General features: G+C 70.1%; 50 protein-coding genes and 1 other RNA gene (1 of these 51 running past the window's edge). 31 read left to right on the forward strand and 20 right to left on the reverse strand.

Going from position 1 to position 57,671, the window contains the following annotated elements; genetic code table 11:
- The first annotated feature begins 234 nt into the window (after nt 1-234).
- Complete coding sequence (locus ABH927_RS27150) at nt 235-597, forward strand: hypothetical protein (protein WP_370026105.1); 363 nt, start codon at nt 235-237, stop codon at nt 595-597.
- Between the two features lie 727 nt (nt 598-1,324).
- A complete protein-coding gene (locus ABH927_RS27155) occupies nt 1,325-1,576 on the forward strand; it encodes a hypothetical protein (RefSeq protein WP_370026107.1) in 252 nt (83 codons plus the stop codon).
- Between the two features lie 426 nt (nt 1,577-2,002).
- Here the strand turns inward: ABH927_RS27155 and ABH927_RS27160 are convergent, their stop codons facing one another.
- Nucleotides 2,003-2,344 carry a hypothetical protein gene (locus ABH927_RS27160; RefSeq protein ID WP_370026109.1) on the reverse strand — a complete coding sequence of 114 codons (342 nt, stop codon included), beginning with the start codon at nt 2,342-2,344 and terminating at the stop codon, nt 2,003-2,005.
- A gap of 221 nt (nt 2,345-2,565) precedes the next feature.
- On the opposite strand from ABH927_RS27160, the gene ABH927_RS27165 reads away from it, so the two are divergent.
- The 5 genes from ABH927_RS27165 to ABH927_RS27185 all read left to right on the forward strand — a co-directional run bounded on the left by ABH927_RS27165 (nt 2,566) and on the right by ABH927_RS27185 (nt 5,144).
- On the forward strand, nt 2,566-2,817 hold the full coding sequence (locus ABH927_RS27165) for a transposase (RefSeq protein ID WP_370026283.1): 252 nt from the start codon (nt 2,566-2,568) through the stop codon (nt 2,815-2,817).
- On the forward strand, nt 2,814-3,062 hold the full coding sequence (locus ABH927_RS27170) for a hypothetical protein (RefSeq protein ID WP_370026111.1): 249 nt from the start codon (nt 2,814-2,816) through the stop codon (nt 3,060-3,062). The genes ABH927_RS27165 and ABH927_RS27170 overlap by 4 nt, the downstream gene beginning before the upstream one ends.
- 31 nt (nt 3,063-3,093) lie before the next feature.
- Nucleotides 3,094-3,672, forward strand: a complete 579-nt coding sequence (locus ABH927_RS27175; RefSeq protein WP_370026113.1) for a transposase — start codon at nt 3,094-3,096, stop codon at nt 3,670-3,672.
- Between the two features lie 197 nt (nt 3,673-3,869).
- Nucleotides 3,870-4,109, forward strand: coding sequence for a hypothetical protein (locus tag ABH927_RS27180; RefSeq protein WP_370026115.1), 240 nt, complete (start codon nt 3,870-3,872; stop codon nt 4,107-4,109).
- A gap of 540 nt (nt 4,110-4,649) precedes the next feature.
- Nucleotides 4,650-5,144: a tyrosine-type recombinase/integrase gene (locus ABH927_RS27185; protein WP_370026117.1), complete on the forward strand. Its 495-nt coding sequence runs from the start codon at nt 4,650-4,652 to the stop codon at nt 5,142-5,144.
- Nucleotides 5,145-5,178: 34 nt separating this feature from the next.
- Here ABH927_RS27185 and rnpB read toward each other — a convergent pair.
- From rnpB to ABH927_RS27210, 5 genes are all read right to left on the reverse strand, one after another.
- Nucleotides 5,179-5,570, reverse strand: an RNA gene (gene rnpB, locus ABH927_RS27190) — RNase P RNA component class A.
- Nucleotides 5,571-6,164: 594 nt separating this feature from the next.
- Nucleotides 6,165-7,526, reverse strand: coding sequence for a glycosyl hydrolase (locus ABH927_RS27195; RefSeq protein ID WP_370026119.1), 1,362 nt, complete (start codon nt 7,524-7,526; stop codon nt 6,165-6,167).
- Between the two features lie 291 nt (nt 7,527-7,817).
- Entirely contained in the window at nt 7,818-9,017 is a 1,200-nt protein-coding gene (locus ABH927_RS27200; protein WP_370026121.1) for a bifunctional RNase H/acid phosphatase, read from the reverse strand.
- Between the two features lie 115 nt (nt 9,018-9,132).
- Nucleotides 9,133-9,870: a zinc ribbon domain-containing protein gene (locus ABH927_RS27205; RefSeq protein WP_370026123.1), complete on the reverse strand. Its 738-nt coding sequence runs from the start codon at nt 9,868-9,870 to the stop codon at nt 9,133-9,135.
- A gap of 17 nt (nt 9,871-9,887) precedes the next feature.
- Nucleotides 9,888-10,733 carry a Nif3-like dinuclear metal center hexameric protein gene (locus ABH927_RS27210; protein ID WP_370026125.1) on the reverse strand — a complete coding sequence of 282 codons (846 nt, stop codon included), beginning with the start codon at nt 10,731-10,733 and terminating at the stop codon, nt 9,888-9,890.
- Nucleotides 10,734-10,924: 191 nt separating this feature from the next.
- Between ABH927_RS27210 and ABH927_RS27215 the strand changes: the two genes are divergently transcribed.
- The 7 genes from ABH927_RS27215 (at nt 10,925) to ABH927_RS27245 (ending at nt 17,814) form a co-directional block, all read left to right on the forward strand.
- The gene (locus ABH927_RS27215; protein WP_370026127.1) at nt 10,925-11,977 is read left to right on the forward strand and encodes a dipeptidase; all 1,053 of its coding nucleotides are present in this window, start codon (nt 10,925-10,927) and stop codon (nt 11,975-11,977) included.
- A gap of 35 nt (nt 11,978-12,012) precedes the next feature.
- Complete coding sequence (locus ABH927_RS27220; RefSeq protein ID WP_370026128.1) at nt 12,013-13,128, forward strand: M20/M25/M40 family metallo-hydrolase; 1,116 nt, start codon at nt 12,013-12,015, stop codon at nt 13,126-13,128.
- Nucleotides 13,125-13,934 (forward strand): GNAT family N-acetyltransferase, encoded by an 810-nt coding sequence (locus ABH927_RS27225; protein WP_370026130.1) that lies wholly within the window; start codon nt 13,125-13,127, stop codon nt 13,932-13,934. Before ABH927_RS27220 ends, ABH927_RS27225 begins: the two co-directional genes overlap by 4 nt.
- Nucleotides 13,931-15,034 (forward strand): o-succinylbenzoate synthase, encoded by a 1,104-nt coding sequence (menC, locus tag ABH927_RS27230; RefSeq protein WP_370026132.1) that lies wholly within the window; start codon nt 13,931-13,933, stop codon nt 15,032-15,034. Before ABH927_RS27225 ends, menC (ABH927_RS27230) begins: the two co-directional genes overlap by 4 nt.
- Before the next feature lie 226 nt (nt 15,035-15,260).
- A complete protein-coding gene (locus ABH927_RS27235) occupies nt 15,261-15,806 on the forward strand; it encodes a hypothetical protein (protein WP_370026134.1) in 546 nt (181 codons plus the stop codon).
- A complete protein-coding gene (locus tag ABH927_RS27240) occupies nt 15,803-16,258 on the forward strand; it encodes a hypothetical protein (protein WP_370026135.1) in 456 nt (151 codons plus the stop codon). Before ABH927_RS27235 ends, ABH927_RS27240 begins: the two co-directional genes overlap by 4 nt.
- A 266-nt stretch (nt 16,259-16,524) precedes the next feature.
- Nucleotides 16,525-17,814: a sensor histidine kinase gene (locus ABH927_RS27245; protein ID WP_370026137.1), complete on the forward strand. Its 1,290-nt coding sequence runs from the start codon at nt 16,525-16,527 to the stop codon at nt 17,812-17,814.
- A gap of 31 nt (nt 17,815-17,845) precedes the next feature.
- Here ABH927_RS27245 and ABH927_RS27250 read toward each other — a convergent pair whose 3' ends face one another.
- Both ABH927_RS27250 and ABH927_RS27255 read right to left on the reverse strand, forming a co-directional pair.
- On the reverse strand, nt 17,846-19,477 hold the full coding sequence (locus tag ABH927_RS27250) for a 5-guanidino-2-oxopentanoate decarboxylase (RefSeq protein ID WP_370026138.1): 1,632 nt from the start codon (nt 19,475-19,477) through the stop codon (nt 17,846-17,848).
- An 86-nt stretch (nt 19,478-19,563) separates the two neighbouring features.
- Complete coding sequence (locus tag ABH927_RS27255; protein WP_370026139.1) at nt 19,564-20,571, reverse strand: 2-hydroxyacid dehydrogenase; 1,008 nt, start codon at nt 20,569-20,571, stop codon at nt 19,564-19,566.
- 313 nt (nt 20,572-20,884) lie between these two features.
- Between ABH927_RS27255 and ABH927_RS27260 the strand changes: the two genes are divergently transcribed.
- Genes ABH927_RS27260 through ABH927_RS27280 form a run of 5 tightly spaced genes read left to right on the forward strand, consistent with a single transcriptional unit; the run spans nt 20,885 to nt 26,510 of the window.
- Nucleotides 20,885-22,720 (forward strand): SCO2524 family protein, encoded by a 1,836-nt coding sequence (locus ABH927_RS27260; RefSeq protein WP_370026141.1) that lies wholly within the window; start codon nt 20,885-20,887, stop codon nt 22,718-22,720.
- Nucleotides 22,721-23,635: an SCO2523 family variant P-loop protein gene (locus tag ABH927_RS27265; protein WP_370026143.1), complete on the forward strand. Its 915-nt coding sequence runs from the start codon at nt 22,721-22,723 to the stop codon at nt 23,633-23,635. It abuts the gene before it with no gap.
- Nucleotides 23,632-24,588: an SCO2522 family protein gene (locus ABH927_RS27270; protein ID WP_370026144.1), complete on the forward strand. Its 957-nt coding sequence runs from the start codon at nt 23,632-23,634 to the stop codon at nt 24,586-24,588. The genes ABH927_RS27265 and ABH927_RS27270 overlap by 4 nt, the downstream gene beginning before the upstream one ends.
- 12 nt (nt 24,589-24,600) lie before the next feature.
- A complete protein-coding gene (locus ABH927_RS27275) occupies nt 24,601-25,533 on the forward strand; it encodes an SCO2521 family protein (RefSeq protein ID WP_370026146.1) in 933 nt (310 codons plus the stop codon).
- Entirely contained in the window at nt 25,530-26,510 is a 981-nt protein-coding gene (locus ABH927_RS27280; RefSeq protein WP_370026148.1) for a hypothetical protein, read from the forward strand. The genes ABH927_RS27275 and ABH927_RS27280 overlap by 4 nt, the downstream gene beginning before the upstream one ends.
- Here ABH927_RS27280 and ABH927_RS27285 read toward each other — a convergent pair.
- The gene (locus ABH927_RS27285; protein ID WP_370026149.1) at nt 26,473-27,675 is read right to left on the reverse strand and encodes an NAD(P)/FAD-dependent oxidoreductase; all 1,203 of its coding nucleotides are present in this window, start codon (nt 27,673-27,675) and stop codon (nt 26,473-26,475) included. The two genes, ABH927_RS27280 and ABH927_RS27285, sit on opposite strands and share 38 nt — an antisense overlap.
- A gap of 450 nt (nt 27,676-28,125) precedes the next feature.
- On the opposite strand from ABH927_RS27285, the gene ABH927_RS27290 reads away from it, so the two are divergent.
- Together ABH927_RS27290 and ABH927_RS27295 are read left to right on the forward strand one after the other, a co-directional pair.
- Nucleotides 28,126-30,027, forward strand: coding sequence for an alpha/beta fold hydrolase (locus tag ABH927_RS27290; protein WP_370026151.1), 1,902 nt, complete (start codon nt 28,126-28,128; stop codon nt 30,025-30,027).
- Nucleotides 30,028-30,096: 69 nt separating this feature from the next.
- Nucleotides 30,097-30,933 carry a PmoA family protein gene (locus ABH927_RS27295; RefSeq protein WP_370026153.1) on the forward strand — a complete coding sequence of 279 codons (837 nt, stop codon included), beginning with the start codon at nt 30,097-30,099 and terminating at the stop codon, nt 30,931-30,933.
- Between the two features lie 3 nt (nt 30,934-30,936).
- On the opposite strand, the gene ABH927_RS27300 is transcribed toward ABH927_RS27295, so the two are convergent.
- The 3 genes from ABH927_RS27300 to ABH927_RS27310 form a co-directional block, all read right to left on the reverse strand.
- Complete coding sequence (locus ABH927_RS27300; RefSeq protein WP_370026155.1) at nt 30,937-31,380, reverse strand: type II toxin-antitoxin system VapC family toxin; 444 nt, start codon at nt 31,378-31,380, stop codon at nt 30,937-30,939.
- The gene (locus ABH927_RS27305; protein ID WP_370026157.1) at nt 31,377-31,619 is read right to left on the reverse strand and encodes a type II toxin-antitoxin system VapB family antitoxin; all 243 of its coding nucleotides are present in this window, start codon (nt 31,617-31,619) and stop codon (nt 31,377-31,379) included. The genes ABH927_RS27300 and ABH927_RS27305 overlap by 4 nt, the downstream gene beginning before the upstream one ends.
- An 82-nt stretch (nt 31,620-31,701) precedes the next feature.
- Nucleotides 31,702-32,955 (reverse strand): MFS transporter, encoded by a 1,254-nt coding sequence (locus tag ABH927_RS27310; protein WP_370026158.1) that lies wholly within the window; start codon nt 32,953-32,955, stop codon nt 31,702-31,704.
- A 243-nt stretch (nt 32,956-33,198) separates the two neighbouring features.
- Here ABH927_RS27310 and ABH927_RS27315 point away from each other — a divergent pair, with 243 nt between their 5' ends.
- The 3 genes from ABH927_RS27315 to ABH927_RS27325 all read left to right on the forward strand — a co-directional run bounded on the left by ABH927_RS27315 (nt 33,199) and on the right by ABH927_RS27325 (nt 38,248).
- Nucleotides 33,199-35,877 carry a chitinase C-terminal domain-containing protein gene (locus ABH927_RS27315; RefSeq protein WP_370026160.1) on the forward strand — a complete coding sequence of 893 codons (2,679 nt, stop codon included), beginning with the start codon at nt 33,199-33,201 and terminating at the stop codon, nt 35,875-35,877.
- Between the two features lie 278 nt (nt 35,878-36,155).
- On the forward strand, nt 36,156-37,214 hold the full coding sequence (locus tag ABH927_RS27320; RefSeq protein ID WP_370026161.1) for a copper resistance protein CopC: 1,059 nt from the start codon (nt 36,156-36,158) through the stop codon (nt 37,212-37,214).
- Entirely contained in the window at nt 37,211-38,248 is a 1,038-nt protein-coding gene (locus tag ABH927_RS27325) for a copper resistance D family protein (RefSeq protein ID WP_370026163.1), read from the forward strand. Before ABH927_RS27320 ends, ABH927_RS27325 begins: the two co-directional genes overlap by 4 nt.
- Before the next feature lie 250 nt (nt 38,249-38,498).
- On the opposite strand, the gene ABH927_RS27330 is transcribed toward ABH927_RS27325, so the two are convergent.
- Nucleotides 38,499-39,740, reverse strand: coding sequence for a hypothetical protein (locus ABH927_RS27330; protein WP_370026165.1), 1,242 nt, complete (start codon nt 39,738-39,740; stop codon nt 38,499-38,501).
- Nucleotides 39,741-39,958: 218 nt separating this feature from the next.
- Here ABH927_RS27330 and ABH927_RS27335 point away from each other — a divergent pair, with 218 nt between their 5' ends.
- Nucleotides 39,959-42,643, forward strand: coding sequence for an alpha/beta fold hydrolase (locus ABH927_RS27335; RefSeq protein ID WP_370026167.1), 2,685 nt, complete (start codon nt 39,959-39,961; stop codon nt 42,641-42,643).
- Nucleotides 42,640-43,506, forward strand: a complete 867-nt coding sequence (locus ABH927_RS27340) for an ABC transporter permease (RefSeq protein ID WP_370026169.1) — start codon at nt 42,640-42,642, stop codon at nt 43,504-43,506. The genes ABH927_RS27335 and ABH927_RS27340 overlap by 4 nt, the downstream gene beginning before the upstream one ends.
- Before the next feature lie 12 nt (nt 43,507-43,518).
- Here the strand turns inward: ABH927_RS27340 and menC (ABH927_RS27345) are convergent, their stop codons facing one another.
- Nucleotides 43,519-44,631 (reverse strand): o-succinylbenzoate synthase, encoded by a 1,113-nt coding sequence (menC, locus tag ABH927_RS27345; protein ID WP_370026171.1) that lies wholly within the window; start codon nt 44,629-44,631, stop codon nt 43,519-43,521.
- The gene (locus tag ABH927_RS27350) at nt 44,628-45,530 is read right to left on the reverse strand and encodes a hypothetical protein (RefSeq protein ID WP_370026172.1); all 903 of its coding nucleotides are present in this window, start codon (nt 45,528-45,530) and stop codon (nt 44,628-44,630) included. Before ABH927_RS27350 ends, menC (ABH927_RS27345) begins: the two co-directional genes overlap by 4 nt.
- A 104-nt stretch (nt 45,531-45,634) precedes the next feature.
- Here ABH927_RS27350 and ABH927_RS27355 point away from each other — a divergent pair, with 104 nt between their 5' ends.
- The gene (locus ABH927_RS27355) at nt 45,635-47,221 is read left to right on the forward strand and encodes a PucR family transcriptional regulator (RefSeq protein WP_370026173.1); all 1,587 of its coding nucleotides are present in this window, start codon (nt 45,635-45,637) and stop codon (nt 47,219-47,221) included.
- A 19-nt stretch (nt 47,222-47,240) separates the two neighbouring features.
- Here ABH927_RS27355 and ABH927_RS27360 read toward each other — a convergent pair whose 3' ends face one another.
- A complete protein-coding gene (locus ABH927_RS27360) occupies nt 47,241-47,408 on the reverse strand; it encodes a hypothetical protein (protein WP_370026175.1) in 168 nt (55 codons plus the stop codon).
- Nucleotides 47,409-47,573: 165 nt separating this feature from the next.
- On the opposite strand from ABH927_RS27360, the gene ABH927_RS27365 reads away from it, so the two are divergent.
- Nucleotides 47,574-49,688: an AAA family ATPase gene (locus ABH927_RS27365; RefSeq protein ID WP_370026177.1), complete on the forward strand. Its 2,115-nt coding sequence runs from the start codon at nt 47,574-47,576 to the stop codon at nt 49,686-49,688.
- 12 nt (nt 49,689-49,700) lie between these two features.
- Here ABH927_RS27365 and ABH927_RS27370 read toward each other — a convergent pair whose 3' ends face one another.
- Together ABH927_RS27370 and ABH927_RS27375 are read right to left on the reverse strand one after the other, a co-directional pair.
- Complete coding sequence (locus tag ABH927_RS27370; RefSeq protein ID WP_370026179.1) at nt 49,701-50,672, reverse strand: 4-epi-cubebol synthase; 972 nt, start codon at nt 50,670-50,672, stop codon at nt 49,701-49,703.
- A 71-nt stretch (nt 50,673-50,743) separates the two neighbouring features.
- Complete coding sequence (locus ABH927_RS27375) at nt 50,744-51,127, reverse strand: ankyrin repeat domain-containing protein (protein ID WP_370026181.1); 384 nt, start codon at nt 51,125-51,127, stop codon at nt 50,744-50,746.
- Between the two features lie 102 nt (nt 51,128-51,229).
- Between ABH927_RS27375 and ABH927_RS27380 the strand changes: the two genes are divergently transcribed.
- Nucleotides 51,230-52,135: a proteasome assembly chaperone family protein gene (locus ABH927_RS27380; RefSeq protein ID WP_370026183.1), complete on the forward strand. Its 906-nt coding sequence runs from the start codon at nt 51,230-51,232 to the stop codon at nt 52,133-52,135.
- Between the two features lie 23 nt (nt 52,136-52,158).
- On the forward strand, nt 52,159-53,208 hold the full coding sequence (locus ABH927_RS27385; protein WP_370026184.1) for a Gfo/Idh/MocA family oxidoreductase: 1,050 nt from the start codon (nt 52,159-52,161) through the stop codon (nt 53,206-53,208).
- Nucleotides 53,209-53,265: 57 nt separating this feature from the next.
- Here the strand turns inward: ABH927_RS27385 and ABH927_RS27390 are convergent, their stop codons facing one another.
- Complete coding sequence (locus ABH927_RS27390; protein ID WP_370026186.1) at nt 53,266-54,063, reverse strand: tyrosine-protein phosphatase; 798 nt, start codon at nt 54,061-54,063, stop codon at nt 53,266-53,268.
- 60 nt (nt 54,064-54,123) lie between these two features.
- A complete protein-coding gene (locus ABH927_RS27395) occupies nt 54,124-56,673 on the reverse strand; it encodes a tetratricopeptide repeat protein (protein ID WP_370026187.1) in 2,550 nt (849 codons plus the stop codon).
- Between the two features lie 269 nt (nt 56,674-56,942).
- Here ABH927_RS27395 and ABH927_RS27400 point away from each other — a divergent pair, with 269 nt between their 5' ends.
- On the forward strand, nt 56,943-57,671 hold the 5' portion of the coding sequence (locus tag ABH927_RS27400; protein ID WP_370026189.1) for an SGNH/GDSL hydrolase family protein. 486 nt of this gene lie beyond the right edge of the window; the window shows 729 of its 1,215 coding nt (coding positions 1-729); its start codon is at nt 56,943-56,945; the stop codon falls past the right edge of the window.

Genomic DNA, 57,671 nt, shown 5'->3' on the forward strand with positions numbered 1-57,671 from the left:
GCAGACTCGCCGAACGCCCCGAGGAGACACCGGCCATCGAGGGCTCACCGATCGCCGCTTAAAAGATCTTGATCCACAGGTATTGACGATTGCTCGTTCTCCCTGCGCCTATACCTCGCCTATACCGGCGTATCCGATGCTCTGCCTGAGCCGCTCCCGGCTCTGGCTCCGCCTCTGGTCGGCGAATGAACCGGCGTTTTGAGGGCCGATACTCCCAAGCACCAAGGAGCACAGATGAAGCTAAGGAGATTCCTGGCCGCCGGCGGCGCGGCTGCCGCGGCTATTGTCGCGGGAATCACCACTGCCACACCGGCCAGCGCCGCGTCAGACACCTGCGTGGTGGTCACCACCCACTGTGAGACGAACATCATTCAGGCAAACAGCGCCCACTGGGTTTATTACCATGTCCAGGCCGGTTCGATCCTCGGGGCGAACTGGCGTGTGGTGGACGTCCAAAATGGCGCGGTCGTCCGCAGTGGATTCACCCGCAAGACTGCTCCGTTTTACTCCGAGGGCTCGATCTACGGACTGTACGGCTACTATCGGCTCGAGGTCTACAACGCCACCCCAAGCGCCAGAGGCAAGCTGTACAACTGACCCCTGCTAAACGCGCTACAATCGGCCCGCTTTAGTGGCGTGACGTAGCGACTCCGGCCGGGTGAGATATCCACACCCTGGGACGCTGCGCATAGGGTTGGCCCCTAGGCGTGCCATCAACCTCGGGCCCAGAGCCTTGGAAAGGGGCGGTCCCCCGCCCCCTTTAGGCAGGCCAAGGCGGAGATCGGACGCTTGATCACGCTGCCGTGTGCCCAAAAGTGTGCCGTTTGGTCAGCGAGGGAGCCCGTGTCCGCACCGGACCGCCCCGCGGGGCCGAAATGCATTCGGCCAGGGCCTATACCGAACATATACCGGCGTATCCGATGCTTTAGCCCGAGCCGTTCCCCCCGCTCTGTCCGCTGCCTCGCGTCGGTGAACGAACCGGCGTTGAGGGACCGATACGGAAGAAAGGTGATCGTGCGCTACTGCCACGAACAGGGGAGGTGGCAGTGAACACCCGCGGCAGAGGTTGCGGCTTCCGGGAGGCGTTCGCCGTTGCCGAGTTCCGGGGGCTCGGGACGGCGGTCATAAGCGAACAAACCAATCGAGAACTCATTAGGCGGGCCATCAAGCGTGGGGCCCACATCTGGAAGGGAACTAAGACATGCGCAGACTCGGCTCGAAACTTCGAATCACGGTGATGGCGACCACCCTTGTCTCCGGGGTACTTTTCGCAGGTGCCTCCGCGTCGCAAGCGGATGCCCTCGGCTGCAACGGAAACGTCTGCATGTACCTCTCTACGCCGAGAAATGGCACGGTATACGTCCAGGCGTACCCCCAGCACGGCAGCTTCTACGGAAACTTCGATCTCACCGGCCCCAATGGGCTGTATCGGCACGGCCCCACCCAGACGTGGACCAACGGCGCGTTCCAGCCCAAGCAGGAGTGGACCGGCATCCCCGCCGTCGTCGGGAAGTACTGCGTCTCGGGCTGGGACCACGGTACGCGCATCGGGCTACCGTGCGAGAGCATCTTGTAAGCGCCTTGGCGATCTCAGTGGTGGAAACGGGAGCGCGCCTGTACAGCTAGATGGCGCCGCCGGCGGAGTCGCACTGACCATCTCCGGATTCTTCGGGGTGGCGGGGGCCGGTCCGTCGCACAGGAGCGGCCCCGCATCTCGATGCCATGATGTGCTGTTCATGTCATAGCTGGTTCGCCGGTTCCTCGGCCTTGGAGTGAAGCCCCAGGACAGCCGGACCGCGTGGCGCATTCCGATGTCAGGCCGGTTCACTCGCCACGACCCGCCGCTCCATATCCAACCCACGACGTGCATCGAGGAGAGCCCTCGTACAACGAGGGCTCTCTTTGTGTGGGTTGGTGGCTGTGGTGACTTTCATCAGTGCAGTTATTCGAATATATGAGGCCGTGTTGCTGTACAGCAAGGGCCGCGCTGGTGTCACGGTCCCTAAGTAATAGATCGCCCTGTCGAGTCAAGGTAGCCGAAGAACTCGCCATGCAAGCCCAACCCTGTATGATCCGTGCCGTTCTCATCGATTAGGTAGACACGGCCCGTTTCAGCGCTGACGCTCCCGCCATTGATCGTGACGCAGTAGCTATGGATCATCGACGTCAACTCATGACGTATAACTTTATGAAGTTTCCTCTCTGCATTCCCCGGCTCTACCGGATCGGGCTGGACTCCGTGTCGTCCGGTCAGAATCTGAGATGTCAGCGCCTCGACTGTGCTATTGAGGGCCACGGCCCAGTCCTCGAAAACAGCACGGATGATTTCCTCGGATTCCGCCACGCCCAGAACAGTACCGTGCGGAGGATCACCAGTTTGGAAGACTTCGGGCCAGCCTCACCTGCGCGGATTGTCTACTGCCGTCCACCAGCGTCCATAGTTGACCGTCACCGTTGTCACGCAATTGGTCTCGCAGAGAGCTCTACCGGCGACCCAAGGGGCCGAGGTCACGTCCGTCGATGACCTCAATGCTGGTGATGGCCGTCGCGGGCGGGTTCAACCATATGCCCGGCAGGCCCAAGACCGACGTTTTGGACGCGGTGTGGCTGTGCGAGATCGCCGAACGCCAGATGATCCGGCCGAGCTTCGTGCCCCCGCCCCAGATCCGGCGGCTGCGCGATCTAACCCGATACCGGTACGACCTGGTCAACACGGCCACCGCGGAGAAGAACGGGCGGAGAAACTACTGGAGGACGCCCAGATCAAAGTCAGCGTCGTGGCCAGTGACATCTTCGGCGCGTCCGGCAGGGACATGATGGCCGCGCTGATCGACGGGGAGCGTAACCCCAAGGTGCTGGCACAGTTGGCGCGCACGTCGCTGCGGCGGAAGATCCCGCTGCTGGAGGAGGCGTTCACCGGGCGGTTCACTGATCATCACGCGTTCCTGCTGGGCAAGATGCTCGCCCGTATCGACGCTTTGGAAGCCGACATCACCGAGGTCGAAGGCAAGATCGAAGAGGAGATCACCCCTTTTCGCCTCGGCGGTCGACCGGCTGGATGAGATCCCCGGGATCGGCCTGACCGCCGCACACGTGATCATCTCCGAGGTCGGCCTGGACATGAGCCGCTTCCCCACCCCGGGCCATCTGGCCTCCTGGGCGCGGTTCGCACCCGGAGTCAAGCAGTCAGCCGGCAAGAACAAGGGTCGCGGCTCCACCGGAAAGGGCAACCGCTACCTGGCCCGAACCCTCGGCGAAGCCGCTATCGGCGCCAGCCGGACCAACACCTTTCTCGGCGAGCGCTACCGCCGGATAGCTCGAAGACGTGGCAAGAAGAAGGCCATCGTCGCGGTCGGCCGTTCCATCCTGACCATCGTGTGGCACCTTCTGTCCGATCCCGACGCCCGATACAACGATCTCGGCTCCGACTGGTTCACCCGCCGCATCAACCCAGACCGGAAAAACGCGATCACGTCCGCCAGCTCGAAGCCCTCGGGTTCAAAGTCACCCTGGAGACCGCCGCCTGACACACCCGGCACAACGAACCCCAACGGTAATCGCCGAGCTGGGGTTCGCTGCCGCCTGCCCACGTACTGTCCGATTTTCGGATTAGATCATCTAATGTACGTTGTGCCTGGTAGACGCGATAGGGGCGGACGAGTCGGCCTGTAGGCCGGGTTCTAATTTCGCACGCTTCCTACCTGCGCGGATTCACTCTGAACCACAAGCGACCTGCGACAACGCTTCCGTTCGTTGTCATCGCTTGCCAGCGTTTTCCGATGCCATGTGCCCCCAAAGTGCCCCCGTCCCGACAGACCTCCGCGAACCGTTCACCGCCGACCGGTGATTGACCATGGACAATGGGCGCCATGCAACATGAGATTCAGGTCGTGAAGGTGAGCCTGTGGCGTGCGGACGCGATCGTCCTGTTCGACTGGCTGATGAGCACCGACCTCAACACGGTGCCGATTACCCACCCGGCGCAGAAGCAGGCGCTCACCGACCTACTCTCGCGGTTGGAATACGACACCGACACCGACATCACCGGATCGACTGCCGAGGAGATAGCCGCCGCCCAAGAGGAGGTGGCCAAGGACATGGGCTGGTAGAGCCCGACGACGCCTCTTCCTTATCAGGCAACGGCAGCAGTTGTTCGAGCTGGGCTTACCGAGCTTCCACCTGCGGGGATCGTCCACCGTCGTCCATCTGTGTCCATGGTCGTGCGCCGACGTTGTCACGCAGTTCGTCACGCACGAGACCTTCTGGTTGTGCTGCTAAGTTCGACAGCCGCGGTGGTGAGTGATTCGGAGTGATGGTGCATGAAGAGGCGGAGTAGGTCCTTCCTGCTGCTCCTGGCAGTGGCGATTATGCCGGCACTCACCACCGATGCCTCACTCGATTGCCAGGTGCAACCACTCCCAGATGCCGCGTACCCGGCACTCCAGGAGTCGTCACTGGAAGAGTATTTAAGGGAGGTTCTCCCGGCCGCCCCGACTCCGTCCCGGAAGGTGTCCCGCGGCCACAGCCGCCCTGGCACGGAGGCGGAGGTTGTACCAGCCATCGGCGATGAGAAGATCACGCAGCCGCCTGGTTGTCCCGACATCAGTGATCGGTGATCCCCTCTCGCTCGCTCACATCATCGAGATCTGATGGCGAGTGGCCGTGGCCTGGATCGATTGAGTGTTGATCGTCAAGTGGTGATCGTGGATCGTCGGCCAGCTCTGGCGACTCCAAAGAGTCCCGCGTCGGTTCGCGAGGTTCCCATGCCGGTGTTCCTGGCCGAAGCGCTGGAGAAGCACATCGCGGACCACACCCCCGCCGATCTTCTCTTCTCGACCTCCCGCGACAACCTCATGCGGCGGGACTACGTTAACGCTCGGGTCTGGAAACCCGCGATCAAGGCTGCCGGTCTGCTCCCCGACACCACCTTTCATGATCTGCGGCACACCTTCGCGAGTACGGCTCTGGCGGAGGGCGTGCCGATCTCTGAGGTGTCTCGATGGCTCGGCCATGAGTCGATCACCACGACGGTTGATCTCTATGGGCACCTCGTGCCGGAAGCCTCCGAGCGGGCTCGCACGGCGCTGGACAACGCCTTCCGTTCCGCGCTCGATGTGCCCCCAATGTGCCCCGATCATGAATGAGGCGGTAGAACCTCCAGCTCAGATGGGCTAAGGGCGGACGAGTCGGCCTGTAGGCCGGGTTCTGTGATCAGCCGTGGCTGATCGGCGGCCATCCATCTAGGACCGCCGTTGCCGGCGGCCTCAAGCGGTCTACCCGCGCGGCTCGGGCGGGCAGCCCTCGAACGTCGCGCGCAGGACGCTTCCAGGGAAACGTCCCTTCTTGACCTTGCTCCGGGTGGGGTTTACCGAGCCGCCCACGTCGCCGTGGGCGCTGGTGGTCTCTTACACCACCCTTTCACCCTTACCCCCGCAAAGGGGGGCGGTCTGCTCTCTGTGGCACTGTCCCGCGGGTCACCCCGGGTCGGCGTTACCGACCACCCTGCCCTGTGGAGCCCGGACCTTCCTCGGCAGAGCGCGATGCTCTGACGCGGCCGCCCGGCCGGCTCGTCCGCCGTAATAGAAACCCTATCGGCTCACGCACCCATTCCCGCCAGGCAAGGGATTGCCACCGCACACCTGGAAGGGCCGTTCGTACGACAGTCGGCTTGAACGCGTATCTCTGTTCGACTAGGGGTTGGACCGCCCAGCGCTTAGATGATCTCACTTGTACGGTCATCCGGGCACGGAAATCGCTTTCTGCCGGGGCGTTACCGCTCAGATGACCGTATGAGAGGGATCGCGACGCCGTACGACGGAGCACACAGAACCGATTCGATCGACCCTGACCTTGGGCGATGGATGGGCGATGCTGATCGCTGACCTGTCCGCCCTGCCGCCGTCCGTTGGTGACCTGTGCCGGACCCCATGGCCGGGCCGGCGGCGACGGTCGTCCTCATCGCCGCTCCTCTCACGTGTCTCTTCGGATGGCCCGGCAACCCGGGATGAGGTGGAATACCGGGCTGTTCCGGCCGGACCGCGCGGGTCCTGCCTACGGACGCGTTCGTTCGCGAGACCGGCCGGAACGGCGGCGGACAACGAAATCCGGGCACAACACCGGCGGGACGCCGCCAGCCGGTCAGGCGTATTCGAATGCCGCCCTTGTCAGCGGGCCTCCTGGAAGGCGCGGCCGGCCGCGGTCGCGACCCCGTTGCCGTGGAACAGGCCGCTGCTGGGGCCGGTGTCCGAGGCGCCCAGGCCGAACCAGGCGTAGCGATGCACGTACGGCAGGCCGGCCAGCATCGTGGTGGAGGCGGTGACGAACGCGGCCTGCTGCGCCTCCGTGGGGAAGCGGACGCCGTGGGAGAAGTCGATCAGCGCGTACTCGGTGAGCCAGATCGGCTTGTGATAGCGCTCGTACACGGCTTGCAGATAAGACTTGAGCTGCCCGACCGCCGCCTCCGTGCGGAAGTCTCCGCCGTACCAGTGCAGGGTGACGAAGTCGACGCGGTAGCCGCGCTGGGCCGCTCCGGACATGAAGCGATCCAGCCAGCCCCCCGGCCTGTCGCCGCCGTAGGCGACGGCGGGGCTGCCCACCACACGACCGGCTCCCATCAGCTTGGGCCACAGGGACAGCGCCTTGTCCACTGACATGTTGGACTGTTCGGCCATGTCTGGCTCGTTGAAACCAAGCAGGTAAGGTCCGGCGCTCTTCGCCTCGGCGAGCGTCTTGTCGGTGACGCTGCCGGCTCCCCAGATCAGGGGGACGAACTCGGACCCCTTGGGTGTGGTGATGCCGTCATGATTCGAGGACCAGGTGTAGTACCAGCTCGCACCCGACTTGGCCAGCGCCTCGCTGACTCCGGTCATCTTCCACACGCCCACCCCCTTCTTGCCGGACGCCGCCGAAGGGCCGGTCGGCGCGGGCGTGGCCGGAGCTGTGCTCGGATTGGAGCTCGGTGCGGGCTTCGTCGGGGTCGCGCTCGGAGCGGGGGTGGCCGACGTCTGTCCGAAGACCTGGAACTCCCATAGCGAGACGCCGTACGGGCTGGACCGCTTGGTGGTGTAGAGCCGGACGTAACGGCCGGTGGCCGACACGTTGACCGTCTGCACGCCTCCTCTGCCGGAGGTCGTGACGTACAGCGTCGTCCAGGATTTACCGTCGGCGGAGCTCAGGATCTTGAAGTGGGTGGCGTAGGCGCGCTCCCATTTCAGTACGACCTTCGTGATGGCGGTGGACTTTCCCAGGTCCACCTGCAGCCACTGCGGGTCGCTGAACCTGCTGGACCAGCGTGTGCCGTCGTTGCCGTCCACCGCGGCCGCCGCCGACAGATCGCCCCGCTCGGACGAAGAGGCGGCCACCGGGCGGCCTTGTGAAATCGGAGCGTCGGCCGCATGGGCCGGGAGTATGCCGTTCACCAGGGAGCCGCCCAGGACGATCGGGAGAACGCCGGCGACCGCGACATGACGCATCCGCCGGGCCGCCATACCAGCCGGCGCGGCAGCCGCCGGAACAGTCTCACTCATTATTTCAGTGCCCTTCGTAGAGCGGTCCGGGGGTTTCGAGGCTGGCGGAACGCATGTGCCGCCATAGAGGAGACCGGCGCTCCGATCGCGGACAACGAAAACCTCGGAAGTAGTTCGCGGGGTTTTGGTGGCCCGCGGAGATCCGGCGCGCCGAGTACGCTCTGGTCCGCCGTCGTCCGCTACGCCGCCGAGGTCCGACAGGCCACGTTCGTCACGGGTTCGCCCCAGTCGCCCGCCGCCCTGCCGTACGCACAGGGGTCGCGATCAGGGGGTCGGCGAAGGAGATGCAGATCAGCGCAGGTGGGCGGTGTCGTTGAGCGTCCGGACCACGGCCGGCCCGTCGGCGTAGTACTCGATCAGCGAAAGGCAGGCCAGATCGAGATGCATGCGGTAAAGCGCTTCCGGAGGCGCCATGAGGGCGAGCCGTACGAGCATCTTGATCGGCGTCACATGAGACACCACGAGCACGCTCTTACCCTCGTGGGCCGTGACGATCCGGTCCCTGGCCCGATCGACTCGGCGGGCCGTCGTCGCGAAGCTCTCACCGCCCGGCGGGGCCACGCCGGGGTCCGCCAGCCAGGCGGCGAGCTCATCGGGCCACCGCTCCTGGATCTCGGCGAACGTGTACCCCTCCCACGCGCCGAAGTCGGTCTCGCGGAGATCGTCCTCCACGGACACGGGCAGTTCGGTCCGGGCCGCCACCGCCTCCGCGGTCTGCCGGGCGCGCAGCAGCGGGGAGCTGACGATCGCTTCGATCTCGTACGGCTTGCCGGACAGGCGTACGGCGGCGGCCTCCGCCTGGGCCACGCCGTTCGCTGTGAGGGCGGGGTTGCCCAGACCGGAGAACCGCTTCTCGATGGACAGCGGAGTCTCACCGTGCCTGAGCAGGAGCAGCGAGGTGGCCGTCCGTGTGGAACCCGCCATCCAGCCGGTGCCGCGCCCGGCCCGGACGCCGGGCTCCTGGGCGCCGGGCTGCTCGAACAGGGCGTCCGGCTGCCGCTCCAACGAGGCGGTCACCGACGCGGACGCTGTGGCTGACGTGGTCGCCGAGATGGTTTTGGCCTGCCACTTCTCGCCTCGGGCGGCGGCGTCCATGGCCTCGTTGGCCAGGCGGTCGGCGTGGCTGTTCTGCTCGCGGGGGATCCACTTCCAGGTGACCCGGAAGCGCCGGGCCAGGGCGGCGCCCTCCAGAGCGAGCGGCCGGAGACCCTCGTGCTTGACCTTCCAGCGGCCGGCCATCTGCTCGATGACGAGCTTGGAGTCCATCCGGACCTCGACGGGCTCGCCTTCGGCGCCAAGGGCCAGCAGTGCCTGGAGTCCCGCGATCAGCCCGCGATACTCGGCCACGTTGTTGGTCGCGGTGCCGATCGACTCGGCGGCCTCCGCGAGCACGTGGCCGGCGGGGTCCTTCACGACCGCGCCGTATCCGGCGGGTCCGGGGTTGCCCCGGGACCCGCCGTCGGCCTCGACCACGAACTTCACGCCGGCCACGACGCCCCCACAGAACTCACTGAACTCACTGAACTCACTGAACTCACTGAACTCACTGAACTCACTGAACTCACAGACGGCTCACGGACAGTTCACGGCCCGGTTCACGGCCGGTTCACAGGCCTGACTCGGCCGTCCGGACCAGGATCCGGCGGCACTCCTCGCAGCGGACCACCTCGTCCGGCGCGGCGGCCCGGATGCGGTTGAGGTCGGCGATGGACAGAGTCGTGCGGCAGCCGAGGCACCGGCCGCCGTGCAGCATCGCGGCGCCGACGCCCGACTGCTCGCGCAGCTTCTCGTACAGCGCCAGCAGGTCGGCCGGGATGCCGGTGATCGAGGCGCGCTTGCCCTGAAGCTCCGCGGCGTCCTTGTCGATCTCCGCGAGGGCGGCGTCGCGGCGGTCCTCGGCGACGGCCAGCGTGCCGCTCACCTTGTCGCGCTCCGATTTGAGGGTCGCCACCTGGGAGTCGGCGGCCTCACGACGCTCCATGATCTCCAGCACGACCTCCTCCAGGTCTCCCTGCCTCCGCCGGAGCGAGGCGATCTCCGACTGGAGGCTCGCCAGGTCCTTGGGCGAGGAAACCTGGCCGGAGTCGAGGCGGTTCTGGTCGCGCTCGGCCCGGGTGCGGACGGCGTCCACGTCGGACTCGGCCTTGGTCTGGTCCCTGGCGAGGTCACCCGCCTCGGTCTCGGCGCCGATCGCCTGGGTGGCGAGCTGCGCCACCTTCTTGGACAACTCCTCGATCTCGGCGAGCTCGGGCAGGGTGCGGCGGCGATGCCTCAGCCGGTCGAGACCCGCATCCAGCTCCGCCAGATCGAGCAGACGCTTCTGTGCTTCCGGTGCGGCCTTCATCCCTATCCTCAAGGTGCTCACGTGTCCAGGTCTGGTGCGGTCGCCGTCCACGCGTCCGTGACGACGTCCGAGATGCGCGCCTCAACAGTAATGCCCCTGGCCCGCAACGCTGACGTCAGACGTCCGGCGGCGTCGGCCAGCCAGGGCCATTCGGTGGCCCAGTGCGAGGCGTCGATCAGCGCGGGCCCGTCCCCGGCCTCCATGTGCTCGCTGGCGGGGTGGTGGCGCAGGTCGGCGGTCAGGAAGACGTCGGCCCCGGCGGCGCGGGCCGTACTGAGAAGCGAATCCCCCGCTCCCCCGCTCACCGCGACGGTCTCGATCGGGCGTTCGAGGTCGCCGGCCACCCGCAGCGGGCCGGCCGTACGGGGAAGGCCCGACGCGGCCTGCGCGGCGAACTCCCGCAGGGACAGGGGCGACGGCAGCGTCCCGATGCGGCCGAGCCCGCGGCGCGGGTTGTCCGGAGAGGGCTGGAGCGGGCGGAGGGCGGAACGCAGCCCCACGGCGCGGGCGAGCGCGTCGGAGACCCCGGGATCGGCGACGTCGGCGTTGGTGTGCGCCGTGTAGAGCGCGACGTCGTTCCTGATCAGCCGGTGGATGAAGCGGCCCTTGAAGGTGGTGGCGGCGACGCTCGTGGTCCCGCGGAGATAGAGGGGGTGGTGCGTGACGATCAGGTCGGCGCCCCATTCGAGCGCCTCGTCGGCCACCGCCGCGACCGGGTCGACCGCGAACAGGACCTTCCGTACGGCTGCCGCCGGATCGCCGCAGCCGAGGCCCACGGCGTCCCAGGGCTCGGCCCAGGACGGGTCGTACATCGCCTCCATCTCGGCGACGACCTCGGCCAGGGAACAGGAGATCGATGACACCCGCGCAGACTACCGCGCTCCCGTCCGGGCTCCGGGGAAAGGGAACTCCGGGGAGGGAGGCTCCGGGGAAAGGGAACTCCCGGAAGGGGAACTCCCGGAAGGGGAAGCGTGGGGGGAAATCGCCGCTCGGAGCGCCGGAGCGGGAGAGGTAACGTCACTTGAAGGCTCCCGCCGCCAGGAAGGACTCCGACGTGCCCGTTGATCAGCTAAATGACCTCCACGCGGACGCCGTCGTCGCCGACACGCACAACGATCTCCTCATGGCGGTCTCCGCCCGGCCTCCCCGGATGTGGGCCTCGTTCTTCCGGGACCAGTGGCTCCCGCAGCTCGTGGCGGGCGGCGTCGACGTCCAGGTCCTGCCGGTGTTCATCGACGACCAGTACCGGCCTGAGGGGGCGCTGCGCCAGACGCTCCGCATGATCGAGTGCGCGCACGTCCTGGCCGAGGGCAACCCGGAGACGGTGCGGATCTGCTCCGACGGGCAGCAGATCGACGAGGCGCTCGCCCTCGGGAGGATCGCGCTGGTGCTGGCCATGGAGAGCATGCCGGGCATCGGCGACAGCGTCGAGCTCATCTCGACCGTGCACCGGCTCGGCGTCCGCGTGGCCTCCGTCGCCCACTGGGACCGTACGGCTCTCGCCGACGGCAGCGGGCAGGACGGCACCGGCTCGCGGCTGACGAGCCACGGCGTCGAGGCCCTTCAGGAGATGGAACGGCTCGGCATGATCTTCGATGTGTCCCACCTGGGCGCCTCCGGCGTCGGGCACGTCCTGGAGATCGCCACCCGGCCGGTCATCGCCACCCACTCCTCCGCGCGGGCGCTGCGGGACCACCATCGCAACCTGACCGATGACCAGCTCAGGGGGATCGCGGCCGGCGGCGGCGTGGTCTGTGTGAACTTCCTGGCGGCGTTCCTCACCGAGGACGCGGGCAGTGCCACGATCGACCACCTGGTCGACCACATCGGGCACGTCGCGGGTGTCGCGGGCATCGACCACGTCGGCCTCGGCCCCGACTTCATCCGTGAGATCCATCGCGATCTCACGCCGCCCTGCTGCGAGGGTTTCGGCCTCGGCGACATCGACTCGGGCGCGGCGATTCCCGGCCTGGACGGCCCGCGCGGCCTGCCCATGGTGACCGAGGCGCTGCTCAAGCACGGGTTCGCCGAAGAGGAGATCGTCAAGATCCTCGGCGGCAACGTGATGCGCCTGTTCCGCGCCGAGCTGGGCCAGGCCCGGCCGTGAACCCCGGCGGCAGGCCTGGCGGCACGCTGGACGGGATGCTGGCGGACATGCTGGCCGACCTCGAGGAGCTCGTCCTCTGCGAGTCGTACTCCGCCGACCACGAGGCCGTGGCCCGCAGCGCGCGGGTGGTCGCCACGCAGGGACGCCGGGCGCTTCAGGCCGAGCCGGAGACGGCGGTGATCGGCGGGGTGACCCACCTGCGCTGGTCGTTCGGCAGGCCGCGAGTGCTGCTGCTCGGCCACCACGACACCGTCTGGCCGATCGGCTCGCTCCGCGACCACCCCTGGTCCGTCGTGGACGGGGTGGCCAGGGGGCCGGGCGTCTTCGACATGAAGGCAGGCCTCGTGCAGCTCTTCCACGCTGTCGCCTCACTGCCGTCGCCGGACGGGATCACGGTGCTCGTCGTGGGGGACGAGGAGCTCGGCTCGCCGACCTCCCGTCCGCTCATCGAGTCGATCGCGTCGGAGTGCGCCGCGGCGTTCGTGCTGGAGGCCGGGGCGGACGGCGGCGCGCTCAAGATCGCACGCAAGGGCGTCTCGCGCTACGAGCTCGTGGTGTACGGCAAGGCCGCCCACGCGGGGCTCGAACCCGAGCTGGGGATCAACGCCGGAGTCGAGCTGGCCCACCAGATCCTCGCGATCAACGACATCGCCCGGCAGGTCGAGTCGTCCTCCCAGGCGGGCGTGGTGTCGGTGACCCCGACCCTGATGTCGGCCGGGACGAGCACGAACACGGTTCCGGCGGTGGGGCGGGTCGCGATCGACGTCCGGGTGCCCGACGTCGCGGCGCAGGAGCGCGTGGACGAGCTCATGCGCGGCCTGACCCCCCGCGCTCCCGGGACACGCCTGGAGCTCCGCGGCGGCCCCAACCGGCCGCCCCTGGAAGCGTCGGCCTCGGCGGCGCTCTTCGAGGTCGCCACGAGGATCGCCGAGGGTCTCGGCATGGGACCTCTCCGGGGCGTCTCCGTGGGCGGCGGCTCCGACGGCAACTTTACGGCCGGGGTCGGCTGCCCGACGCTCGACGGCCTCGGCGCGGTCGGCGGCGGCGCCCACGCCGCCGAGGAGCATGTCGTCGTGGCCGAGATGCCGGCCCGCGCCAGGCTCGTCGCCGCTCTGGCCGCCGAGGTCCTCAACGGGGAGACGGCCAGATGACGGACCCGGCCGGGCAGGCCGGAGAAGCGGCGATCCGGAGCGGGGTGGAGCTCAGGGAGCTGCACGACATCGCCGACTTCGAGCGGGTCGTCCGGCTGTTCGACGACATCTGGCACCCCGGCCCCACGAACCCTCCGGCGACCGTGGAGCTGATGCGGGCGCTCTCCCACACCGGGAACTATGTGGCCGGGGCCTTCGACGGCCCGGCACTCGTGGGAGCCTCCGCCGGGTTCCTCGCGGGCCCCCCGGGCGAGGTGCTGCACTCCCAGGTGACCGGGGCGGTCAAGCGCGGCGCGGGGTTCGCGCTCAAACTGCACCAGCGGGCCTGGGCCCTCCGCCGGGGCATCGCCCGCGTCACCTGGACCTACGACCCGCTCGTACGGCGCAACGCCTACTTCAACATGGCCAAGCTGGGGGCCCGGCCGGAGGAGTATCTGCCCGACTTCTACGGGGCCATGGCCGACGCGATAAACGTGGGCGACGAGTCCGATCGCGTGCTGGCGGTCTGGCGGCTGAGCGAGCGCCATGTCGTGGCGGCCTGTGACGGCATGCCGTACCGGCCGGAGATCCCGGCGGACGCGGTGGTCGGCGTGGCGGCGCGGGAAGGGCGGCCGTCGATCGGCACGACGGACGGGCGCGTCGTGCTCGTGGCGCTCCCCGAGGACATCGAGACGCTCCGCCGCCAGGACGCGGGCGGCGCGAAGGCGTGGCGGCATGCCGTACGGGACGTGCTGGGCGGGATGATGGCGCGGGGCGCCCGGGTGACGGGCTTCGCGGAGGGCTGCTACGTGGTGGAGCGCGCATGAAGATCACAGGTGTGGAGCTGCGGCGGATCTCGATGCCGCTGGTGGCGCCGTTCCGCACGTCGTTCGGAACCGAGCAGGCGCGTGACGTGCTGCTGGTCCGGGTGGTGACGCCGGACGCCGAGGGCTGGGCCGAATGCGTCGCGATGGAGGAGCCGCTGTACTCGCCGGAGTACGTGGACGGGGCCGCCGACGTGATGCGCCGGTTCATGGTCCCGGCGCTGGCCGCGCTCCACCATGTCGACGCGTACGGCGTCGGCCGGACGCTGGAGCCGTTCAAGGGGCACCGGATGGCGAAGGCGGCCCTGGAGACGGCCGTGCTCGACGCCCAGCTGCGCGCGTCGGGCGAGCCGTTCGCGCGGTTCCTCGGGGCCTCCAGGGACGCCGTGCCGTGCGGCGTCTCAGTGGGGATCATGGACTCGATCCCCCAGTTGCTCGATGCCGTCGGCGGCTATCTGGCCGAGGGATACGTACGGATCAAGCTGAAGATCGAGCCGGGCTGGGACGTCGAAGCGGTCAGGGCGGTCCGGGAGCGGTTCGGGGACATTCCGCTCCAGGTGGACGCGAACGCCGCCTACACGCTGGCGGACGCCGCCCACCTGTCGAGGCTCGACCCGTTCGACCTGCTGCTGATCGAGCAGCCGCTCGGCGACGACGACCTGGTGCAGCACGCGGAGCTGGCCCGGCGGCTCAGGACGCCGCTGTGCCTGGACGAGTCGATCCACTCGGCGGCGCACGCGGCGGCCGCGATCTCACTCAAGGCCTGCTCGATCGTGAACATCAAGCCCGGCAGGGTCGGCGGCTACCTGGAGGCCCGTCGCATCCACGACCTCTGCCGGGCGCACGGGGTCGCCGTGTGGTGCGGCGGCATGCTGGAGACGGGCATCGGCCGGGCCGCGAACGTCGCGCTCGCCGCCCTTCCCGGCTTCACGCTGCCCGGCGACACGTCGGCCTCGCGCAGGTACTACGCCAGGGACGTCACGGCGCCGTTCGAGCTGCGCGACGGGCACCTCGCCGTCCCCACCGGGCCGGGCATCGGCGTCGACCCCGACCCGGCCGTCCTGGCCGAGGTCACCACCTCCGTGGAGTGGCTGCCCGCATGACCGGGTCGGATCGGGTCGGTCAGGTCGTGGAGTTCCGCAATCTGGAAGAGGACCGGGAGAGCCCCAGGCTCTTACCGTGAGCCACGGATGGCGAGAGCCGGAAGGGAGCCCGCGATGGCCGCCTGATCTTCGGCCGCGCGGCTTCATGACGGTCGCCCATCTCGGGGCGCCCCGCGCTCGGGGCGTCCGCCCGGACCTCTCCCCGGCCGACAAGGAGTTCCCCCCCATGACCGCGACAGGCAGTGGGCTGACCGCCGCGCTCAACACCGACCGTCACCGCATCGGGCTCAACGTCTTCGCCGCGATCGTGCTCGCCCACTGGGCCGAGCACATCGCGCAGGCCATCCAGATCTACGTCCTCGGATGGCCCGTGCCGCAGGCGCGCGGAGTCCTCGGGCTCTGGTTCCCCTGGCTGGTCAAGTCGGAGTTCCTCCACTACGGCTACGCGCTGGTCATGCTGGTCGGGCTGATCCTCCTGCGGAAGGGCTTCGTGGGTCGCTCGCGCACCTGGTGGAACATCGCGCTCGGCATCCAGGTCTGGCACCACTTCGAGCACCTCCTGCTCCTGATCCAGGCGCAGAGCCACCACAACTTCTTCGGCAAGCCGGTGCCGACCAGCATCATCCAGCTCATCGTCCCCCGCGTGGAGCTGCACCTGTTCTACAACACCGTGGTGTTCATCCCCATGGTCGTGGCCATGGTGCTGCACCGCTGGCCGAGGACCGACGAGCGTAAGAGCATGGCCTGCTCCTGCGCGTACGCCGCGGCATGACCCCGCCGCCTCGCCGGCCCGGCTTCGGCCTGGTGGTGGCGACGGTGGCCGGCCTCGCGCTGCTGTTCCTCTCGGTGCCCAACATCGCGCCCGCCTTCCGGGCGGCGCGCGGCGACGGCACCCCCGGCGTCTTCACAGCCGAGCAGGTCAGCTGCGTCCAGCATCCCGGGCACGAGGCGTGCTCGTGGTCGGGTACGTTCCGCGGCCCGGCGGGGCAGCGGGACGTCTCCCTCTACGGCGCCGACCGCGACGCCCTGCGGCCCGGCCAGCAGGTCCGGGCGATCGACGTCGGCCGCCCCAACCTCGTGTACGGCCCGGGCGGCTCACGCGAGTGGATCTTCGTTCTGGTTCTGCTCGTCGCGGGATGCGCCCTGCTCGTCCCGCTCGCGCGGACCCTGAGCCGCGGCCGCACGACCCGTGGACGGCCCACTGCCGCGGCCGCCTCCATGTGAACATGGAAGTCCGTGGAGCAGTCCTTGGAGAAGTCCTTATGGGACTCCTGGCGAGGGTCCGGATGGGCTCGTCGCGAGCGTGATGCCGTAAAACATGTGTGGAGAGCCCCCACCAGAGAGTAGGTTTGCCCTCTTTTATCCCCGAATCTCCCTTAATTGGCGGAGGGTTGACCTAATGTGATCGCCTGGTCACCGGGGGGGATCCGGTGGGGTTCTGGCACGGATGGTCGGTACGGACTCGCCTGACGGTAATCGCCAGTGCCGTCATGGCGCTGGTCTGTGCTGCCACCGCGGCTTTCATCCTGATATCCGTCCGTGGGACCGCGGAGAGGTACAAGACCGAGGAGGTCGTCTCGGCGGGCGTGCGCGTCGTCTACCTCATCAACCGCGAGCGGCTCCCTCCCGTCATCCTGGACGGGGAGGTCGCCGGGGTTCAGGTTCTGAACCCGAAGGGTCAGATCATCTCGACCAGCAGCCGGATCCTCGGGCGGCCCCGGATGGCGGCCTTCCGGCCCAGCGAGTCGAGCCCCCAGGCCAGCAAGGTGCTCTGCCACAGCCCGGCCTTCCCGCAACAGTGCATGGTCGTCGTGGCCTTCCGCGTTCCGCAGCCCGACGGCATGTGGACCGTCTACACAGCGGACTATCAGGTGCCCTCCTATGTCAACGCCCCGCTCGTGACGGCGCTCGTCGGCGGGTCGCTCCTGCTGATCGCGATGACGGCGTTCGGGACGTACCAGGTCGTCGGAAGGGCGCTCGCACCGGTCGATGCGATCACCGACAAGCTGGGCGTGATCACGGCCACCGACCTGGGGCAGCGCGTGCCGGTGCCGAAGTTCCGGGACGAGATCCGGCGGCTGGCCGAGACCGCCAACCAGACCCTCGACCGGGCCGAGATGGCGGTCGAGCAGCAGCGCCGCTTCGCCTCCGACGCGTCTCACGATCTGCGCAGCCCGCTCACCGCGATGCGCACCGAGATCGAGGAGGCGCTCCTGCATCCGGAGGAGGCCGACTGGCCCTCGACCGGCGAGACCCTGCTCGAAAGCCTTGATCGCCTGCAGGCGCTCGTCACCGACCTGCTGCAGATCGCCCGGCTGGACGCCGGGGCGCCGCCCAAGCACGACCGGATCGATCTCGCCGAGCTGGCCGCTTGGGAGCTCGACCGCCGCCAGCGCAAGGTGGAGGTCCTCCGGGAGCTGACCTTCGGCTCGGAGATCGTCGGCGACCGGCTCCGGCTCGCCCGCGTGCTGAACAATCTGCTCGACAACGCCGAGCGCCACGCCAACTCGATGATCGTCGTGAGAGTGGACAAGGACGAGGACAGATGCGTTCTTGAGGTCGTGGACGACGGCGGCGGCATCCCGCCCGACAAGCGGGAGGTGGTGTTCCAGCGCTTCACCCGGCTCGACGCGGCGCGTAGCAAGGACGCCGGCGGCACGGGGCTCGGTCTCTCGATCGCCCGTCAGATCGCCGAAAGCCACGAGGGCACGCTCACCATCGAGGACAGCTCGATGGGCGCCCGGTTCGTCATGCGGCTCCCGGCGGCGCCCAAAGAGTGAGACGTCGCCGGAGAGCGGGTCAGCGCGCGGCTCACTGGGCCTCGGTCACCACGATCACCGTGGGGACCGGTGCCTGAAGCGCCTCGGCGACGGCGTCCTGGAGCTCTTCGGGCGTGTCCGCCGCCCGCCCCCGCGCGCCGTACGCGACGGCCAGGGCGAGCAGGTCGGGCCCGAGCAGATCGACGGCCACCGGGGTCATCCCCCGCTGCTTCATCTCCTCGCGGATCTCCCCGAAGCCGCCGTTGGCCGAGACGACGATCGGCAGGCTGAGCCGCAGCTCCACGGCGGTGGCCAGCTCCTGCACGCTGAACTGGAGAGCGCCGTCCCCGGCGAGCACGACGACCGGCCGGTCCGGTCTGCCGATCTTGGCGCCGATCCCCGCGGGCAGCGCGAAGCCGAGCGTGCCGAATCCGGTCGGGAAGAGGAACCGCCCCGGCGGATCCATGGGCAGGGCGACGAGTGCCCCGTGATAGACCATCATCGAGTTGTCGCCGACGACGACGGTCTCCTGCGGCATGGCCCTCCGCAGCGCCTCGACGTGCCCCGCCCATCGGCGGGTGAGCTCCGCCAGCTCGGCGGCGTGCCCTTCCGGGACGTGCGGGCTTCCCCCTGGCGACGCGGCCTCAGCGTCCCCGATGCGGTGGTGCAGCTCCTCCAGGGCCAGCGCCGCGTCCGCCACGACGGCCACGGCCGCCACATGGTCTCCGTACATCTGCCCCGGGTCCACGTCCACCCGGATGAGGGCCCCGCCGAGGGCGAAGTCGTCCTCCCAGAGGTCGGCCGGCCCCAGCTCGGTCCCGATGGCGAGGACGACGTCGCAGGAGGCCAGCCACCGCCGCACGCTCTCCAGATGGAGGGTGGCCCCGAGAACCAGCGGATGGCTCTCCGGCACCGCTCCCTTGCCGTTCACCGTGGTCACCACGCCGGCGCCGACGCGCTCGGCGATCCGCATGGCCAGGCGGCCGACCGGCTGCCCGTCGTCCCCCGGCCGCTGAGCTCCCCCGCCGAGCACCAGCCCCGGCCGGCCGGCCGTACGCAACAGCCTCGCCGCCTCGTCCAGCGCCGCGGGGTCGGGCGCGCGGGGCATCAGCCGGTACGGCGGGGCGAGCGCGGCGGCGCCCTCCCGGTCGAGCAGGTCGGCGGGGATCTCGATGTGCACGGGACGGGGACGGCCCTCCGCGAACTGGCCGAAGGCGCGGGCGACTGCGGCCGGGATCTCCCGCACCGACGCGACCCGGTGGCTCCACGCGCAGAGCGCGTCCAGCGCCCCCGACTGGTCCTTGCTCTCGTGCAGGTAACCCCGGCCCTGGCGCGGGTGGTCCGTCGGCACGCCCGGCGAGATGAGCAGGGTCGGCGACGAGTCGGAGTACGCCTGGGCGAGCGCCGTGGCCGCGTTGACCACCGCCGGGCCCGTGGTGGTGACGACGACACCCGGACGGCCGGTGACCCGCGCGTAGCCGTCGGCGGCGTATCCGGCGCCCTGCTCGTGGCGCGGCGTCACACACCTGATCCCGGCTAAGTCGAGCTCCTGGTAGATGGAGAGGTTGTGCGTCCCCGGAATTCCGAAGATCGTGTCCACTCCGTGCGCCCTGAGCGCCGCGACAAGCGCACGTGCCCCCGTGGCAGTGGCCGTCCGTCCGGTTGCGGGTGTCAAATCACGCATCACTTTTCGGCGAAGGAGTCGCAGGAGTTTTCATAGTACGTTTTCCCGCTCCCACCACGCCAGACAGAGGCGTCTTTCTTTGTCTTTCAGGGCGAGCTTTCCCGCGCTTCCGGAAGGCGTTCGGAGCGACCGCCCACGGCGTACGGATCGGCCAGGCCGTTAAGAACGTTTTCGATCGACCGAACCGCTTGATTGACCATCCGGTCCATCGCCTCACGGGTGTGGGACGCGATATGGCCGGTGACGAGAAGCCGGCCGCCGAAGTCTTCGAGCAGCCGCGCCGCGGGCTCGGAGTCTTGGGGGTAGAAGCCGTCGAAGACGGCGAGGCTGATCCGGCCCTCCTTCATGCTGGTGTGAAGCGCCTCGGGATCCACGACGGACGGCCGGGCGGTGTTGATGAGGATCGTCCCCTTACGCGCCTCGGCGAGGACTCCCGCGTCGATCATGTATTTCGTCTTCTCGTTTCCCGGCACCATGACGACGAGAATGTCGCTCCATGCCACCAACTCACGGAGAGGCTGGTATTCCAAATCCAGCTCTTTCTCCAGAATCTCTTTGCGGGTCCGGCTGTAATATCCGACGTTGGCGTCGAACGCCTGCCTGAGGATCTCCGCGATCCGCGTCCCGATGATCCCCATGCCGACGATGCCGATCTTGCGGGCGCTGAGCTCGTGTGGAAGCTCGTCTGGGTCGTCCCAGTCCGGATAGCGGTTGCCGAGTTGCTGGATGATCCGCCAGTTGGTGTTGACGATCTGTGCCACGGTGAACGTCGCGACCGAGTCCCTCGCGGCTCCGGGCGTGCTCGTCACGACGATGTCGAGATCGTCGGCCGCGGCCACGTCGACGAAGCTCTCGTATCCCACGCCGACGAACGCGACGACCTTCAACGTGTCCTTCGCGCTCAGCAGCGCGGCGGCGGTGGCCCGCTCCTCCCCGCCATGCAGGTAGGCCACCGCCCCCTTCAGCTCGTGTTCGAGTTCCTTCTCCGTCAGCACATGCGACGGCCTGCGCAGCCGGAGTCCCAGCCTCTCCAGGGACTTCAGGCGCGCCGTGTCGATCCATGCCCCGGTCACCAGGAGCTTCCCACCCGTCACCGGCGCCTCACCAGTGGAAGGGAAACCATTATCCGGATGGTCCGTTATATGCCTGGTAACCTCGATTTGGGACATTTCAAATATCTCTCAGACTTAGGACACGGATGTCCGTTTCTAGATCTCTATCACTCAAACCTGGGCAACATGGCGGAATTACCGGCCGGTCAGGCGACGGAGTTGGTTTTCAATGGTATAAGGAGTTGGGGGCCCCGTCTCCACCTAGTCGTTAAAGCACGACCCCTAGGTAGAGAAAGCGAGACCGACCTCCACCCCGCCGGACTACGTAAGTCACTCGTAGTGCAGAGAGGTCCACATGAAACTGCAGCCCCGCCAGCAGCTTCTGGAGGTCTGGGAGGCGGCGGCGCGCACCTCCCTCCGCGACGGCGGGTGGACCTGGGGTGGGCGCGGCGGTTCGAACTCCATATCGGATGCCGAACAGCTCCTCTGTTTCATGTACCCGGCCTCCGAGCTGCCGGGTTTCCGGCTTGACACCCCGGACGAGACCGCCGACGACGTGCTGGCGGCTCTCACCGACCTGGGTGACAGCGTCGAAATCCCCAAGCTTCTGCTGAAAGTCATCGGCGAATATCTCCGGACCTATACCGGAGATGACGGACGGCCGATTTTCTCGGGCGGCAGCTACTTCCTCCCGTCCGACGAGGACGCCAAGATCACCCCCGAGCAGCTGCAGCTCGACGTCGTCGACTCCTTCTCCATGTCGGTCACGCTCGCGCTCGGCACACTGGGCTTCCTCAAGGTCTTCCGGCAGAGCGTGCGCCGCGAGGACATCCGCAGGGAGATCCGGGAACTGGAGGATCTCGCGAGCAGCCGGCTGTCGGCCGCCATGGTGGGACTGCTGCGCAGCTTCACCATCAACGCGTTCGACCCCGGGGCGCCGGCGGGCCGCGCGCTGCTCCGGACCGTCAACCAGACCGGCGCCCCCGAGCGGCGCGTGCTCGACGATCTCCGGCGGGAGCTGCGCCCGGTCCGGGCGGGCCTGCGCGACCTCAGCATCGGGTCCGGCAGCGAGGTGGACCTCGACAACGAGAACCTGCTGTTCGAGTGCGGGTGGACCTGGGGCATCGTCAAGGACGCCCCGGACGTCTCCACGCCGCTCCAGATCGGGCCGCAGCCCAAGGGCGTCGCCGCCGACACCCCGTTCCTCTACTTCACCGTCAACGCCCTCGTCGGCATCAGCGACCTGTGGTCGGAGCGCACCCGTGTGCTCGGCCTGCTCAACGACGACCAGCTCAACCTCGCCCAGTCGCTCCAGCGCCGCTGGGACCTCACCCAGCTCTACTGGCGCACGATCGCCATGTACGGCCGGGGCACCTGGCCGCTGGAGGACATCCCCTGGAAGACCACGGACGAGAAGGAGTCGGAGTACTACAGCCTCGGCGTCACCGCCATGGTCGTGCAGAGCCTGGTCAACAGCCGGGCGAGTGACGTCGACCTCGGCCGCGTCGCGAGCGTGCTGGAGGAGCTGGCCATCCGGGCGAGGATCATCCGCAGGGGTGTGCCCGGCGACCCTCCCGTCCTCATGCATTCCCCCGGAGTCCCGGTCAACCTGCGCGGCAGCGAGGAGCTGGGCCCGCCCATGATCTGGGTCGTCTCCGACTTCGCGATCACGCTGCTGAAACGCACGATCTGGGCCGCCACGATCGCGCAGAACACCCGGACCAGGGAGCGGCTGCTGACCCTGGCCGATCAGATCTGGCGGCACATCATGCAACGCCGCTGCGCGGACGGGGCCGCGCGCGGGCTCTGGGACCAGCCGGGCAACGTCTTCACCGACATAGAGGTCCGTCACGAGGAGCCCTCGTGGTACTTCAGCGAGCGGGTCGTCGAGTTCCTCGTCGCCGCCGCCCTCGCCAGCGGCGAGTCCCCCCTGCGCAGCCCCCAGCTGGTCGAGTTCGCCTTCCAGATGCTCAGCGAGGCCGAGCACCTGCTGGATCAGGAGCTGGTCACCAGGCAGCTCGTGGAGGGGCAGACCATCCAGCCCAAGCTGCGGAGCATCCAGGCGGCACTCCAGCGGGCACGATTGATCATCAGTGACCGGCCGGCGACCGCCAACGCGCTCATCAACAACGCCCTGCTGGACCTGGAGCGTCTCGCCGTCGCCCGCGACAGCGCGTCGGAGGCGATCTAGATGCTCATCTTCGCGATCTCCGACAAGGGCGGCACCGGCCGCTCGGTCACCAGCACCAACATCGTCTACCGGCACGCGCTGCAGGGCAACGACGTGTGCTACCTCGACTTCGACTTCGGCTCGCCCACGGCCGGGGCCATCTTCAGCGTCAGCTCGGTGGCGCGCGGCACGAAGGCGGGCGGCCTCCACGAATACCTCCGAGGCGACTGCGCCGAGCCGCGCCGGATCGACATCTGGTCCGAATCCGACCGCGAAGGTCTCCGCGTCAAACCGCCCGGCGCCGGGCGGCTGGTGCTGCTCCCCGGCACCGAGGGAGGCGGCGAGCTCGCCACGGTGGAAGAGGAGATGATCGGCAGGTGCGTGCAGCTCTTCAGCCGCCTGGAGGAGGAGTTCGACCTGTGCATGGTGGACGTGAGCGCCGGACGCTCGTTCACCGCCGAGATGGTCCTCAAGGCGACCGTGCGGCTCCCGGCGATCCCCTTCCGCTGGCTGGTCTTCCACCGCTGGACGCGGCAGCACATCATCGCGGCCGACGGCCTGGTGACCGGCGCCGACGGGCTGCTCGACGTAGGCGCCAGGGTGGGGCACGACCCCGATGACCTGCGTGACCGCATCCGGTTCGTCCGCACGGCCGTCCTGGAGCCCGACGCCGCCGAGTTGGTGGGCCTGCGTGACGAGCAGCGAGCCTGGCTGAGCGCCTGCGACAACGACCTGCGGGAGCTCGCGCGCCGGCACAAGGTCGGCCGTACGGCGATGCTGGGCAAGATCCCCCTCGATCCCGTCCTCCAGTGGCGCGAGCAGCTCATCTCGGACGAGGACGTGCTGGCCAGCAAGATCGCGAACGCGGAGACCACCGCGGCGTTCGACGAGCTTGCCAAGAAGATCGTCGATGACAGCGCATGGGAGGGTCTGTGACGTCGGTGAACGCGACGTTCGGCGAGGTCGCGGCGGAGCGCCGGATCGCCTCGGCTCCCTTCTCCCACGTGTCCATCGAGCTCGGACATCTCTACATGGAGGACTTCGAGGCCGGTCCCGAGCGGCTGCGAGAGCAGTTCCGCCGGGTGGCTCCCTGGGTCCGGAGCGTGCGGGCGAGCTGGCAGGACCGGGTGCCGGGACGCAGGGCGAGGGTCAGCACGTGCTTCCTGATCGACGACTACTTCAGCCGTTTCAGCACCCCGGCCGAGCTGGTGCCGATGGTGCTCGACGCCGCGGCCGAGAGCGACCTGACCATCGACTACCTCGCGAGGGAGTCCGCCTGCGCCGAGAGCGACGGCGTCGAGCTCGCCAGGCTGGTCGAGGACCGGCTCGTCGACGATCCGGCCCCGGAGACCAACGGATCCCGTCCTCCGGTGAAAGAGACGGGGTGGCTGTCCAACGGCGCGCGGTCCCCGCAGGTGGGCGCCGTCCAGGCCATGGGCAGGGAGCAGCGGTGGGCCCCGCCCGTGCAGAACGCCAAACGGGGCCACTCGATCTTCGTGGACGTGGAGCTGTGGGACGAGGCCGCCGGGCGGCGCACGTGGTCGTGCCCGTTCCTGGCCGCCGTCTGGCAGCTCCTGCGCCTCGGGCTGTTACGCAGTGAGGGGCGGCTGCCGCTCCGGCCGGTCCCCCGGGAGGACGCCTTCCCCGGGGACTGGGACTCGCTCCCCGCCGTCGTCCAGCTGAACCCGGCGGCCACGCCGTTCAGCGCGTACACGACGCTGTCCGTTCTCTCACCCCGTTTCCTGCCGGTCGAGCTGGCGGTGCGGACGATTCTGAGCCAGGTCGCGGTGGACGCGGACGTCCTGCGGCAGGTGGCGGCTCGGAGCGAGAGCGAGGGCATCAGGCTCGAAGAGGAGCTCGTCGACCGCATCTCCTACGTCTTCACCTAGGAGCCCGGACTGATGCTGGTCATGGGCGAAGTGCACACCGGGCTGCTGCAGAACTCCGGGGAGGTCCCCGAGTCGAGCGCCCGTGACGTTCTCCGGCTGCTGGCGGGTGAGACCGTCCGCGTCTCCCGGCGTCCGATCGTCTACGCGGTGTCGCCCGATCGGCTGACCGGGGTGGACTGCAGGCTTCCGTCCGCCTCGCAGTCCCGGGTCAGGGGCATCGGCACGGTGGTGTCCCGGTCGTCGATCACCGGCGGCCGGATCGTGCAGGGCTCGTCGTACGCGCACGTCGAGCGCAGCGGTTCCGACCGCCGGCTCGCGTGGTCGCACTACCTCGCCCGCCCGGGGGTCATCGAGGTGTTCGGGAAGGCCAGGGCGGAGGACCTGGCCGACGGGTTCACCGAGGACCCGCCGGCGGACTGCCTGGACCTCGGCGCGATCAGCGCGCGGTTCATGGACACCGTCCAGGCGTCGCCCCTGCTGGACAGGCGGGCGCCCTTCAAGATCGCTCGGGCCCGGCTCCGGTGGGTGGCGCGGACGGGCGAGCCGGCCATCCGCCTCACCCTGCACTCCGACCAGGTGCGGACGCTGCGCCTCGTCCACGAAGGGGAGTTCACACCGGCCGTCGTGGACCTCTGCGAAGATCTGGCGCTGCACGACTGGCTGCTGACGGCGCTTCTGGTGATCATCGAACGGGCCCGCATCGGCAGCCGGTCCGGCCCGGAGGCGGCGGCCAAACTCGCCCCCGCCGTCGATCACCTCCTGCACCTGTGGATGCCCGCGGCTCGGGTGGACGACGCACTGGCGCCCTTCTGGGAGAGCCTCGATCGCCGTCCCGGGTTCACCCGGCAGTGGCAGTCCCTGGTCGACCGCGTGCGTGACCAGGTCGCGGTGAACACCCTCGCCCTTCTCAGCGCGACCGCGGACGCCGGACGGAGGCGGCAATGAATGGCAGAGCCCGCGAGCCGGCCCCGCCGGTCGTCCCCAAGATCATCCGTAAGCTGCTCGTCACCATGCTGGTCGGCGGCGTCAGCTACCTGGTGACGAACTCCTTCATCCATGGCCCGAGCGAGGACCTGTGGAGCCTGCTGCTCGCGACGTTCATCAGTGGCGTGGTCTTCGTCGTGCAGTTCCTCGCGGACGTGGACGCCCAGCTCGAAATCGTCCGGCAGGAGCAGCGCGAGCAGCACCGCAGCACCCACCTGCTGGTAGGGGACGGGTTCTCCAAGATCAACGAAGCGAGCAAGCTGTTCGGGCTGATGGAGGCCTCGGCGCTGCAGAGCGACGTGGTCACGCAGTTCGTCCGGAACGCCACGAAGATCGGCGAGGACGTGCCCGAGCTGGTCAAGAACCTCGTGCATCACGAGATCGGCCGCATGTCGAAGTTCCTCAAGGAGCTGGGCGACGGCGGCCACGCCATCTACGAGGGCGAGGACCGCGACTGGCTGCTCGCCCTGGCGGCCAGCACGCGGACCAGTCTCGACGCGATCAGCACGACCAGCGTGGACGCGCGGGCCACCGAGTTCGACGGCGGCTTCTGGATGACCGACCTCGGTCAGCGCTACGTGAAGATCCAGCGGGACCTGGTGCAGCGCGGCGCCCGGGCCCGCCGCATCTTCATCGTGGATCGTTCCGAGCTCCTCGACTCCGAGGCCTTCCGGCGCATCTGGAAGTGGCAGTCGGAGGTGGGAATCGAGGTCAGGGTGCTCACGTACGCCGAGGCTCCGCCGACTCTTAGGGGATCGCTGTCCGACTTCATCCTCTTCGACGGCGTCCTGTACTACGAGTCGAACCCCTCGCCGCAGAGAGGGGACGGCATCGCCCCCATGATCCTCAGCACGATCCTGGTGCGCGAGCCGGAGAAGGTGAAAGAGAAGGTCGAACGGTTCACTGAGCTCTGGGAGTCGGCGTCCCCACCTGCGTAGGCGGGACGAACTCCCGGTCCGGCCGGCAGACGTCGAGCCGCTCGCGGGTGTCCGCGTCGACGTCCCCGTTGACGAGGGCCGAGACCATCTCCGCCGTGACCGGGGCGAGGGTGACGCCAAGGCCGGTGTGCCCGGTGGCCGCGAGCACCCGTCGGTGCTCGTCGACGTATCCGACGATGGGCCGGTGGTCGGTGCTGCCCGGACGGAGGCCCGCCCACCTCTTTCCGACCTCCCAGGTGGCGGCCTCCGGCAGCAGGGTGGTCACCCCCTGCATGATCTCGTCGAGCGCGCGGTCGGTCACCTGGGGATCGCCCACGTTGGGCTCGTAGGTGACTCCCACCGCCACCCTGCCGTCATGGCGCGGCACGAGATAGGGGTAGCGCTCCACGCCGTCCTCGACGATCTCGGTGAAGACGTGGTGCCGCAGGGCGTAGGTGGTGGCTCCCGGCGGCCGCATGTCGAACGCCTCGCCCTTGATCGGGAACAGGTGCTTCCTGTGGTCGGGAAGGAAGGCGCCGCTCCGATGTCCGGCGGCCACGATCACCGTCCCGGCCGAGATCCGGGTGCCGTCCTCGAGCGCGGCCTCGGCGCCGTCGGCCGCCGATTCCACCCGTGTGACGCGGGAGCCGAGCAGGACCCGGATCGGGTGGCGCCCCGCCGTCAGGGTCGCGGCCAGCGCGACCATGAGCTCTCGCGGGTCGAGGGCCAGCTCCTCCGGGAGGAGGAACCCGCCGATGACCGCGTCGCTCAGCTTGGGCTCCAGCTCCTTGACGTCGGAGGCGGTCAGACGATCGACGGCGAAGGGTGAGTTCTTCCACAGCGGCAGGACGCGGGTCTCGAGGCGCTCCATCTCCGTTTCGTTGAGGGCGACCTGGATGTCTCCACCGTCGAGCACGTGGACCGTGACCCCCGAGACCTCTGTGAGCTCCGCCAGCCAGTCGGGGTAAAGGTCCCGGCCGCGCTTGAGCACGGCGCTGAGCGGCCCGAGGCAGGCGGGCTCCGTCTGCGTGAGGATGCCGCCCATGGCGGCGTCCGAGGCGCCCTGGCCGAGCTTCGGCTCCGCGTCCAGGAGGATGACTCTCCGGCCCTCGGATCCCAGCCTGTGAGCGATCGCGCACCCGATCACTCCACCACCGATGATCGCGACGTCGCAGGTCTCAGGCACGCGGGCTCCCAATGCTTCGCCGTCCCCTGCTTCGACAGTAGGCGAGCCGGGGCCGTTCAAGAAGGTCACAGACGTGTGGCCTCGGCGGAACTGTATCGCGCGGGAATCTTGCGGGCCCGGAAATGGCCCGAGTCGTTGCTCGCGCCGAGAGGTCTGTGCCCAAAGGGTGCGCCCCGAGAGCTTCGCGCCGAGCCAGGCTCCGGCGTGATCATGCACGTGTTCCCGCATGGGCAGCCTGACTAGTCCGCATCCCCCTGGTGATCATGCACGTCTTCCACCGCGTACGCCTTCACCTGCCAAGGCGCCCGGCGTGATCACGCACGGGCAACGGCTCTTCAGACGAATCGGGGCCTTTGACACGGCCTGGGAATGATTCACGCTAAGGTTTCTGCGGATATCGCCGGGTTCGCGGGACGGGGCTGACGGTTGCGGGGTGTACGTAAAGCGGCCGTGACGGCATTCGCCGCGGCCCTCGTTGTGACCTTTCTTGGCCTCTTCGGCCTCCTGTCCGGCGCCGCGCACGCCGCCGGACCGGGTCAGACCGAGGAACGGCCCTGCCCGGTCGCGGTGCCGGAGGGGACGACCTGCGGGTTCCTCCTCGTTCCCGAGCGGCGGGACGTCCCCAACAGCAGGACGATCAAGGTCGGCTACGCCGTACACCGGTCGACGGCGGCGGGGCGCAAGCCGGACCCGGTGGTCTATTCGAGCGGCGGGCCGGGGTCGCCGTCGCTCCAGCTCACCGGGCTGCTCTCGCGGATGCTGCCCGACCGGGACGTCGTGGTGGTCGAGCAGCGCGGCGGGCGCTACTCCGAGCCCCGGCTGAGCTGTCCGGAGATCGTCAGGGGCCTGGTTCAGACCCTGCAGAGCCCCGCCCAGATGGCCAAGGAGACCGCGCCGATCATCAGAGAGGCGTTGACCTGCCAGGACCGCCTCCAGCGGGAGCACATCGACCTCCGGGGCTACCAGACCGCCGAGATCGCCGCAGACGTCGTGGACCTGCGCAAGGCGCTCGGCTACCCGAAGTGGAACCTCTTCGGCGTGAGCTACTCCACCCGCTCGATGCTTCAGGCCGCGTCGGACGACCCGGCGGGCACGCGCAGCGTGGTGCTCGACTCCTTCCTCCCCGCGAAGACGAAGTGGTACGACGAGGCCACCCCCGCGCTCGCGGCGACCATCGCCAAGCTGGGGATCACGGCCCGGTTCGACGCGATGGTGGCCCGGCTCAACGCCCGGCCCGCCACGCTCGAGACCCGTGACCCGCTCACCCACAAGCGGATCACGGTCAACCTGACCGGCGACGACGTGGCCACGATCCTCGAAGAGGCCCTGCACGAGGCCGACGTCATCCCGATCGTCCCGGCGCTGGTGGACGGCCTGGCCGACGGCCGCACGGGGCTGCTGCAACCGCTGGTCGACCAGGCGGGCGGCGGCCTGACCTCGCACGACTGGGGGCTGTACTACGCGGTCCAGTGCCAGGACGAGGTGCCGTTCAACTCCTTCCCCGACGGTGGCCGCCTCCGGCTGTTCACGGGGGTCGCGGACGCGGCCGTGTGCGGGGCCTGGAACCTGCCCGCCGCCCGCGGCGAAAGCGCCGCCGCCATCGCCACGCAGGACACCGGGACCGCCGGGAGCACCGGGACCGCCGGGAGCACCGGGAGCACGGGGGGCATGGGCACTGGGGATGGGCCGGAACCGGCTCCCCCGGCCCGGCCGGCGCCGGCGCCGCCCGTGCTGGTCGTGGGCGGCCAGTTCGACCCGACGACGCCTCCGGAGTCCGCCCGCGAGGCCGCCCGCGGCGTGCCGGGGGCCCGCTTCGCCGAGTTCGCCGGGATAGGGCACGCGGTGTTCCTGTCCAGCGAGTGCGGGCGCCGTACGATCGCCGCGTTCCTCGACGACCCGGCGGCCACCGGAGCGCCGTGCGACCCGGCGCGCGCGCCGTACCCGATCGTCCGTCCCGGCGAGCTCGCCCTGACCTCGTCGGCCTACAAGGCGATCAACTCCCCGCTGCTCTTCGCGCCGCTCGCGCTGTTCGTGCTCGTGTCGGCCGTACAGCTCCTCGCCGGGCTGGCGGGGCTGGTCAGGCGGCGGGGCGGCGGGCCGACCGCGCTGGCCGGGCTCGCCGGGCTCGCGTTCGCCGGGCTGTCCGCCCTCAGCGTGCACGGCATGGCCGACCAGACCGCGCTCGCCATCGGCGTCCCGAAGGCGCTGGCGTGGTACGGCCTGCTCGCCGTCCTGGCCACGGCGCTGTCCACCGTGGCGGCCTTCCGGCTGCGGGCGCGGGCGATCCAGATCGTGCCGAGCCTGGTCGGGCTGGCGCTCCTCGCCTGGCTGTACGGCTGGCTGCTCGGGTGACATGCCGGTGAGCTTCTGGACCTCCACGTCTCGGCGTGGACGACTTCTCGCGACAAACGGAGGTGCCCGGTGGGATCGGTGAAGAAGCTGGTCGTCGAAGAGCGCGGCGTGGAGATCCTCCACTACGTCTACGAACCGGACATGCCGGTCTACGAGTCGCCCAAGCCGTACCTGCATCCGATGCGGACGCTCGCGGGCGACGTGGTGACGGCCTACCGGCCGCACGACCACCTGTGGCACAAGGGCCTCCAGATGACCGTCTCCAACCTCTCGGGGCAGAACTTCTGGGGCGGCGGCACCTACGTGCGCGAGGAGGAGACCTACGTCGATCTGCCCAACAACGGGACGATGCGGCACGAGGGCTTCCCCGAGCCCGGCGTGGAGCGGCTGACCTGGCACACCCAGGCGGGCGAGCACTGGGTCGACGAGGTCCGCACGCTGGCGATCCGCGACGTCGAGGACGACTCGTGGGCCCTCGACCTCACCACCGCCATGACGAACAGGCGGGGCGAGGAACTGGTCTTCGGCAGCCCGACGACGAACGGCCGGCCGATGGCGGGGTACTGCGGCCTGTTCTGGCGCGGCCCCCGTTCGTTCGAGCACGGCGAGGTCATCGCCGAGACCGGTGAGGGCCAGGAGATGATGGGCCGCCAGGCGCGGTGGCTGGCCTACGCCGGCAGGCACGACGAGGTTGACCGCTCCTCGACGCTGCTGTTCATCAGCGCGCAGCCGGCGAAGTGGTTCGTCAGGACCACCCCCTTCGCGGCGGTCAACCCGTCGATCGCCTTCGACGAGGAGGTGCGACTGGCGCCGGGCGACACGCTGAGCCTGGCCTACCGCGTCGTGGTCGCGGACGGCCGGTGGAGCCGCGACCGCCTGGAGTCCTACGTCAACGAGCACCCGTAGATCTCAACGGCCTCCACGGCGAAGCGGGTTCCGGGTGGTCAGCGTGGGGAATCTGCTGAAGTCGCGGTCCATCGTCCACAGCTCGCGGACACCGTGAGAAAGGCAGAGCCCCGCGATGCGGGCATCGTGCACCAGCGGCCCCGCGACCTTCCCCTCGACGAGGACGCTTCTGAGGGCCGGCCAGTATCCGGCCCCCTCGCCAAGGGTCACCAGCGAGGGAGATGCGAGCCATGCCTCGATCTGGTGCAGCGCCTGGTCGGTGGTGCTCGGCGGGGCGTAGATCCGGGGATGTGTGACGATCGAGAAGAACTCGTGCAGACACGCCCACGGAATCGCCCATGGAACACGGCTCTCCGCTAGTTCCCTGACCCGCTCCGCGGCGTCGACATGGAATTCGCTGTCCCGCCGATGGGCGTAGACCAGGATGTTCGTGTCCACCGCGATCACAGGCGGTCTCCATACGCGAGGGCGCGCACGTCGTCCCACGACGCCGTGTTCACCGCGGCCTGCAAACCGTCACCGGGGATCGAGGCGTCCTCCAGAAGGAAGTCGGCTCTGGGGGCCCTGCGGGACAACACCGCGCGGAGACCCTCTTCGATCAGCGACTTCAGCGTAGTCCCCTCGGCGTGGGCGACTTGGCGTGCCTCTTGAAGAAGGCCGTCGGCGATGTCCACAGTGGTCTTCATATTGGTCACCATACCCATGGACCCATACTCCCATATCTCGTCACCCTGAGCGATTGAATCGCTACTGGTGGCGCTTTGAGAGCTAGGGAACGGCTTTGATCTTCCAGACGAGTCCGGCGCCGAGCAGGACGATCACGGCGGAGGCCAGGTAGAGCACCGGATAGCCGCCGAGGCTCGCGACGATCGGCCCGGCGATCACCGGCCCGAGCACCTGCGGGCCGGAGTTGGCGATGTTGATGAGGCCGAGATCCTTGGCCCGCCCCTCGGGCGCCGGGAGCACCTGGGTGACCAGCGCGTTGTCCACCGACAGGTAGACGCCGAACCCGACGCCCAGCACGACGGCGGCGGCCACCGTGACCCCCCACTGCGGCCAGAACGCCAGCATGAGGGCGGGGACCGCGCTGATCACGCCGGAGACCGTGACCAGGGTCTTGCGCTTCCCCAGCCGGTCGGAGACCACGCCGCTGACGACCGTGGTGAGCACCACGGCGGCCGTGTAGATCAGGATCAGGACGAGAAGACCGTCGGCGGCCGTCTCTCCGGGGAAGAGCCGTTCGTAGTGCACGGCGTCGGAGAGGAAGTACAGCAGGTAGAGGGTCGCGATAGCGTTGCCGAGCTGCATGAGGAAGCGGGTCAGCCATGCCCAGGCGAAGTCCGGATGGCGACGGGGGCTGATCCAGAACCGCCTGAGGCCGAACGGCGGCCGGTGCTCCCTCGGCAGCGGCGGATCGGGCGTCCTGAGGAACGGCAACACGCACAACGGCACGAGGCCACCGATCAGGAAATATCCGGATTCGACGGTGCTCGCGACCATCGTCGTGAGCACCACGCCCAGAACGACTCCGAGCGACTGTGGGATGCCGATCCAGCCGGAGACCTCGCCGCGCTGGGACACCGGCACGTGGTCCGGCACTCCGGCCGTGAGGGACGCCTGCATGGCGTTCAGCCCGATCTGGGCCAGGCACCAGCCGATCGTCACCCCGGCCACCGTCGTCTGGCCCGCGAGGAACAGCAGCCCCAGGCCGCCGAGGAGCGCCCCGCCGAGCGTCCAGGGGTGCCGCCTGCCGAAGCGCCCGGCCGTACGGTCGGACAGGGCGCCGGCGACGGGGTTGGAGATCATCGCGACGGCCGCGCCGATGCCGGTGACCCAGGCCAGTGCGGCTTCCTTGCCGTCGGGGGCGATGCCGCCGACCTGCTCGGGAAGCAGGACCTGGAGCGGCCCGAAGTAGGCCATCCAGAGCGCGAGGTTGGCCAGCGAGATGAACGCGGTCCAGATCGGCCCCACCCGCCGGACCGGCTCCGCCAGCGCCACCGGAGAAGCGGCGGGAGCGGCCACGGCTACCTACCTAGCAGTTGTTCGTGAGCAGTGCTCGGATCTTAGTCTCCGCCTTGATCGGGGCACAAGAGACGGGCAACTCCGGGGTCAAGCCTTCCTTAAGGGACCCTTAACGAAGAACTATCAGGAAAGTTTCTTAAAAGAAGGCATTGACGCGCCTGTTCACACAGGCTTAGTTTCCGAGCAATCCCGTGGGGGCGGGGGTGTAGTGACACTTGGCACGTCGCCTATCGGAGGTGGCCTGTGCGCTTGCGCGCGGCATCAGCGGGAGCAGCCTCGCTCGCTCTCATGGCCGGGATATTCACCGGCAGCATCGCCGTCATCGGCGGAGCCGTCGGAGTCGGCGGCATCGGTGGCCTCGGTGGCGTCGCCAGCGCGGCGGTGGACAACGAGACCTGCCGCCCCGACGGCCTCTACCGGACGCCTGGCGTGGACGTCCCCTACTGCCTCGCCTACGACACGGGCGGCCGGGAGAAGAACGGTTCCGACCACCCCCGCCGCATCATCGGCTACTTCACCGGCTGGCGCGACGGCGCCAACGGGCAGACGCGCTACCTGGTGAACAACATCCCCTGGGGCAAGGTCACCCACATCAACTACGCGTTCGGCCATGTCGGGCCGGACAACAAGCTCTCCGTCGGCTCGAACACCGCGGCCAACGCCGCCATCGGCGAGACCTGGCCGGGTGTCGCCGGGGCGGAGATGGATCCGGCCTACAGCTACAAGGGCCACTTCAACCTGCTCAGCAAGTTCAAGAAGCAGTACCCGGACACCAAGACGCTGATCAGCGTCGGCGGCTGGGCGGAGACCGGCGGCTACTTCGACGACAGCGGCAACCGCCAGGCCAGCGGCGGGTTCTACTCGATGACCGTCAACTCCGACGGCTCGGTGAACCAGACCGGCATCAACACCTTCGCCGACTCGGCCGTCTCGTTCATCCGGACGTACGGCTTCAACGGCGTGGACATCGACTACGAGTATCCGACGTCGATGAAGGACGCGGGCAACCCGCTCGACTGGAACACCGCCAACGCCAAGCGGGCCGGCCTGATGAAGGGCTACGTCGCCCTGATGAAGACGCTGCGCCAGAAGCTCGACACCGCGTCGGCCGCCGACGGCAGGTACTACCTGCTGTCGATCGCCGCGCCGTCCTCCGGCTACCTGCTGCGCGGCATGGAGACCTACCAGGTCACGCAGTACCTCGACTACGTCAACATCATGTCGTACGACCTGCACGGCGCCTGGAACAAGTACGTCGGCCCCAACGCCTCGCTCTACGACGACGGCAAGGACGCCGAGCTGGCCGCGGCCGGCGTCTACACGACGTCGCAGTACGGCGGCATCGGCTACCTGAACACCGACTGGGCCTACCACTACTTCCGCGGCGCGATGCAGCCCGGCCGCATCAACATCGGCCTGCCGTACTACACCCGCGGGTTCAAGAACGTCACGGGCGGCACCAACGGCCTGTGGGGCACGGCGTCCGCCTCCACCTGCCCGGCCGGAGCCGGCCTGACGAGCTGCGGCGACGGCGCGGTCGGCATCGACAACCTGTGGCACGACCTGGACACCGCCGGCAAGGAGGCCCCCGCCGGGTCCAACCCGATGTGGCACGCCAAGAACCTCCAGCAGGGCGTCCTCGGCGACTACCTGTCCTCCTACGGGATCACGGACAAGTCGCTGACCGGCACCTACACCCGCAACTACAGCTCGGCCCTCGTCGCGCCCTGGCTGTGGAACTCCACCAAGAAGGTGTTCCTGTCCACCGAGGACGACCAGTCGGTGGGCGCCAAGGCCGACTACGTGGTGTCCAAGGGCCTCGGCGGCACGATGGTCTGGGAGCTCGCCGGCGACTACGGCTGGAACGCCGCCAAGGGCCAGTACGAGCCCGGGTCCACGCTGACCACGGTCATGTACGACAAGTTCAAGGCGGCCTCGCCGTACGGGAGCACCCGGGCGACCACCACGATCCCGGCGCAGAAGCTGGACATCTCGGTCGACTTCCGAGAGTTCGCCCTCGGTGACAACAACTACCCGATCAACCCGAAGATCCACATCACGAACAACTCGTCGGTCACCCTGCCGGGCGGCACGGAGTTCCAGTTCGACTACGCGAACTCCGCTCCGGGTAACGCGGCCGACCAGTCGGGCTTCGGGTCCACCGTGATCCGCAAGGACCACACCGCGGCGAACAACATCGGCGGCCTCCAGGGCGACTACAACCGGGTGTCCCTGAAGCTGCCGAGCTGGCAGACGCTCGCTCCCGGCGCGTCGGTCGACGTGGCCTTCGTCTACTACCTTCCGACCTCGACCCCGTCCAACTGGACGGTGACGTTCGGCGGCGCCAGCTACGGCCTCCTGCAGGACTACGCCCGCGGCGGCACGACATCCTCCCCTTCCCCGTCGGGCTCGCCGTCCACCTCGCCCTCGGCCTCGCCGTCACCCACCGCGTCCTGTACGGCCGCCGCCTGGTCGTCCACGGCCGTCTACGTCGGCGGCGACCTGGCCTCCTACAACGGCCACACCTGGAAGGCCCAGTGGTGGACGCAGGGCGAGACGCCGGGTGTCGCGCAGGTCTGGCTGGACCAGGGCGCCTGCGCGGGCGGCAGCCCGTCCCCCTCGCCCACCCCGACCCGGAGCCCGAGCCCCAGCCCGAGCGCCACCCCGACCCCGACTCCCACCCCGACTCCCACGCCGACGCCCACGCCGACGCGCACTCCCACTCCGACCCCGTCCCCGAGTGCCACGCCGAGTCCCACACCGACCCCGACAGGCACGTATCCCAAGTGGGCGGCCGGAACGACGTACGCGACGGGCGCGAAGGTCAGCTACGGCGGATCGAACTACCAGTGCCTCCAGGGGCACACGGCCATCGCGGGCTGGGAACCGCCCAACGTGCCGGCCCTTTGGAAGAAGATCTGACCCCGCCGAAGACGTGCTCGGCGGCAGGCGCGACACGCCCTGGCCGCCGGGCATAGCCTCCGGGCCGCGTGAGACCGGTGACGCTCGCGCGGCCCGGAGTCCCAACCGGTGCCCGGCGATCCCCACAAGGGATCGCCGGGCATCGCTCGTCTGGAGGGCTCGTCGGGGGGGCTCGTCGGGGGGCTCGTCGGGGGGCTCGTTGGGGGCAGGGAATCGGCCGGGGGCGATGAGTGGGACCATGTCTGGGTCAGCGGGTCCCCAACCGGAAGGCAAGGCAGTTGTTCGAGGTCGCGCGGGCCGGGTCGCCCCGGCCAGGGGATCACCTGCACCGCCCGGAGGTGTCGTTCTTCGCCCACCGTTCCGGAGGCGCGCCCCGGCGCACCCCGGCCACCCGGCCTCCCCATCGCGCGCCGTGGACCACCGGCCTGATCACGAGACCGCTCAGCGTCCCCGGGCGGGCGCTCGGCAGGACGGTTCGGCCGCTCGCACGGACCCTTGTCGTCCTGCTGATCGCCTGCGCTCCGCTGCTGTTCCTGACCACGCCGGCGCGGGCCCACAACGTCCTGATCGGCAGCGACCCTCAGGACGGGGCGCGGCTCTCGGCCATGCCGGCCAGGGTGACGCTCACCTTCGACCAGGCCGTCCGCCGTGACTTCGCCAGGATCGCGGTGACCGGTCCCGACGGGGCTCACTACGAGCAGGGGGACGTCGGAGTCAGCGGGGACAGCGTCTTCATCGGCGTGCGAGGCCCCGGCGTCTCCGGAGAGTACACGATCGGCTACCGAATCGTCTCCAACGACGGCCACCCGGTCACCGGCACCATCGGCTTCACCGTCACAGGGGGCGCCGGCGGCCAAGGGGGGACGGGTCCCGCCCCTGACTCGAAGCCGGGCACGACAGCGGCCATCGGGAAGCCGACGTCTCTGGAGGTTCCCGGGTCGAGCGGCGGCTGGGTCTGGGTCCTGCTGATCTTCACCGCGGCGCTGCTCGCCCTGGCCGCCCTCGTGCTCGTACGGCACGACCGCCGCGCCCTCGCATACGCAGGCGACAGCCCCCACAACCGGCGAACCGGCACCGCAGAGAAGACGGACGCCGGGCAAAGCGGCCCGGCGCAGGCCGACGCGGGCCGAACGGAAGCGGGACGGAGGGACGCGGGACAGAGGGACGCGGGACAGACGGACGCGGGACAGACGGACGCGGGACAGACGGACGCGGGACAGACGGACGCGGGACAGACGGACGCGGGACAGACGGACTCTGCCGACGCGGCAGGGCATGGCGACGCGGGGCGGGCGGGGCGCTCATCGGGCGAGCCGGGGCTCGGGAGCGGAGCGTGACGGCGACAGCGGAGCGCGGGCAGGCTCCGGCCAGGATCTCCGAGGCGTCGCGGACCCCGATTCCGGTCGCGGGAGTCGTCGCGGCGGGGCTCCTCGCAGTCGTCATCGCGACGTGGGTCACGCTCCCCGCCCCGGCACCGGGGATTCCGATGCCGGGCCGGCTCGTCGAGTACGGCCTGCCCGTCGCCCGTGTGATCCTCGACCTGGCCGCGATGGCCACCGTCGGCCTGAGCCTGCTGCCCAAGCTCCTCGGCTTCGACGCGCCGGAGCGGACGGAACGGGTTGCGGCGAAGGCCAGGCACTGGGCCGTGCTGACGGCCCTGATCTGGTGCGCCGCCGCGCTCGTCTCCGCCGTGCTGAGCGCCGCCGAGCTCGAACCGGGCGGGCTGCCCGACGTCGCCTCCTACGTCGAGCGGATCGGCTCCGGTCAGGGCATCATCGTGAGCGCGTCCTGCGCCCTGGCGAGCTCGGCTGTCGGCATGCTCGCCGTGCGGTTCGGCGAGAAGGTCCCCGCCGAGTTGCGGGTGCTCATCGCCGCGTTCGGCCTGCTGCCGCTCCCGGTCACCGGTCACGCCTCGAACTGGTACTGGCACGACCTCAGCATGGTCTCGATGGAGCTGCACGTCATCGGCGCTTCGGCGTGGACCGGCGGCCTGGTCGCGGTGGCCGTGCTGCTCCCCCGCGACCGCGACCTGCTGTCGCTCGCCCTGCCGCGCTTCTCGAAGCTGGCCACGGTCGCGCTGCTCGTCGTCGGACTCTCGGGAGTCTTCAACGGCCTCATCGAGCTGCTACTCACCCCCGGGCAGACCTTCCCCCTGTCGCTGGCGACCACCCGATACGGCTGGCTCGTGCTGGCGAAGACGCTGCTCACCGGGGTGATCGCGGTGCTCGGCGCCAACATCCGCTGGCGTCTGATGCCTTCGATAGCCCGTCAGGCCCCCACCGCGTTCGCCGCGTGGGCGGCCTTCGAGCTGACCGTGATGGGCCTGGCGTACGGCGTGGCCGTCGCGCTCACCAGGGCGCCGGTCATCTGACGGCCCCCGCCACGCCTGCGACCGGACGGCATATGGCCGAGCGGAACCGACTTCCCAGCACGACCGATGTCCTGATAGTGCTGCGCACCCTCGACGGGCTTCCCGTCGTGGAGCGGGCCGTGGCGATGACCCTCTCCGAGCTCATGACGGACCCCGGAGCGGCGCGCCGGCAAGTGAGCCCGCGGCGCGCTGCAGGCTCGCGGCCTCACCCGGAAACCCCCACGGCCTCACCGGGAGACATCGTGCGGCGTCACCGCTCTCCGGCAGGGGTGGCGGGCGCGGGGACCACGGCAGGCGACTCCGTAGCGGCAGCGGGCGCGGCGGCGAGGGCCCCCGGGACGTCGGTGTAGGCGGGCGCGTCGGCGCCCGAGAGGTGATATCTCCCGACGAACCACTCGACGGCGAGCCAGGCGGCCGCCAGCGCGGCGGCGGTCACCGGCCACGATCCCATCGCGAACGGCGGAGCCTCCAGCACCCGGTCCTGTACGGCGAGCCCGCCGTACACCGCGGCCGTCACGATGGCGGCCCCGAGCACCGGCCGGATGTACGGCACCCGCACGAAGAACGCGAGGTCCACGCAGATCCCGGCGAGCACGAAGAAGAACGGGATCGCCGACGGGGGGAAGCCGCCCCCGACGAGCAACGGCCACACGAGACAGCGGTAGGCGACGTAGCCGGCCGTGATCCCGGTGGCCGTCCAGCGCGCGCCGACCATGAGCCGGGCGAAGACCAGCACGGCCATGCCGAACACGCCCGCGTAGACCGGGTACACGTAGTCCGGCACCGGCAGTGAGAATTTGAGGATCATGGCGTGGTCCACGGGCCGGCCCATCTGGTCCGCCGCGAACTGGAGCAGGCTCGGCTCGGCGTACGGCCGGCCGCGGTCCCAGGAGGCCAGCTCCAGCACGCCGTACTCCTGGTGCTGGGCCGGGAAGTGCACGTTCTCCAGGAAGAACGCGAAGAGCGCGCCGAGCACCAGCGTGCGCCGCCGCTCCGGAACCGCGCCGGACGGCCCCGCGCCGAGGTACCAACCCCGGATCACCCCGGCGATCATCAGCGCGGTGCCGATGAACAGCAGCGAGTGCGAGGGGCTCCAGGCGGTGATGTCGAGCCCGTTGACCCGATGATTGATCAGGTCGAGCGGGATCGCGATGAGGAAGATCCCGGTGCCCCACTGGATCAGCCGGGAGGCCGTGCGGTCGACGCCGTAGCCGGTGTACCAGTGGACGAGGGCCAGGCCGACGGCGATCGCCGTGCCGACCGAGTTGAGCAGGTGCGGCGGGGCGAGATCGTCGCGCAGCCACCGGAAGTGCCACGAGACGTCCCACGTGGACCCGAGCACCTTCAGGACGAACGCCGCGAGCCAGCCGAGGTAGAGCACCCGGAAGAGGTCGGCCGGGGTCTCCCTGCCCGCCTCCCCGCGCGTCCAGTAAGGAAGGGCCCACCCGAGGATGCGGGCGGGTGCGTACCTGAGCGTCGTTCCTGTGGTCACGCGCGAAATGATGCCGGTCCGCAGGTTGCGGGCGCAATCAGGGATTACCCGGATGCGTTGTCACGATTCAGCACGCCCTGCCGGCCCGCCCCGCCTCCTCGCGTCCCCGCGCGGGCACGCAGGCTCCTTACCAGTCCCACCCGCCTCCCCGTCACCTCCAGTAGCCGCATCCGCTCCTCCTCAGCGATCTCTCAGGGTCGGCTCAGTAGCATCGCGACATGAGGTTTACGGGTGGGCGGCGGGCCCTGGTCGTGGCGGTCGCGCTGGTCATCCTGATCGGGGGCGGCCTGACCTGGGCGCTGTGGCCGTCCGGAGCGTCCGCGAAGGGCCAGGACGTCGCCATTCCGGTCGTGGACGGCCCCGCCGACGACCAGCACGTGACGATCGACGCGACGTTCTTCCCCCCGGTCTCCGGCGGCAAGGCCCCCGCGGTGCTGCTGGCGCACGGCTTCGGCGGCAGCAAGGAGAGCGTCCGCGACCAGGCGGAACGGCTGGCCGGGCGGGGCTACGCGGTGCTGACCTGGTCGGCTCGCGGGTTCGGCCGGTCCACCGGCGAGATCGCGCTCAACTCCCCCGACTACGAGGTCAAGGATGTCCGCCAGCTCGTCGACTGGCTCGCGAAACGGCCCGAGGTGCGTCTCGACGGCGGCGGAGACCCCCGCGTGGGCATCACGGGCGGCTCGTACGGCGGGGCCATCGCACTGATGGCGGCGGCCTACGACAGCCGGATCGACGCGATCGCCCCCATGGTGACGTGGCACGACCTGGCCGACGCCCTCTTCCCCGACGCGACCGGCAAGGGCCCGGTCAACGGCGTCTTCAAGAAGATGTGGGCGGGCATCTTCTTCAGCACGGGCAACGGCCCCCTGTCCCCCGGTCTGTCCCCCGGCGGCGGGCTCACCTCGGGAGGCCTCGGCGGCACAGGGCCCGGCAGCACAGCCGGGGGCACGGTCGGCGGACCGCTCCCATCCGGCGGAGGGCGTGGAGACAGGCCGCCGGCCGGCCGGCCGATGACGGCGCAGCAGGTGAGGTGCGGGCGGTTCCTCCCGGCAATCTGTGACATGTACCAGACCGTGGCGGAGACCGGCCGGGCCACTCCGGCCGCCGTCGAACTGCTCCGCAAGTCCAGCCCGGTCTCGGTGCCGGAAAAGATCCGCATTCCCACGCTCCTCATCCAGGGACAGCGTGACTCCCTGTTCCCTCTCGGGCAGGCGGACGCCAACGCCCGGGCGATCGCGGCGACCGGCGCCCCCGTCGAGGTGGCCTGGATCAACGGCGGGCACGACGGCGGCGACAGCGAGCCGGACTGGGCGGGTGACCGCGTCTCGGAGTGGTTCGACCGCTGGCTCAAGAAGGCGGACGCCGAGGGTGCGGCTGCCGGGAGTGCGGGCACAGCGGCCTTCACGGTCAGCCGGGACGGCGGGCGAGACCCGGGCACCCGGCGTCCCGTGATCGTGCACGCCACCGGGGGCGGCTATCCCGGCCTGTCCGGCAGCGCCCGCACCACGGTGGCGATCTCCGGGCCCGACCAGCAGGTCGCGAACCCGCCAGGCGGATCGCCCGCCGCGATCTCGTCCGTGCCCGGATTCGGCGGCCTGCTGAGCGGCGCGGGCGGCAACCTCGGGGTGGCCCTGGACGTCCCCGGGCAGGCGGCCGCGTTCCAATCAGCGCCGCTGCCCAGGTCCACGCAGGTCACCGGCAGTCCTACGGTCCAGATCCGGGTGTACGGCACGGGCGAGGCGACGCTGTTCGCCAAGCTCTACGACTCCTCCGGCGGGGCTCTGGCGGTGCTGCCGTCGAGCCTGGTGGCGCCGCTGCGCGTCACCGCGACGGAGGCGGGCACGCCGGTCACCGTGACGCTGCCCGCCATCGACAGGCGGTTCGACGCCGGACACCGGCTGCGGGTGGTGGTGTCGACCACCGACCTCGGGTACGCCACTCCGGCCGCCCCCGCCGTCTACCGGATCGGGCTCGGGTCTCCGGGGCTGACGCTGCCCGCCGACCCGGCGTTGGACGCCCCGGCCACCGGCCCCGCCTGGTGGACCTGGGCCATGCCGCTCGCCGCCCTCGTGATCGCCGCCATGCTCCTGCTCACCGGCCGCACGCGGCGGGCCGAGCGGGCCGAGCGGGGCGAGAGCCGTACAGAGACGGAACCGGGACACGATGACGTGCCGCTGGTGATCACAGGGCTGGGCAAGCGCTACAGCAACGGCGAGAAGGCCGTGGACGGCCTGTCGTTCCGGGTGGAGAAGGGCCAGGTGCTCGGCCTGCTGGGGCCCAACGGCGCCGGGAAGACGACCACCATGCGGATGCTGATGGGCCTGATCCTCCCCGACGAGGGGGAGATCCGCATCTTCGGGCACCCCGTGGTGCCGGGCGCGCCCGTGCTGTCGCGGCTGGGGTCGTTCGTCGAGGGGCCGGGGTTCCTGCCCCACCTGACCGGCCGGGCCAACCTGGAGCTGTACTGGCAGGCGACCGGGCGGCCGGCCGGAGACGCGCACCTGGAGGAGGCGCTGGAGATCGCCGGGCTGGGCGGCGCCCTCGACCGTGCGGTCCGCACCTACTCCCAGGGGATGCGGCAGCGGCTCGCCATCGCCCAGGCCATGCTCGGCCTGCCGGATCTGCTTGTGCTCGACGAGCCGACGAACGGGCTCGACCCGCCGCAGATCGCGGAGATGCGCCGGGTGCTCAAGGCGTACGCGGCGCGCGGACGGACGGTGATCGTGTCCAGCCACCTGCTCGGCGAGGTCGAGCAGACCTGCAGCCACGTGGTGGTCATGCACCGCGGCAGGCTGGTGTCCGCGGGACCGGTGAGCGACCTGCTCGGCGCGACGACCTCCGGCAACGGCTCCGGCCCCCGGCTTGAGGACGTCTTCCTCGACCTGATCGGAGAAAGCCGTTGACCCCCGCGACGAAGACGACCGGCGCCGCCGCCGGATACGCCCCCGGGCGGACGCTGCCGCTGCGCGTCGAGATCGTCCGCCAGTTCCGGCGGCGGCGGACGATCGCCATGTTCGGCCTGCTGCTGGCGCTGCCGTGGGTCCTCGTGGTGGCGTTCCAGTTCGGGCCGCAGTCGGGCAACCAGCAGAACGCCCTGCGCCTGTCGGACCTCGCCACCGAGGGCGGGCTGAACTTCGCCGCGTTCGCCCTGTCGGTGTCGGCGAGCTTCCTGCTCGTCGTGGCCGTGGCGCTGTTCTGCGGCGACACGGTCGCGAGCGAGGCGAGCTGGTCGTCGCTGCGCTACCTGCTGGCCGCTCCGGTACCCCGCGACCGGTTGCTGCGGCAGAAACTGATCGTCGCGCTCGGATATTCGGCCGCCGCCGTGACCGTGCTGCCGGTCATGGCCCTGGTGGCGGGCACGCTGGCGTTCGGCTGGCACGACATCCGCGTGCCCGGCACCGGCGAGGTCATCGCCGCCGCCGACGTGCTGCCGAAGTTCGGCATCGTCATCGCGTACGCCCTGGTGAGCCAGCTGGTGGTCGCGTCGCTGGCCTTCCTGCTGTCGGTCAGCACGGACTCGCCGCTGGGCGCAGTCGGCGGGGCCGTGGGCCTGGTCATCGTGAGCAGCATCCTCCAGGCGGTCGAGGCGCTCGGCTCGATCCGGGAGTTCCTGCCGACGTTCTGGAACACGGCCTGGCTGGACGCGCTGGCGCCGCGGCCCGACTACAGCGGGATGGTGAAGGGTGTCGCGCTGTCGGTCACGTACTCGGCGATCCTGATCGCGCTCGCCTTCCGGCGCTTCCGCCGCAAGGACGTGGTCTCCTGAAGAACCGGTGTCCTAAAAGGGGGGACAGAGGTCGTGCCGGGCGACGGTGACGCGCCCCAGCGGGCCGGGGAGCACGTCGACGCCGATCCCGGGGCCGTCGGGGACGTTCAGGTGGCCGCCGTCCAGGACGAACGGTTCGGTGATGTCCTCGGCGTAGTAGCGGCCGGACGCGGAGGTGTCCCCCGGCAGCACGAATCCGGGCAGCGCGGCGAGCGCCAGGTTGGCCGCTCTGCCGACGCCGGTTTCGAGCATGCCTCCGCACCAGACGGGCACCCCGCTCGCGGCGGCGAGGTCGTGGATGCGCCTGGCCTCCAGATATCCGCCCACGCGCGCGGGCTTGACGTTGATCACGCGGCACGCGCCCAATGCCAGGGCCGTCGCCGCGTCGCGCGCCGAGGTGATCGACTCGTCGAGGCAGATCGGCGTGCGGACGAGCGCGGAGAGCGCCGCGTGACCGCGCACGTCGTCCTCGGAAAGCGGCTGCTCGATCAGCAGCAGCCCGTGGTCGTCGAGCCGCCGCAGGTGCTCGGCGTCGGACAGCGAGTAGGCCGTGTTGGCGTCGACCTGGAGCGGCAGGTCGTCGCCGAACTCGGCGCGCACCGCCCTGACCGGCTCCACGTCCCACCCGGGCTCGATCTTCAGCTTGATCCGGACGTAGCCCTCGCCGAGGTAACCGGAGACGGCGTCGAGCAGTTCGGGGATCGAATCCATGATCCCGACCGACACCCCCGCCGGCACCCGGGTGCGGACCGACCCGAGGTAGGTGGCGAACGACATCCCGTAGGAGCGCAGCTCGGCGTCGAGGATCGCGGTCTCCAGCACGGCCTTCGCCAGCCGGTGGCCCTTGATCTCCTCCACGGCCGGGCCGACCATGGCGGCTGTCACCTCGCCGAGCGCCATCACGCGGGGCACGAGGTGGTCGCGGAGCGCGAGGTGCGCGCTCGCGGCGAACTCCGAGCAGTACAGCGGGTCGGGGTCGCCCGCGAACTCGGCCCACCCCTCGGCGGCGTCGGTGACCACGCGGAGCAGGAACGTGTCCCGGTCCGTCGCGGTGCCGAAGGAGGTCCGGAAACGGCCGACGAGCGGCAGCCGCACGTGGACCAGCTCTATGCGTTCGATCTTCACTGGATCTCCTCAGGGGTCAGGTGGTACCAGCCGTCGCGGGACATGGCCGTCGCGGTCAGCCCGTCGGCCAGGGCCGGCACGAGGGCCTCGCGCACCGCCGTACGCCAGAGGGCGGCCAGGGCGGGGTCGGCGCGGCGCACGGCGACGATGTCCTCGGGGATCCGGCACCACACCGACCCGTCGCCGCGGGCGAGGAACGGACGCCCGTCGGGCCCGGACGCGGGGTCCACCGCGACCGCCTCGAGGTCGGGGCCCTCCACGGTGACCTGCCTGGCCCGCGCGGCCTCGGCGGTCCTGACTCCGGTCAGCGACCACTGCGCGGTGAGCCGGTCGGTCTCGTCCCCGGTGTTGACGCCGTCGTCGAGCGGGCCGTAGAAGTCGGGGAGGTACTCGCGGGCCACGGCCCCGAGCTTCACCAGGTTGAACCGGGCGTTCCTGCGCACCAGCGGGTCGAAGGTCCACGCGATCGACGTGGCCCCGTGCCGCAGCGCCCACGCCCGCTGCGCCAGCTTCAGCGCGAACCCCACTCCCCGGTCGGCGTACGGCGCGGCCGCGATCAGCGAGTAGACGCCGCGCGACCCGGGCGGCCCGAAGACCGCCGCCGTCGCCCCCGCGAGCCCCGACCCGCCGTAGGCGACGTGCACCGCGCCGCCGGAGTGCGCGATGGCCCTCAGCACGTCGCCGGCGAGCGGGTCCTGTCCCGGCGGGGACGCCCACACCTCGGCGAACATGCCGGCGACGGCGCGCAGCCGCCGGGGATCGCCGACCTCCTGGACGCGCACACCCGCCGCGGAGGCCGCGGCCTCCGCGTGATGCGCCGCACCTGCAGGACTTTGCGCCGAATCCGCCATGCCTTCGGGGAGACCCTCGTCGTCGGACGTGGGAGAGGAGGTGAACACGGACCCAGTCTGGGAAGCGGGCACCCGGCGCGGCTTCGGACCATCGGCCGGAAATGTTCCGGCCGAATTGTGGAATCGGTCAAAGCCCCATTTACCATCACCAGGTGTTCACTTCGAGCGTCAAGCAGCTCCTCGACGCGCTCGGGCCGTCGTCGCTCCGCCTGATCGCCGCTCCGCGCGGCGGCGACGTCCCGGTGTCCGGCACGCTGATCCACGAACCGCGCGCGCCGTTGCCGAGGCTCGACGGAGCGCTCCTGCTCGCGGTCGGGACACGCCCCGCCAGGCCCCAGGCCGAGGAGCTGGTGCGGCGGGCCGCGGAGGCCGGGTTCGCCGGGGTCGTCGTGAAGCGCTACGGCGAGCCCGTCACCGAGCTGGCGGCGGTCGCCGAGGCCGCGGGAGCGGCGCTGCTGTCCGCCGACGAGGATCTGACCTGGCAGCAGCTCGACGCGCTGGTCTCCTCCGCGCTGTCGGACATCGCGTGCACCGGCCCCGGCGCGGCCGGACCCGACACCGGAGACCTGTTCGCGCTGGCGAACGCGATCGCGGGGGCGGTGGGCGGCGCCATGGCGATCGAGGATCCGCACCAGCGGATCCTGGCGTACTCCACGCTCGAAGGGCAGCCCATCGACGAGGACCGGCGGCAGGGCATCCTCGGCCTGCACGTGCCGTACGCGCCGGTCAACGAGGAGCAGTACCGCCTGCTGGCCCGTACGAACGGGGTGTGCCGATTCCCGGCGGAGCCCGGCGGCCTGGCGCGGATGGCGGTGGCGGTGCGGGCCGGGGGCGAGTTGCTCGGCTCCCTCTGGGTGGTCGACGCCGACGACGACCTGGGCGAGGACGCGGAGCGGGCGCTCGACAACGCCGCCCACATCGCCGCCCTGCACCTGCTGCGCGCTCGCACGGCTCACGACCTCGCCCGGCGCCGGCGCGGCGACCTGCTCCGCCGGGTGCTGGAAGACCCGGCCAGCGCCACGGTGGTGGCCCCGCAGCTCGGCATGCGGCCCGACGCGAGCGCCGTCGTGGCCGCCTTCCTCATCACGTCCGACGATCCCGAGGGCGTGGTGGCGGCCCGAGCGGCGCTTCAGCTCACCGACCTCGTGAGCCTGCACTGTGAGGCGCACTACGGCCGCCACGGCTGCGCCCTGATCGGCGGCACGGTCTACGCGCTGCTGCCCGCCGGGTCACCGGGGGCGGCGCACCGGAAGCTGATCACCGACATCGCGTCCCGGGCCCGGCGCGCCCTGCGAGTGCCCGTACGCGCGGCTCTGGGGTCCGTCGTCACCGGGCTGCGCGCGGCCGCCAAGTCCCGCGACGACGCGGACGCGGTGCTGCGCGCGCTGGCGAGCCGGGAGGAGGACGACCCCGGCGCTCCCGCCGTCGCGACGATCGACGACGTCAGGCCGAGCGTCGCGCTGGCGGAGCTGGCCGAGCTGTCCACGCTGATGCCCCGGCTGTCGGAGGGCGCGGGACCGGTGATCCGCGCGCATGACCGCGAGCATGGCACGTCCTACGGCGACACGCTGCTGGCCTATTTCGCCTCCGGCGGCGACATCTCGGCGACGGCGCGGCGGCTCAACGTGCACCCCAACACCTGCAGGTATCGCCTCGGCAGAGCCGAGGAGATCTTCGGCCTGACGCTCGGCGACGCCGACGCGCGGCTGTTCCTCTGGCTCCAGCTGCGGCTGACCTGAGCGTGCCCGGCCTGCCGCCTCAGTCCCAGTGCGGTGGGCGTTCCTCCAGGTAGTGGGAATCGTCGGAGTCGGGGCGCCAATCGCCCCACCCGAGATCCGTGTCGTCGCTGGTCTGGTCGGGCAGCACCGGCAGTCCCTCGTCGAAGAGGTCCACCGGACGCATGTCATCCGGATGCTGCACAGTCACGGGCCAATCGTATCGGCAACACCGGGAAGGATGACGCGCGAATTCCCCTCGTCCCGGCCGCACACGGCGGAGAAACGTCACCGTGGCACCCCCGGACATCTGTCGGCCCCCGAAGGTACGATGCCGGGACAGACAGCACGCCGGACGACCCCCCCGTGAGGCGGCATGGCAACGCCAGCAGGATGGCGACGAGAAGGCAACCTGCCCGTGGAGCTCACCAGCTTCGTGGGCCGCACCCGGCTGCTCGCGTCGCTCAGACAGCGGCTGCAGGAGTCCCGGCTGGTCACCGTGACCGGGATCGGCGGCGTCGGCAAGTCCCGCACGGCGCTGCGCATCGCGCACCAGATCCGCCGGCAGTTCAGGGACGGCGTCTGGTACGCCGACCTGGCCCGGTTGCAGGATCCCGGGATGATCCATCACACGATCACCGCCGCGCTCGGCATCGCCGACCAGCGGGCCAGGGACGGGGCGGACACGCTGGCGGAGTGGCTGGCCGACCGCGAGATCCTCCTGGTGCTGGACACCTGCGAGCACCTGGTCGAGGCCTGCGCCGAGCTCATCGAGCAGCTCCTCGACGCCGCGCCCAACCTGCGCGTTCTCGCGACGAGCCGCCGGTCGCTCAACTCGCGGTACGAGTACACGCTCGCCGTCCCACCGCTGACCGTGCCCGGTGACGACCCGGCGGAGAACCCGTACAACAACGAGGCCGTCGAGCTGTTCAGCGAGCGGGCGTCCGCCGTGGTGCCCGACTTCGTGGTCGACGAGGACACCATCACGGCCGTCGCGGAGCTGTGCCACCGCCTCGACGGGATCCCGCTGGCCATCGAGCTGGCCGCGGTCCGCCTCAAGACGCTGTCGGTCGAGCAGATCTTGGCCCTGCTCGCGGACCGGTTCAGCCTCCTCGCGGGCGCCAGCCGTACGGCACTGCCGCGGCACCAGACGCTCCGCGCGGCGATCGGGTGGAGCCACGAGCTGTGCGAGCCGGCCGAGCGGCTGCTGTGGGCCCGGCTGTCGGTCTTCGCGGGAGACTTCGAACTGGAGGCCGCCCGCTACGTCTGCGCGGGCGACGCCCTGGCGGCCGGCGGCATTGGGGACGTCGTCTCCGGCCTGGTCGACAAGTCCGTGCTGCTGAGCTTCGCCACACCGGCGGGCCAGCGCTACCGGCTGATCGACACGCTGCGGCAGTACGGCGGGGAGTGGCTGGACAAGCTCGGCGAGACGGCCACGCTGCGCCGCCGTCACCGGGACTACTACCTCCAGCTCGCCGAGCGCAGCGAGCACTCCTGGTCCGGTCCGCGTCAGGTGCACTGGTTCACGCGGATGCGGCAGGAGCACGACAACATCCGCGTCGCCCTGGACTACTGCCTCACCACCCCGGGCGAGGCGAAGGTCGGGCTGGAGCTGCTGTCGTCCCTGTGGTTCCTCTGGGTGGCCTGCGGGTTCGCCCGCGAGGGCACGGTCTACCTGGAGCGGGCGCTCAAGGCCAGCCCGACGCCGAGCAAGGAACGCTGCAAGGCGCTGTGGGTGCTCGCCTACATCCGCAGCGCCCAGGGCGACATGGCCGGCGCGCTCGCGGCGGCGGAGGAGTGCAGCACCGACGCGGTCCGGGTGGGCGACTCGGGAGCCGTGCTGCTGGCCACCAAGATGCAGGGCACCGCCGCCATGCTGCAGGGCGACGCGAAGAAGGCCACGGCCCTGCTCGGCGTCGCCATCGAGTTCCACCGGGGAGGGCGCGAGCTCAACCCGGGGCTGCTGCCCGCGATCGTGGAGCTGTCGATGGTGCTGCTCGCCCAGGGCGACTTCCTGGAGGCCGAGGCGTTGCTGGCCGACTGCCTGAAGGTCTGCCGGGAGCGGGGCGAGCTGTGGCTGCGGTCCTACTGCTGGTATGTCACGTCGCTGATCCAGCGCGCCACCGACCGGCGTGACGAGGCGCTGTCGAGCTGCAAGGAGGCGCTGCGCATCAAACGGCACTTCCACGACGTGCTCGGCGTCGTCCTCTGCGTGGACACGCTGGCGCGGCTCAGCCTCGATCTGGGCCGGCCCGACCGCACGGCGCTCCTCCTCGGCGCGGCCCAGGCCAACTGGCGGACCTTCGGCCTGCCCCAGTTCGGCTCGCCGTTCTTCACGGCGGAGCACGAGCAGTGTGTGAAGGAGTGCAGGAAGCTGATCGGCGACGCCGCCTACGAGGAGGCGTACGCCGAGGGAACGCGGCTCAACCTGGGCGACCTCATCGAGTTCGCGCTGGACGACTTCGACGAGTTGCGCACTCCCCTGGACTGAACGCGGGACCGGTCAGCGCCAGGCGTCGACGTATCGGGAGCTGGTGAGCGAGTAGTCGACGCTGCCGCTGATCCAGTACTCCAGGCCCCTGGCGTAGGCGGACACGCACGGCGAGCGGAGCGAGTTGAGGACCGGGCCGAGCGCCACCATCTCGGCGACGGCCTGGTCGCGCATCCGCCCGATCCGGTCCATCGCCTGCTGGACGGTGCAGCCGGTGTGCCGGGCCAGCACGCTGACCAGGTTGTTGCGGATGTTGGCCGCCGACCGCTCCTTGGCGTAGGAGATGAGGTCGTTGTCCCACACGACGACGTCGTTCGCGTGCTCGGTCATCGCGCGCACGGCGGGGTGCCGCCATTCGCCGGGGGTGAGCCGGCATTCGGCGGCCACGTCGATCAGGGCGAAGACCGTGAGCATCGCCCCGGTCCTGCGGCGCATGAAGATGTAGTCGTCGATGGTGGGGACGACGTCGTCCTCCCGGTTGGCCGCCTCCCAGACCTGGGCGAACAGGTAGTCCTTGGTCATGGCGCGCCACCGGTCGAGCTGGTCGGCGTCGCCGTGGGCGGCGATCCGGGACTTGACGTCCAGCAGGGCGCGCGCGAAGACGTTCTCGACCGCCTCACCCCCGTCGAGGTCGTCGACGACGGTGTAGAGCTGGGGGAGGGTCCGGGCGATCTCGGCGGCCCGCCGGTCCGACTCGCAGAAGGCGTCGTCGAACGCGAAAAGCCACACGCACCAGTCGGTGACGAGCTGGCAGAGCTCCCGTGTCGCGTAGGGATACGTGCGCGCACCCAATAGTCCGTATCTGGCCTGGCGGAAACGCTCCAGGTGATCCTCGTCGCCGATCATCCCGGAAGCGGCGAGCCACGCCAGCGTTTCCCGGTCGACCTCTTCGACGTGCGGATTCACCGCGCTGGGGAAGGGGCTGGCGAGCGGGGGGATGCGGAGTGGGTGCCTACTGATGGGGTCCGCGGAGGTAGTAGCCACCCGCCCAGCATGACCATCGGCTGAATAGATCGCTAGACCAGCGGCATTTAAGGCTATTTCGGACTCTTGACTTATTTTTCTAACAGCGCGACAAGCTCGGAGTTGCCGAACATGCGAGCGGTTTCCAGGGCGGACGGCGTGCCGGCCCGAGGGTCGGCGCCCGCGTCCACGAGCGCCCTGACCACCTCGGGTTCCTTCTTGAACACGGCGCCCGCCAGCGGGGTCTGCCCCCGGTCGTTGGCGAGATCCGGGTCCGCGCCCCGCTCGGCCAGGGCCCGGACCGTGCCGGCGTGCCCGTGGTAGGCCGCGAGCATCAGCAGCGTGTCGCCGTTCTGGTTCCTCAGGTTCACGGGCACCCCCGCGTCGACGTACGCGCACAACGGGCCGGTCTCCCCCGCCCTCGCGAGGCCGAACAGCTTGGTCGCCAGCTCTTCCACTTCCGGGTCCGGCTCCATACGAACCATTGTCCACCGATAGGGTCCACCGCAATCGCAGGAATCCAGACGGTCCTCCGTCGGTTCACTAGGTAAAGACCCTTTGCGAAAGGCTGGGACACGGTGTTCGACCCCACGGATCTCTACCGGCTCGACGGGGACCTTCCCGAGCTGTCCGATCCGGTGCTGCTCTACCACCTGGAGGGGTTCGTGGACGCGGGTGGCGCCGGAAAGCTCGCCCTCGGGCACCTGCTCGCCGAGCTCGAGCACCGGATCGTGGCGACCTTTGACGTGGACCGCCTGCTCGACTACAGGTCCCGCAGGCCGACGATGACGTTCGACGGCGATCACTGGGTCGACTACGACGCGCCGGAACTGGTGGTCTGCCTCACCCACGACATGACCGGAACACCTTTCTTGATCATGATGGGCCCGGAGCCCGACCGGGAGTGGGAGCTGTTCACCGAGGCGATCGGCATGCTGGCCACCCGGCTGAAGGTGGGCAAGCTGGTGAGCGTGCACGGCATCCCCATGGGCGTCCCGCACACCCGCCCGCTGGGCCTCACGGCCCATGGCAGCCGTCCCGAGCTGGTCACCGGCCCGCCGAGCCCCTTCGGCAAGGTGCAGGTGCCGGGGAACATCGAGGCCCTGATCGAGTTCAGGCTGGGGGCCAAGGGCCACGACGCGCTCGGTTACGCCATCCACGTGCCCCACTACCTGGCTCAGGCGGAATATCCCCAGGCCGCGGTGGCCGCACTTGAGGCGGTCACGCGCGGAACCGGTCTGGTGTTCCCCATGGACAGTCTCAGGGACGCCGCCGACAAGACCACGGCCGAGATCGAGGAGCAGATCAGCGCCTCGGCGGAGCTGTCCGGCGCCATCCAGGGGCTGGAGCAGCAGTACGACGCCTTCCAGTCGGGCGCCGAGCGGGAGAACCTCCTCGCCGAGAGCACTCCCATGCCGACCGGCGACGAACTGGCCGCCCAGTTCGAGGCATTCCTCGCCGAACGGGACGACCGCGACAACTGATCCATTCGGCATATCGTGTGCTCATGCCGTACGAATCTGATGAGGTCCGCGTCGGGCTGGCGGGCTACGGCCCGGCCGGGTCGTTCTTCCACGCGCCGCTGATCGCGGCCACGCCCGGGCTGCGCCTCGCCGCCGTCGTCACCCGCGACCCCGTCAAGGCCGATCTCGTACGGCGGGACCACCCCGGTGCGGAGGTCGTCGGCTCCGCCGACGAGCTGTGGGACCGCTCGGATCTGATCGTCATCGCCTCCCCCAACCGGACCCACGTGCCGCTGGCCCAGGAGGCGCTGAAGGCGGGCCTCCCGGTCGTCGTGGACAAGCCGCTCGCCGGGACCACCGCCGAGGCACACGATCTCGTACGGCTGGCCCGCGACCGCGACCTCATGCTGACCGTCTTCCAGAACCGGCGCTGGGACGGCGACTTCCTCACCATCCGCCGCCTGCTTCCTGAGCTGGGCGACGTCCACCGCTTCGAGTCCCGGTTCGAGCGCTGGCGTCCGGTGCCGAAGGGCGGCTGGCGCGAGCTGGGCGGCCCGGACGACATCGGCGGCGTCCTCTTCGATCTCGGAAGCCATCTCGTCGACCAGGCGCTCCGCCTGTTCGGGCCGGCGTCGCGGGTCTACGCGGAGACCGACATCAGGCGTGCCGGAGTGAAGACCGACGACGACGCGTTCATCGCCCTGACCCATGAGAGCGGGACGCGCTCCCACCTGTGGATGACCGCGGTGGCCGGGCAACTCGGGCCCCGGTTCCGGGTCCTCGGGTCCAAGGCCGCCTACGTGAAGTGGGGCCTCGACCCGCAGGAGGACCGTCTGCGGGCGGGCGAACGTCCGGGCGGCCCCGGCTGGGGCGCCGAGCCGGCCGAGCACTGGGGCGTGCTGGGCGTCGACGGCGACAGCCGTACCGTCCCGACCGAGCCCGGGGCCTACCCCGAGTTCTACGCGGGCGTGGTGGCCTGCCTGCGGGAGGGCGCCCCGCCGCCCGTCACGATGGAGACCGCCGTCGAGACCCTCGCCGTGCTGGAGGCCGCCAAGCGCTCCGCCACCACCCACACCGTCGTGGAGCCGACCTAGCGCGCCGCCTCCCAGGAAACCATGCATGATCACGGCGACGGTTGGCTGACCGGCTTTCTAGTGGCGGAGCCGGGAGCGCAGCGCCTCGGTGTCCTCAGCGGTCCATCCGTGGGCGTCGAGCCAGCCGAACGGGCCGCCGAACCTGTCGTCGAGCGTGGCGAGGAACTGGGCCATGTACTCGGGCCGGGGGAGGTGGCTGTCGGCGGGCTTGGAATCCAGGTCGGCCCGGTAGGTCTCGCTGGCCCGTAGCCTCGCCAGGATCTTCTCCAGGCGTTCGCCGGTCGCCACGTAGTCCGCGATGATCGCGTCATGGGTGACCCCCGCGACCGCCAGCGCCAGCGCGCTCACGACCCCGGTGCGGTCCTTGCCCGCCGCGCAGTGGACCAGCGCCAGGCCGTCCTCACGGGCGAGCACCCGCAGCGCGGCCACGACCGAGTCGGGGCGGTCGCGCAGGTAGCCGTAGTAGAAGCCGGTGACGCGCAGCTCCGCGAAGGCCTCGTCGTCGCGCTCGTCCTGCCACGGCAGCGCCCGGTCGTCGATGGTGTCGGCCTCGACGTCGGTGAATCGGCCGCCCTCGGAGAACAGGCTGAGGTGGTGGATGCCGAGCTCCGGGACCCGGGTGAGCGGTCCGGGCCCCTCCAGCCGGACCTCCGCGTCCGACCGGAGGTCGACCACGTGCCGCAGTTTGAGATCGCTGACGAGCTGGGTGACGTCTCTGCCGGTCAGCCCCTGGAGGTTGTCACCCCGCAGGATCCGGCCGAACCGGGTCGTCCCTCCGTCGGTGGTGGGGAGGCCGCCGAGGTCCCGTACGTTGACCGCGCCTTCAAGGACTATCCAACGCTCTTGTTCGTTCATCGCCCATGAGCTTATCCGCCGAGATGTACCGCGAGATGACGACTGTGTGGACGGCCGCTATCACGGACGGATCACTCGTTCGAGCGCTTCCCGCGCACGGGACACACCCGCCTCGTTGCCAAGCCCCTGGTAGATCTCCAAAGCCTCCGTCACCGGCTTCCGCGCCTCCTCCCGCCGCCCCGCCGCCAGGAGCACCTCGCCCAGCGTGCGCAGGGTGCGCGCCTGCCACCAGCGATCTCCCAGCTCCTCGAAGTCCCGTACGGCGCCGCGCAGGGCGGCCACGGCCTCGGTCGTACGGCCGAGCCTGGCGAGCACCCGCCCCTCCGACAGCTCCGTCCTGGCCACACCCCAGGAGTCGCCCAGCTTGACCAGCATCTCCTTGGCCTGGCGCATGGAGGCGTACTCCTGAAGACCGTTCTGCGGGTCGCCGATCTCCCCCGCCGCGCGCAGGCACCGCGCCTCCTCCCACTCCTCGTGCCGGTCGCGGAAGGCCCGGACGGCGAACCGGAGGGCGTTGCCGGCCAGGATGAACCTGCGCTCGGCGCCCATCGCGTCGCCCGCCGCCTGGAGGCTCCGCGCCTCGGCGGCCAGCACCTCCCCGAGCACCCGCTGGGTCTGGGCCTCGGAGTAACGGTTGCCGTCGGCCTGGAAGACCGCGAGGGAGTCCTCAAGAAGCCGTCTCGCCTCGGCGTGCCGCCGCTGGGCCAGCCGCAGCTCGGCCAGGTTGCGCTGGGTCCTCGCCTGCCACCAGCGGTCGTCCTCGCTCTTGAAGGTGCTGATCGCCCCGATGAGATGGCCCTGGCTCCGGTCGAGGTTGCCGTCGCCGAACAGCGTCATGCCGACGGCCCGCATGGCACGGGCCTCCCACCAGGACTCCCCCAGCTCAGCGAAGATCTTCTGCGCGCGCTCGGCGTCGCGCCGGGCCCCCTCCGTCCGGCCGAGACCGCCCATGACGGCCGAGCGCTCCAGGAGAGCGATCCCCATGGCCCGGGAATCCCCCGTCCTGTCGGCCGCCTCGCACACGATGTCCGCCACCGCCTGCCAGTCGGACCAGTAGGCGCGGAGCGAGTGGCAGAGCGAGCAGAAGGCGCGGCCCGTGCCCCAGGCCAGGTCCCACAGCTCCGCCGACCTGGCCATGTGGATCGCGGACAGCAGGGCGACCCTCTCGGCGGTGAACCACTCGGCCGAGGAGATCTCGGCGGGCGACTCCGGCCTGTTCGTGGCGGGTCCCCTCCGCGTGCCCCTGCGCCGCCAGTCCTGCGGCCACCGGTCGGTCGCGGCCGTCTCCGCCCGGCGGCGGTAGCCGTACAGGACCCGCTCGATGGCCGCGCGGCGCTGCGGCTCCGGTTCCTCCCGTACGGCGAGCTCGCGGGCGAAGAGCCGGACAAGGTCATGCAGGCGGTAGCGCAGCGCTCCGGTGGCGTCCCTGCCGGAAGACTCGGCGAGCTGGGTGTCGACCAGCGCCTCCAACTGGTCCGCGCCGTCCATCTCGGAGGTGTCGAGCAGGTCACCCGCGACCCAGGCCTGGACGTCGGGCGCCGTCAGCAGGCCGAGCAGGCGCAGCAGACGGCGCTGGATGTCGGTGCAGTAGTCGTAGCTGAGCTGCAGGGATGCGCGGACGCTCTTGTCGATCTCGGGGCCGACTTCGAGCTGGCCGAGGCGGCGCCGCTCGTCGCCGAGCCGGACGGCCAGCTCACGCAGGGACCAGTTCCCCCTGGTCGCCAGGCGTCCGCCGCAGATGCTGATGGCGAGGGGCAGGCGGTCGCACAGCCGGACGATCGTGAGCGCGGAGTCGAGGTCGGCGGCGACCCGGTCGTCCCCCGCCAGCCGGGCGAGCAGCTCCACTCCCTGCGCCTCGGTGAACGCCCCCAGCTGCCTGTCATAGCGGTTGCGCAGGAAGAGCGGCTGGCGAGAGGTGACGATCACCGCGCAGCGCGGCTCGGGCGGCACCACGACCTTGATCTGATCAGCGTGCTGAGCGTTGTCGAGAAATATCAGGATCCGGCGGTCCTTGGTCCAGGTCCACCAGAGCTTCTGCAGCTCGGTGAGCCCGCCGGGGTCGGTGGTGAGCCGGACGCCGAGGGCCCGGAGGAACCCGAGGAGCACGTCCTCCGGCCGCACTGCCCCGTCCGTGCCACGCAGGTCGAAGTAGAGCTGACCGTCCGGGAACTCGTCGATGACCTCATGGGCGAACTTGGTCGCGAGCGCCGACTTGCCGACACCGCCCTGCCCGTAGATCGACACCACCAGCGGCGAGTCGCCGCCTCCCTCGGCGAACTGCTCGCGCAGCTCGGCAAGGGTCTCGGCGCGTCCCGTGAAGTGCGCGATGGCCGGGGGCAGCTCGGCGGGAGGCCGCGCGCCCTCGGCCGCCCTTCCCGCACCCGCGTCGGCCCGCGGCTCGGCGGTCGCCCAGGTCAGCGCACCGACCAGCAGCGCGACGACGACGGTGATCCCGACCCGGGCGGTCACGGGAAGGGTCCAGATGTCGAGCGAGGTGCCGAGCGCGCTCGCCACCGCGGCGGCGAAGCCGGCCGCGGCGGGGGCCGCGATCGCCGGCCGCCGTCTCCGCGGGACGGGCAATCCGTCGTCGTCGTGCCTGGACCGGCGCATTCGTCGTGTCCTCGGGGGGCTTCGCCTTGGCGGCGTCGATACGCGGCGTCTCGGAAGTGGCGTCTCGAAGTGGCGTCTCGAAGTGGCGTCGCTTCCGATTCAAGCAGACACGATCGGCTTTTACGCGCGTACGCCTCACTCTCCTCTGCCACTGGCAAAACAGCCGTAAGGTAAGGCGTCACGGACGCCGTTCCGCCGGCGCACGCCGCGCACGCCGCTCACCCGCCCGAAGTCACAACCCTCGCGGTTCACATCCTTGGAGGAATCGGATGACACGGCCGGCTCACCGGTTGACCGTGATCGCCCTGGCTCTCGCCGCGTCGCTGGCGGCCATGCTCACCGCCGCCCCGGCGGAGGCGGGCGCCCATGCCCCCCGGAAGCCCGCGAGCCATCTGGTCGGCACGTGGACGACGGCGAGCGACCGGCTGATGACGGCCATCGGCGGCCAGACCGTCCGGATGATCGTGCACGCCAGCATCGGCGGGGCCGGTGTGCGCATCCGCCTGTCGAACGTGTTCGGGGCCGCGCCCGTGACCTTCAAGAGCGTCCACGTCGGCATCCAGGCGTACGGGGCGGAGATCCTCACGGACACCAACCAGCCGGTGACCTTCGGCGGCCACAAGTCGGTGACCGTGCCGCGTGGGCGGGCCGCGTGGAGCGACCCCCTCCCCGGCAAGATCTCGGGCGGCCAGAACGTGGTGGTCAGCCTGTACGTGCCCGCCAACGTCCAGGGGGTCACGGGCCACGACCGGGCCTACGCGACGACGTTCCTGTCCGAGCCGGGCGACTACGCGGCCGACGAGACCGCGGACGGGTTCAGCTACACCAGCAACCAGTGGTACTTCCTGGACCGCATCGCCGTCGAGGCCGCGCCCGCCGTCGGGTCGGTCGTCGCGTTCGGCGACTCCCTGACCGACGGCACCGGCCAGAACAACGACGCCAACCGCCGGTGGACCGACTACCTCTACCACCGGCTCGTTCGGCTGTCCGCCCCAAGG

Source organism: Planotetraspora sp. GP83, assembly GCF_041262585.1.
In the GTDB taxonomy this organism is placed as follows: Bacteria; Actinomycetota; Actinomycetes; order Streptosporangiales; family Streptosporangiaceae; genus JAOEGB01.

Bases quoted from the DNA above. Each gene is read 5' to 3' on its own strand.
- ABH927_RS27240 (WP_370026135.1), top strand. From the start codon at position 15,803: ATGACCCCGCCGCCTCGCCGGCCCGGCTTCGGCCTGGTGGTGGCGACG.
- ABH927_RS27365 (WP_370026177.1), top strand. From the start codon at position 47,574: ATGGCAACGCCAGCAGGATGGCGACGAGAAGGCAACCTGCCCGTGGAG.
- ABH927_RS27245 (WP_370026137.1), top strand. From the start codon at position 16,525: ATGGCGCTGGTCTGTGCTGCCACCGCGGCTTTCATCCTGATATCCGTC.
- ABH927_RS27275 (WP_370026146.1), top strand. From the start codon at position 24,601: ATGCTGGTCATGGGCGAAGTGCACACCGGGCTGCTGCAGAACTCCGGG.
- ABH927_RS27250 (WP_370026138.1), bottom strand. From the start codon at position 19,477: ATGCGTGATTTGACACCCGCAACCGGACGGACGGCCACTGCCACGGGG.
- ABH927_RS27375 (WP_370026181.1), bottom strand. From the start codon at position 51,127: ATGGAGCCGGACCCGGAAGTGGAAGAGCTGGCGACCAAGCTGTTCGGC.
- ABH927_RS27180 (WP_370026115.1), top strand. From the start codon at position 3,870: ATGCAACATGAGATTCAGGTCGTGAAGGTGAGCCTGTGGCGTGCGGAC.
- ABH927_RS27205 (WP_370026123.1), bottom strand. From the start codon at position 9,870: ATGAAGGCCGCACCGGAAGCACAGAAGCGTCTGCTCGATCTGGCGGAG.
- menC (WP_370026132.1), top strand. From the start codon at position 13,931: ATGAAGATCACAGGTGTGGAGCTGCGGCGGATCTCGATGCCGCTGGTG.
- ABH927_RS27235 (WP_370026134.1), top strand. From the start codon at position 15,261: ATGACCGCGACAGGCAGTGGGCTGACCGCCGCGCTCAACACCGACCGT.
- ABH927_RS27395 (WP_370026187.1), bottom strand. From the start codon at position 56,673: ATGCGCCGGTCCAGGCACGACGACGACGGATTGCCCGTCCCGCGGAGA.
- ABH927_RS27305 (WP_370026157.1), bottom strand. From the start codon at position 31,619: ATGAAGACCACTGTGGACATCGCCGACGGCCTTCTTCAAGAGGCACGC.
- ABH927_RS27390 (WP_370026186.1), bottom strand. From the start codon at position 54,063: ATGAACGAACAAGAGCGTTGGATAGTCCTTGAAGGCGCGGTCAACGTA.
- ABH927_RS27260 (WP_370026141.1), top strand. From the start codon at position 20,885: ATGAAACTGCAGCCCCGCCAGCAGCTTCTGGAGGTCTGGGAGGCGGCG.
- ABH927_RS27155 (WP_370026107.1), top strand. From the start codon at position 1,325: ATGTACCTCTCTACGCCGAGAAATGGCACGGTATACGTCCAGGCGTAC.
- ABH927_RS27280 (WP_370026148.1), top strand. From the start codon at position 25,530: ATGAATGGCAGAGCCCGCGAGCCGGCCCCGCCGGTCGTCCCCAAGATC.
- ABH927_RS27220 (WP_370026128.1), top strand. From the start codon at position 12,013: ATGCTGGCGGACATGCTGGCCGACCTCGAGGAGCTCGTCCTCTGCGAG.
- ABH927_RS27335 (WP_370026167.1), top strand. From the start codon at position 39,959: ATGAGGTTTACGGGTGGGCGGCGGGCCCTGGTCGTGGCGGTCGCGCTG.
- ABH927_RS27170 (WP_370026111.1), top strand. From the start codon at position 2,814: ATGATGGCCGCGCTGATCGACGGGGAGCGTAACCCCAAGGTGCTGGCA.
- ABH927_RS27185 (WP_370026117.1), top strand. From the start codon at position 4,650: ATGGCGAGTGGCCGTGGCCTGGATCGATTGAGTGTTGATCGTCAAGTG.
- ABH927_RS27385 (WP_370026184.1), top strand. From the start codon at position 52,159: ATGCCGTACGAATCTGATGAGGTCCGCGTCGGGCTGGCGGGCTACGGC.
- ABH927_RS27165 (WP_370026283.1), top strand. From the start codon at position 2,566: ATGCCCGGCAGGCCCAAGACCGACGTTTTGGACGCGGTGTGGCTGTGC.
- ABH927_RS27150 (WP_370026105.1), top strand. From the start codon at position 235: ATGAAGCTAAGGAGATTCCTGGCCGCCGGCGGCGCGGCTGCCGCGGCT.
- ABH927_RS27195 (WP_370026119.1), bottom strand. From the start codon at position 7,526: ATGAGTGAGACTGTTCCGGCGGCTGCCGCGCCGGCTGGTATGGCGGCC.
- ABH927_RS27265 (WP_370026143.1), top strand. From the start codon at position 22,721: ATGCTCATCTTCGCGATCTCCGACAAGGGCGGCACCGGCCGCTCGGTC.
- ABH927_RS27225 (WP_370026130.1), top strand. From the start codon at position 13,125: ATGACGGACCCGGCCGGGCAGGCCGGAGAAGCGGCGATCCGGAGCGGG.